Origin of the sequence: Alteromonas pelagimontana (assembly GCF_002499975.2) — a bacterium.
GTDB classification, from domain to species: Bacteria; Pseudomonadota; Gammaproteobacteria; order Enterobacterales; family Alteromonadaceae; genus Alteromonas; species Alteromonas pelagimontana.
This window is the reverse complement of record NZ_CP052766.1, coordinates 2,076,172-2,133,842: the sequence shown is the minus strand read 5'-3', so window position 1 is coordinate 2,133,842 and position 57,671 is coordinate 2,076,172. Positions and strand designations below refer to the sequence as shown.

General features: G+C 45.2%; 59 protein-coding genes (1 of these 59 running past the window's edge). 42 read left to right on the top strand and 17 right to left on the bottom strand.

From position 1 onward, the window contains the following. Window positions 1-3: 3 nt before the first annotated feature. Both CA267_RS09545 and CA267_RS09540 read right to left on the bottom strand, forming a co-directional pair. A complete protein-coding gene (locus tag CA267_RS09545; protein ID WP_075607696.1) occupies window positions 4-771 on the bottom strand; it encodes a glycosyltransferase family 2 protein in 768 nt (255 codons plus the stop codon). After that, window positions 768-1,550: a glycosyltransferase family 2 protein gene (locus tag CA267_RS09540; RefSeq protein ID WP_075607697.1), complete on the bottom strand. Its 783-nt coding sequence runs from the start codon at window positions 1,548-1,550 to the stop codon at window positions 768-770. The genes CA267_RS09545 and CA267_RS09540 overlap by 4 nt, the downstream gene beginning before the upstream one ends. A gap of 228 nt (window positions 1,551-1,778) precedes the next feature. On the opposite strand from CA267_RS09540, the gene CA267_RS09535 reads away from it, so the two are divergent. Further along, a complete protein-coding gene (locus CA267_RS09535; RefSeq protein WP_075607698.1) occupies window positions 1,779-2,321 on the top strand; it encodes a gamma carbonic anhydrase family protein in 543 nt (180 codons plus the stop codon). Window positions 2,322-2,343: 22 nt separating this feature from the next. Here CA267_RS09535 and aroE read toward each other — a convergent pair whose 3' ends face one another. Then, window positions 2,344-3,159, bottom strand: coding sequence for a shikimate dehydrogenase (gene aroE, locus CA267_RS09530; RefSeq protein WP_075607699.1), 816 nt, complete (start codon window positions 3,157-3,159; stop codon window positions 2,344-2,346). On the opposite strand from aroE, the gene CA267_RS09525 reads away from it, so the two are divergent. After that, a complete protein-coding gene (locus CA267_RS09525; RefSeq protein ID WP_075607700.1) occupies window positions 3,158-3,595 on the top strand; it encodes a group II truncated hemoglobin in 438 nt (145 codons plus the stop codon). The two genes, aroE and CA267_RS09525, sit on opposite strands and share 2 nt — an antisense overlap. A 44-nt stretch (window positions 3,596-3,639) precedes the next feature. Here the strand turns inward: CA267_RS09525 and CA267_RS09520 are convergent, their stop codons facing one another. The 7 genes from CA267_RS09520 to CA267_RS09490 all read right to left on the bottom strand — a co-directional run bounded on the left by CA267_RS09520 (window position 3,640) and on the right by CA267_RS09490 (window position 9,267). After that, the gene (locus CA267_RS09520) at window positions 3,640-4,308 is read right to left on the bottom strand and encodes an OmpW/AlkL family protein (protein ID WP_075607701.1); all 669 of its coding nucleotides are present in this window, start codon (window positions 4,306-4,308) and stop codon (window positions 3,640-3,642) included. Window positions 4,309-4,445: 137 nt separating this feature from the next. Continuing rightward, window positions 4,446-5,378: an oxygen-dependent coproporphyrinogen oxidase gene (hemF, locus tag CA267_RS09515; RefSeq protein ID WP_075607702.1), complete on the bottom strand. Its 933-nt coding sequence runs from the start codon at window positions 5,376-5,378 to the stop codon at window positions 4,446-4,448. A gap of 2 nt (window positions 5,379-5,380) precedes the next feature. Then, window positions 5,381-5,947, bottom strand: coding sequence for a Sua5/YciO/YrdC/YwlC family protein (locus tag CA267_RS09510; protein ID WP_075607703.1), 567 nt, complete (start codon window positions 5,945-5,947; stop codon window positions 5,381-5,383). A 17-nt stretch (window positions 5,948-5,964) separates the two neighbouring features. Beyond that, window positions 5,965-6,510, bottom strand: coding sequence for a DNA topoisomerase family protein (locus CA267_RS09505; RefSeq protein WP_075607704.1), 546 nt, complete (start codon window positions 6,508-6,510; stop codon window positions 5,965-5,967). 32 nt (window positions 6,511-6,542) lie between these two features. Next, window positions 6,543-7,019 carry a DUF494 family protein gene (locus tag CA267_RS09500; RefSeq protein ID WP_075607705.1) on the bottom strand — a complete coding sequence of 159 codons (477 nt, stop codon included), beginning with the start codon at window positions 7,017-7,019 and terminating at the stop codon, window positions 6,543-6,545. Between the two features lies 1 nt (window position 7,020). Beyond that, window positions 7,021-8,148: a DNA-processing protein DprA gene (gene dprA / locus CA267_RS09495; protein ID WP_075607706.1), complete on the bottom strand. Its 1,128-nt coding sequence runs from the start codon at window positions 8,146-8,148 to the stop codon at window positions 7,021-7,023. A gap of 36 nt (window positions 8,149-8,184) precedes the next feature. After that, window positions 8,185-9,267, bottom strand: a complete 1,083-nt coding sequence (locus CA267_RS09490) for a LysM peptidoglycan-binding domain-containing protein (protein WP_075607707.1) — start codon at window positions 9,265-9,267, stop codon at window positions 8,185-8,187. Window positions 9,268-9,468: 201 nt separating this feature from the next. On the opposite strand from CA267_RS09490, the gene def reads away from it, so the two are divergent. The 4 genes from def to trkA are packed head-to-tail and all read left to right on the top strand — an operon-like array spanning window position 9,469 to window position 13,659. Beyond that, the gene (gene def / locus CA267_RS09485) at window positions 9,469-9,975 is read left to right on the top strand and encodes a peptide deformylase (protein ID WP_075607708.1); all 507 of its coding nucleotides are present in this window, start codon (window positions 9,469-9,471) and stop codon (window positions 9,973-9,975) included. Between the two features lie 11 nt (window positions 9,976-9,986). Beyond that, window positions 9,987-10,937 (top strand): methionyl-tRNA formyltransferase, encoded by a 951-nt coding sequence (fmt, locus tag CA267_RS09480; RefSeq protein ID WP_075607709.1) that lies wholly within the window; start codon window positions 9,987-9,989, stop codon window positions 10,935-10,937. Further along, window positions 10,938-12,254 (top strand): 16S rRNA (cytosine(967)-C(5))-methyltransferase RsmB, encoded by a 1,317-nt coding sequence (gene rsmB / locus CA267_RS09475; protein WP_075607710.1) that lies wholly within the window; start codon window positions 10,938-10,940, stop codon window positions 12,252-12,254. 25 nt (window positions 12,255-12,279) lie between these two features. Beyond that, a complete protein-coding gene (gene trkA, locus CA267_RS09470; RefSeq protein ID WP_075607711.1) occupies window positions 12,280-13,659 on the top strand; it encodes a Trk system potassium transporter TrkA in 1,380 nt (459 codons plus the stop codon). Between the two features lie 53 nt (window positions 13,660-13,712). Here the strand turns inward: trkA and CA267_RS09465 are convergent, their stop codons facing one another. Next, the gene (locus CA267_RS09465) at window positions 13,713-15,164 is read right to left on the bottom strand and encodes a TrkH family potassium uptake protein (RefSeq protein WP_075607712.1); all 1,452 of its coding nucleotides are present in this window, start codon (window positions 15,162-15,164) and stop codon (window positions 13,713-13,715) included. 169 nt (window positions 15,165-15,333) lie between these two features. Then, window positions 15,334-15,987 carry an isoprenoid biosynthesis glyoxalase ElbB gene (elbB, locus tag CA267_RS09460; RefSeq protein ID WP_075607713.1) on the bottom strand — a complete coding sequence of 218 codons (654 nt, stop codon included), beginning with the start codon at window positions 15,985-15,987 and terminating at the stop codon, window positions 15,334-15,336. Between the two features lie 406 nt (window positions 15,988-16,393). Between elbB and polA the strand changes: the two genes are divergently transcribed. After that, on the top strand, window positions 16,394-19,162 hold the full coding sequence (gene polA / locus CA267_RS09455; RefSeq protein WP_075607714.1) for a DNA polymerase I: 2,769 nt from the start codon (window positions 16,394-16,396) through the stop codon (window positions 19,160-19,162). Between the two features lie 361 nt (window positions 19,163-19,523). On the opposite strand, the gene yihA is transcribed toward polA, so the two are convergent. After that, complete coding sequence (gene yihA / locus CA267_RS09450) at window positions 19,524-20,138, bottom strand: ribosome biogenesis GTP-binding protein YihA/YsxC (RefSeq protein ID WP_075607715.1); 615 nt, start codon at window positions 20,136-20,138, stop codon at window positions 19,524-19,526. 175 nt (window positions 20,139-20,313) lie between these two features. Here yihA and CA267_RS09445 point away from each other — a divergent pair, with 175 nt between their 5' ends. The 8 genes from CA267_RS09445 to CA267_RS09410 all read left to right on the top strand — a co-directional run bounded on the left by CA267_RS09445 (window position 20,314) and on the right by CA267_RS09410 (window position 28,272). Beyond that, window positions 20,314-20,937 (top strand): c-type cytochrome, encoded by a 624-nt coding sequence (locus CA267_RS09445; protein ID WP_075607716.1) that lies wholly within the window; start codon window positions 20,314-20,316, stop codon window positions 20,935-20,937. 375 nt (window positions 20,938-21,312) lie between these two features. Continuing rightward, window positions 21,313-21,945, top strand: coding sequence for a class I SAM-dependent methyltransferase (locus CA267_RS09440; protein ID WP_075607717.1), 633 nt, complete (start codon window positions 21,313-21,315; stop codon window positions 21,943-21,945). Window positions 21,946-21,997: 52 nt separating this feature from the next. Continuing rightward, the gene (yihI, locus tag CA267_RS09435) at window positions 21,998-22,513 is read left to right on the top strand and encodes a Der GTPase-activating protein YihI (RefSeq protein WP_075607718.1); all 516 of its coding nucleotides are present in this window, start codon (window positions 21,998-22,000) and stop codon (window positions 22,511-22,513) included. Next, window positions 22,514-22,975: a DUF2489 domain-containing protein gene (locus CA267_RS09430; RefSeq protein ID WP_075607719.1), complete on the top strand. Its 462-nt coding sequence runs from the start codon at window positions 22,514-22,516 to the stop codon at window positions 22,973-22,975. A 351-nt stretch (window positions 22,976-23,326) separates the two neighbouring features. Continuing rightward, the gene (gene glyQ / locus CA267_RS09425) at window positions 23,327-24,232 is read left to right on the top strand and encodes a glycine--tRNA ligase subunit alpha (RefSeq protein ID WP_075607720.1); all 906 of its coding nucleotides are present in this window, start codon (window positions 23,327-23,329) and stop codon (window positions 24,230-24,232) included. A gap of 2 nt (window positions 24,233-24,234) precedes the next feature. Beyond that, a complete protein-coding gene (gene glyS, locus CA267_RS09420; protein WP_075607721.1) occupies window positions 24,235-26,307 on the top strand; it encodes a glycine--tRNA ligase subunit beta in 2,073 nt (690 codons plus the stop codon). Between the two features lie 61 nt (window positions 26,308-26,368). Then, on the top strand, window positions 26,369-26,818 hold the full coding sequence (locus CA267_RS09415) for a hypothetical protein (RefSeq protein WP_075607722.1): 450 nt from the start codon (window positions 26,369-26,371) through the stop codon (window positions 26,816-26,818). Window positions 26,819-27,102: 284 nt separating this feature from the next. Beyond that, window positions 27,103-28,272: a GAF domain-containing sensor histidine kinase gene (locus tag CA267_RS09410; RefSeq protein WP_075607723.1), complete on the top strand. Its 1,170-nt coding sequence runs from the start codon at window positions 27,103-27,105 to the stop codon at window positions 28,270-28,272. Between the two features lie 303 nt (window positions 28,273-28,575). On the opposite strand, the gene gyrB is transcribed toward CA267_RS09410, so the two are convergent. From gyrB to dnaA, 4 genes are all read right to left on the bottom strand, one after another. Continuing rightward, the gene (gyrB, locus tag CA267_RS09405; RefSeq protein WP_075607724.1) at window positions 28,576-30,996 is read right to left on the bottom strand and encodes a DNA topoisomerase (ATP-hydrolyzing) subunit B; all 2,421 of its coding nucleotides are present in this window, start codon (window positions 30,994-30,996) and stop codon (window positions 28,576-28,578) included. 8 nt (window positions 30,997-31,004) lie between these two features. After that, entirely contained in the window at window positions 31,005-32,090 is a 1,086-nt protein-coding gene (recF, locus tag CA267_RS09400) for a DNA replication/repair protein RecF (RefSeq protein ID WP_075607725.1), read from the bottom strand. Between the two features lie 74 nt (window positions 32,091-32,164). Further along, window positions 32,165-33,268, bottom strand: a complete 1,104-nt coding sequence (gene dnaN, locus CA267_RS09395; RefSeq protein WP_075607726.1) for a DNA polymerase III subunit beta — start codon at window positions 33,266-33,268, stop codon at window positions 32,165-32,167. A gap of 29 nt (window positions 33,269-33,297) precedes the next feature. Beyond that, window positions 33,298-34,782, bottom strand: a complete 1,485-nt coding sequence (gene dnaA / locus CA267_RS09390) for a chromosomal replication initiator protein DnaA (RefSeq protein WP_075607727.1) — start codon at window positions 34,780-34,782, stop codon at window positions 33,298-33,300. 610 nt (window positions 34,783-35,392) lie between these two features. On the opposite strand from dnaA, the gene rpmH reads away from it, so the two are divergent. The 27 genes from rpmH to CA267_RS09255 form a co-directional block, all read left to right on the top strand. Beyond that, the gene (rpmH, locus tag CA267_RS09385; RefSeq protein ID WP_075607728.1) at window positions 35,393-35,527 is read left to right on the top strand and encodes a 50S ribosomal protein L34; all 135 of its coding nucleotides are present in this window, start codon (window positions 35,393-35,395) and stop codon (window positions 35,525-35,527) included. 15 nt (window positions 35,528-35,542) lie between these two features. Beyond that, window positions 35,543-35,896 (top strand): ribonuclease P protein component, encoded by a 354-nt coding sequence (gene rnpA, locus CA267_RS09380; protein WP_075607729.1) that lies wholly within the window; start codon window positions 35,543-35,545, stop codon window positions 35,894-35,896. Beyond that, window positions 35,887-36,135 carry a membrane protein insertion efficiency factor YidD gene (gene yidD / locus CA267_RS09375; protein ID WP_075609916.1) on the top strand — a complete coding sequence of 83 codons (249 nt, stop codon included), beginning with the start codon at window positions 35,887-35,889 and terminating at the stop codon, window positions 36,133-36,135. Before rnpA ends, yidD begins: the two co-directional genes overlap by 10 nt. Before the next feature lie 10 nt (window positions 36,136-36,145). Beyond that, window positions 36,146-37,822 carry a membrane protein insertase YidC gene (gene yidC, locus CA267_RS09370; RefSeq protein ID WP_075607730.1) on the top strand — a complete coding sequence of 559 codons (1,677 nt, stop codon included), beginning with the start codon at window positions 36,146-36,148 and terminating at the stop codon, window positions 37,820-37,822. 57 nt (window positions 37,823-37,879) lie between these two features. Further along, entirely contained in the window at window positions 37,880-38,362 is a 483-nt protein-coding gene (locus CA267_RS09365) for a YajQ family cyclic di-GMP-binding protein (protein WP_075607731.1), read from the top strand. 2 nt (window positions 38,363-38,364) lie between these two features. After that, entirely contained in the window at window positions 38,365-39,750 is a 1,386-nt protein-coding gene (gene mnmE / locus CA267_RS09360) for a tRNA uridine-5-carboxymethylaminomethyl(34) synthesis GTPase MnmE (RefSeq protein WP_075607732.1), read from the top strand. 2 nt (window positions 39,751-39,752) lie between these two features. Beyond that, window positions 39,753-40,190, top strand: coding sequence for an FMN-binding protein MioC (gene mioC / locus CA267_RS09355; protein WP_075607733.1), 438 nt, complete (start codon window positions 39,753-39,755; stop codon window positions 40,188-40,190). A 5-nt stretch (window positions 40,191-40,195) separates the two neighbouring features. Next, complete coding sequence (locus CA267_RS09350; protein WP_075607734.1) at window positions 40,196-40,855, top strand: DnaT-like ssDNA-binding domain-containing protein; 660 nt, start codon at window positions 40,196-40,198, stop codon at window positions 40,853-40,855. Window positions 40,856-40,857: 2 nt separating this feature from the next. Next, complete coding sequence (locus CA267_RS09345) at window positions 40,858-41,679, top strand: ATP-binding protein (protein ID WP_075607735.1); 822 nt, start codon at window positions 40,858-40,860, stop codon at window positions 41,677-41,679. A 1,046-nt stretch (window positions 41,680-42,725) separates the two neighbouring features. Further along, window positions 42,726-44,627, top strand: a complete 1,902-nt coding sequence (gene mnmG, locus CA267_RS09340) for a tRNA uridine-5-carboxymethylaminomethyl(34) synthesis enzyme MnmG (RefSeq protein WP_075607736.1) — start codon at window positions 42,726-42,728, stop codon at window positions 44,625-44,627. After that, window positions 44,624-45,268, top strand: coding sequence for a 16S rRNA (guanine(527)-N(7))-methyltransferase RsmG (rsmG, locus tag CA267_RS09335; protein WP_075607737.1), 645 nt, complete (start codon window positions 44,624-44,626; stop codon window positions 45,266-45,268). The genes mnmG and rsmG overlap by 4 nt, the downstream gene beginning before the upstream one ends. Before the next feature lie 11 nt (window positions 45,269-45,279). Continuing rightward, a complete protein-coding gene (locus CA267_RS09330; RefSeq protein WP_075607738.1) occupies window positions 45,280-46,074 on the top strand; it encodes a ParA family protein in 795 nt (264 codons plus the stop codon). A 51-nt stretch (window positions 46,075-46,125) separates the two neighbouring features. Next, entirely contained in the window at window positions 46,126-47,001 is an 876-nt protein-coding gene (locus CA267_RS09325) for a ParB/RepB/Spo0J family partition protein (protein ID WP_075607739.1), read from the top strand. Between the two features lie 203 nt (window positions 47,002-47,204). Further along, window positions 47,205-47,582: an ATP synthase subunit I gene (locus tag CA267_RS09320; protein WP_075609917.1), complete on the top strand. Its 378-nt coding sequence runs from the start codon at window positions 47,205-47,207 to the stop codon at window positions 47,580-47,582. Window positions 47,583-47,676: 94 nt separating this feature from the next. Further along, window positions 47,677-48,537, top strand: a complete 861-nt coding sequence (gene atpB, locus CA267_RS09315) for a F0F1 ATP synthase subunit A (protein ID WP_075607740.1) — start codon at window positions 47,677-47,679, stop codon at window positions 48,535-48,537. Between the two features lie 109 nt (window positions 48,538-48,646). Then, window positions 48,647-48,868, top strand: coding sequence for a F0F1 ATP synthase subunit C (atpE, locus tag CA267_RS09310; protein WP_012520222.1), 222 nt, complete (start codon window positions 48,647-48,649; stop codon window positions 48,866-48,868). 48 nt (window positions 48,869-48,916) lie between these two features. After that, on the top strand, window positions 48,917-49,387 hold the full coding sequence (atpF, locus tag CA267_RS09305) for a F0F1 ATP synthase subunit B (RefSeq protein WP_075607741.1): 471 nt from the start codon (window positions 48,917-48,919) through the stop codon (window positions 49,385-49,387). Window positions 49,388-49,402: 15 nt separating this feature from the next. Then, on the top strand, window positions 49,403-49,936 hold the full coding sequence (atpH, locus tag CA267_RS09300) for a F0F1 ATP synthase subunit delta (protein ID WP_075607742.1): 534 nt from the start codon (window positions 49,403-49,405) through the stop codon (window positions 49,934-49,936). A gap of 13 nt (window positions 49,937-49,949) precedes the next feature. Next, a complete protein-coding gene (gene atpA / locus CA267_RS09295) occupies window positions 49,950-51,491 on the top strand; it encodes a F0F1 ATP synthase subunit alpha (RefSeq protein ID WP_075609918.1) in 1,542 nt (513 codons plus the stop codon). Between the two features lie 61 nt (window positions 51,492-51,552). Continuing rightward, on the top strand, window positions 51,553-52,413 hold the full coding sequence (gene atpG / locus CA267_RS09290; protein WP_075607743.1) for a F0F1 ATP synthase subunit gamma: 861 nt from the start codon (window positions 51,553-51,555) through the stop codon (window positions 52,411-52,413). A gap of 33 nt (window positions 52,414-52,446) precedes the next feature. Beyond that, a complete protein-coding gene (gene atpD, locus CA267_RS09285) occupies window positions 52,447-53,832 on the top strand; it encodes a F0F1 ATP synthase subunit beta (RefSeq protein WP_075607744.1) in 1,386 nt (461 codons plus the stop codon). A 60-nt stretch (window positions 53,833-53,892) separates the two neighbouring features. Next, window positions 53,893-54,309 (top strand): F0F1 ATP synthase subunit epsilon, encoded by a 417-nt coding sequence (locus CA267_RS09280; RefSeq protein ID WP_075607745.1) that lies wholly within the window; start codon window positions 53,893-53,895, stop codon window positions 54,307-54,309. Between the two features lie 115 nt (window positions 54,310-54,424). Next, window positions 54,425-54,841 carry a GFA family protein gene (locus CA267_RS09275; protein ID WP_075609919.1) on the top strand — a complete coding sequence of 139 codons (417 nt, stop codon included), beginning with the start codon at window positions 54,425-54,427 and terminating at the stop codon, window positions 54,839-54,841. Window positions 54,842-54,846: 5 nt separating this feature from the next. Then, on the top strand, window positions 54,847-55,200 hold the full coding sequence (locus CA267_RS09270) for a VOC family protein (RefSeq protein ID WP_075607746.1): 354 nt from the start codon (window positions 54,847-54,849) through the stop codon (window positions 55,198-55,200). Between the two features lie 233 nt (window positions 55,201-55,433). Continuing rightward, window positions 55,434-56,411, top strand: a complete 978-nt coding sequence (locus CA267_RS09265) for a hypothetical protein (protein ID WP_075607747.1) — start codon at window positions 55,434-55,436, stop codon at window positions 56,409-56,411. 75 nt (window positions 56,412-56,486) lie between these two features. Continuing rightward, the gene (locus CA267_RS09260; protein ID WP_075607748.1) at window positions 56,487-56,828 is read left to right on the top strand and encodes an MGMT family protein; all 342 of its coding nucleotides are present in this window, start codon (window positions 56,487-56,489) and stop codon (window positions 56,826-56,828) included. Between the two features lie 65 nt (window positions 56,829-56,893). Further along, window positions 56,894-57,671, top strand: partial view of an HD-GYP domain-containing protein gene (locus CA267_RS09255; RefSeq protein ID WP_075607749.1) — the 5' portion only. The gene runs 419 nt beyond the window's last position; 778 of the gene's 1,197 nt are visible here — the first part of the coding sequence; its start codon is at window positions 56,894-56,896; its stop codon lies beyond the right edge, outside the window.

Genomic DNA, 57,671 nt, shown 5'->3' with positions numbered 1-57,671 from the left:
TATCTACTTTAACCGATCGGTAAAATAGTGTTCATGTAACTTCGCTTCTTTTAAAAAGCCATACATGGCTTCAATAACTGCTTTCACTAACCCTCGTCGCCCAGACAAGAACATTTGCTTGATAAAGTAAGCTTTGATAAACATCAAAGGAAACACTGCAACAAGCTTTAATAGCGAAGGCTTCTTCCCAGCTTGGAACTTTTCAAGCGCTTTCAGCGACGAGTATTTGTTTTGTTTCGCCATCAGTACGTCCACTGAAGGATAACCGAAATGGATGACGCTTCCTGGCACGCGTCCTTGTTTACAATCTGCCGATAACTTTACATTCTCATGAACTAAGCGATTTAGCGGGAAGGAAACATCGCTTTTACGATATAGCCGTACAATGGAACGTTTGGCAGAACCCGATGCCATTGGCTCACCCCAAAAAATATCTTCAAAATAAAGCCTGTAAGCATCGGCTCTTTCTTCGTCCACCAGCTTCTGAATGTGTTTTGGCATTTCAGGCGGCAGAACTTCGTCACCATCCAAGTTAAGAGCCCACTCATTTTGGCAGAGTGATAAGGCATAGGCTTTCTGTCGAGCGAATCCCATCCACTCTTTATGGTAAACTTTGGCGCCAAATTGCTTCGCTATCTCTACCGTCCTGTCTGTGCTGCCGGAATCCACCACAATAATTTCAGCGAATTCCTGTACCGACGCGAGCATGCGTGCCAAATATTGCTCTTCATTTAACGTTACAGCAAAGACGCTAACGGGTTTACTATTCATTTCCTAACATCATCTTTAATAGTTTCTTGTGTCAGCGACCATAAACCGGCGTACTTATGAAATGCGTACTGACCGAGTATAACCGCCATGAGAAATCCACGCTTTCCATCCAAAAAGCCAGCCCGAAAGATATACTGTTGAGTGAAGTCCATAAAGAAACGAAACACAGCAAAACTAAGAGAAATTCGCTTCCCGCTTTTGTGTTTATCTCCGGCGGCTAAAGTCGCGTATTTTAGATGCTTTTCCTGAACGTGATAATAATCTCGCCAGCTGTAGTGATAAAGCGGCGACTTAACGGTAGCTATTTCTTTGTGCGGCATAATCAGCGTCTCATGGACACTTTTGTCTTTAAATTTTGCCCCTTCCTTTAAAAACAGTTTTCCCTGCGGCGTTGAATAGCGGCCGTGACTGAGTGCTCCGCCGAACAAATACGTTTTCCACGGGATGTTAATTAAAGTGGCAGATAAAGTGGGCCTACTTAAGATTTCATCAATGTCTTGTTTAAGTGCTTCAGACACCACTTCATCCGCATCTACATTTAAGACCCATTCATGTTTACAGTATTCAAGGGCGCGAGTCCGTTGTGCCGCAAACCCAGGCCAGTCGGTGGTATAGACGTCGTCAGCATAACGTTTAGCAATTTCTGCTGTGCCATCAGTGCTTCCCGAGTCAAGAACAATCAGTTGATCTACCCAACCGGCTAAAGGCATCAAACATGCGGCTATTCGATCAGCCTCATTATAGGCAATTACAAAGCAGGAAATTTTTCTTCTTTTCATCAAAAATCATCTTAGTTATGGGAATTCCGACTGTCTCAATATCGTTCAATGGGTTGAGGATTATGGCATGGTCTAAATTTATGAAAATATATTCCACTCTATATAATTTTTTGTTTATAAGCTACTTAGTCGCGTAAAGCAGCAGAGACACCAGCATATTTTCAATATAGATGATAGGATTTGCTCTATATCCTAAAGTTTCCAAACCGATATAACGAGACCCAGAAAATGACCGATGCACTCCAGGCTTTTAAAGGAAAATATCCTTCTGTGCCTTCTTCCTGTTACATCGATGATTCATCCAGACTGATTGGCGATATTGAAATAGGTGAAAATAGTAGTGTGTGGCCTATGGTTGCCGCCAGAGGTGACGTTAACTACATTCGTATTGGAGTACGCACAAACATTCAGGATGGCACAGTTTTGCACGTTTCCCGCCCATCAGATGATCTTCCTGAGGGCCTGCCCTTAATCATCGGCGACGATGTTACCGTTGGACATAAATGTATGCTGCACGGTTGTATTTTAGGAAACCGGATTCTAGTAGGTATGGGAGCCATTGTGATGGATGGTGTTGTGGTAGAAGATGATGTATTTATTGGCGCTGGAACTCTGGTACCACCAAACAAGCGGCTGGAAAGTGGTTACTTGTATGTGGGCAATCCGATGGTGAAAAAGAGGCCTTTAAAAGAATCTGAACTTGCCTTTTTAGCAGTATCCGCTGATAACTACGTACGGCTGAAAAATGATTACCTTAACAATAAGCAGTAATTGCACATACAATGACGAGCAATTATAGGGCTTCCCGTAAAGCGGTAACAACCGGGCGAGTTTCAGGTTTCTTTTCCGTCCAAATAGTAAAGGCGGCCGCCGCCTGCTCTACCAACATGCCTAAACCATCAAGTGCCAGCGAACTGCCCTGCTGTTTAGCATGTTCCATAAAAATAGTAGGCGCTTTTCCGTAGACCATGTCGTATGCAATTTGGCATTGTTCAAATTTCACATTTTGAATACTGGGTAGCTGTTGATTAAGACTCGCGGATGTTGAGTTGATGATGATATCAGGAGTAAATTTATCCAGTTTCTGATTGGTAAGACTAACCAACTGCTCTTGCTGAAAACTATCTACAATTTCCTGGGCCCTTTCCTGTGTTCGATTGGTGATAACCAGTGTGGAAACTCCCGCAGCAAGAAGCGGATGAATTACCCCCCGGGCTGCACCGCCAGCACCGATTAACAGCACTTTTTGGCCTTTAAGCTGTGCGCCATGGGCTAGCAGATCAGCGACCAAGCCGATTCCATCTGTGTTATATCCATGTAATTTCCCTTCCGGATGCTTGTAGAGTGTATTTACAGCCTGCGCGGCTCTGGCCTCCTGGTTAAGTTGTGTTGCTAACGCATAAGCCTGCTGTTTGAAAGGAACGGTGACATTGCAACCTACCGCATCTTTATCTTCAAAAAAATCTGCGATTGCTTTTGCAAAACCATCCAGTGGCGCTTCAATTTTAATATAGTCAATGTCTTCGCCACAGCTCCTTGCGAACATTTGATGAATAGTTGGTGATACACTGTGAGCAACAGGATTTCCGAAAACGGCAAATTTTTTCATGAGTTTATTTAGCTTCTTGAATCGTTTGAGCAATAACACGGCAGCGCAATCAAATGCGACTCCTTATGAGGCTATAGGAGGAGAAGAATCTGTCAAGCTACTTGCCAATCGATTTTACGATATTATGGAATCCGATCCGCTGGCAAGTGACCTATTGGCATTACACCCAAAACCTTTGGATAGAATTCGTCACATCTTTTTCTTGTATTTAACCATGTGGTTAGGTGGTCCTGACGACTATCAACAGTTGCAAGGGCACCCGCGGTTGCGCGCTCGACATTTACCTTTTGCAGTCACCCCTGACTTAAAAGCGCAATGGATGTATTGTATGCGTAAAGCTATGATGCAAACTGTGACAGATATAGCACTTGCAGATAAATTGCTTTCTACTTTGGATAGCCTGGCTGATCATATGATCAATAGTGAAAAAACTTGAAAGCCCGCTTTCTCAGCAGGCTTTTCTATTGGAATATTTCTCACTTAAAACACATAACCCACCGCTAAGGTATACACCCATGGATCAATAGAAATATCAGAGACATTCCCGTCTGCGTTGTTAAGAGCAAAAGAGGCTTCGGTATCAATATCAATCCAGCGGACAGAAGAGTTCACATACCAATGGCTATCTATTTTATAATCTACGCCCACCTGCGCAGCCAGACCCAGCGAGTTATCTAAAGACAGGTTATTAAGACCCACCTCTTCATTAGCATCCGTAAAAGATTCATCATAAATAAACGTGTAGTTTATGCCAACGCCAGCGTAAGGCTGCCAATAAGAATCCGGCGAATTAAAATAATAATTTACGCTTAAGGTAGGAGGTAGATGTTTAACTTCCCCAAGTTTATCGCCGGTACCAAGAGGATCTGGAGCATCAAAATTTACGTCATGTTTAAAGGGTGTAGCAGCCAGTAACTCAATATTTATCTGATCGGTAACAAAATAAGCCAGATTAAGACCGAGTTGGGTATTACTGTCGATGGATAGTCCTACACCCAGATCAGAACCTCCAGCCACAATAGTAGATGTAGATTCTTCTGGTACTACGGCTGTTGCCCCACCTCGGATAAGGATATCACCTTTTTGATACGCCACTGCTGGCGCGATAACGGAGGTGAAAAGCAAAGTTGCTAACAGAGTTTTTTTCATAATGGTTTCTCGTCTTCTAATTTATAAGCGCACTGTACGCGCTACGAGAAACTAAACATTGATCTGAAACAAACTAAAAACTGACGAATGAAAGCACTTAACCGGGTATTGATCTACGTCAGCATTTCTAGCGGTATTTACCAATCAAGAGGTTGTAACCACTGCGACAACTTAGCTTCAGGACTTCCCTCAGCTGGCGAATAGCAATATTCCCATCTGGCCAGAGGCGGCATTGACATTAAAATAGACTCCGTTCGTCCGCCAGTTTGAAGACCAAACAAGGTGCCTCTGTCGTACACTAAATTGAACTCCACATAGCGTCCGCGCCGATATAGCTGAAAATCCCGCTCACGGTCTGAATACGAGGTATTTTTGCGTCGTTCTATAATGGGAATGTACGCATCAAGATAGCCATTCCCCACCGCCTGCATAAATGCGAAGCTTTTTTCAAACCCCAGTTCATTTAAATCATCGAAAAACAAGCCGCCTACGCCACGAGTTTCATTGCGATGTTTTAAGTAAAAGTAGTCGTCACACCATTTTTTATAACGAGGGTAGATGTCGTCGCCGAAAGGTGCACAAATTTTCTTCGAAACCTCGTGCCAGTGCACAACATCTTCTTTAAAAGGATAAAAAGGCGTTAAATCAAAGCCACCACCAAACCACCAGATTGGCGGCTCTCCGGCTTTTTCGGCAACAAAAAAACGCACGTTTGCGTGAGATGTGGGAATGTAGGGATTGCGTGGATGAATGACAAGAGATACGCCCATCGCCTGGAAACTTCGTCCTGCAAGTTCAGGGCGCGAAGCTGTGGCAGATGCAGGCATGGCGTCGCCATACACTCGCGAAAAATTCACGCCGCCCTGCTCGATGACAGCGCCATCTTTTAATACCCGAGAACGGCCGCCCCCGCCTTGCTCTCGTTGCCACGTATCTTCTTCAAAATGACCTTTTCTATCGGCCAGTTCCAGCGTCTGACAAATATTGTCTTGCAAGGTAAGTAGAAACGCTTCTACTTGTTCAATGGCTATTTCTGTGTTTTGTATCAGGTCGCCTGCGTGAGTTGTCACTGTTATTCCCTAATTATTTTGCCGGTTTCACAATCGCGAATAGTGCTTGGTCGATCTCTTTCCCCAACTTTACCTTCAATATAATAAACACTATCATAAAAATACTTTCTTGCTTCAGCCGTCGTCTTTGCTGGCGCCTGTCCTGATAGATTGGCGCTGGTAGAAACCAGCGGCTTAGCCAACTTTTCGCACAACGCTTTCACTACCGGATGATTGGTGACGCGAACGGCAATTTTATTGCTCTTTCCGGTTATCCACTCTGGTGCATAGCGCGATTTGGGCAAAAGCCATGTCACCGCGCCCGGCCAGCTAGAAAAAATCTCCGTCCGCTTGTCAGGAGCAATGGCATTATCATCAACATATTTGAGCAGCCGGGAGTAGTTATCTGCAATAAGAATGACGCCCTTTTCTACAGGACGCTGTTTAAGTGCCAGTAATTTAAACACCGCCTCCTGATTATCTGGATCGCACCCTATTCCCATTACAGCTTCAGTTGGATACACCAGAAGTTGGCCGCTATTAAACGCCTCTAGTTCAGGATCGTTAGGTGTTGTTGACGATTGTTGCATTGCGTTCTCTCTGACAGCTAATCTTGCTGATAATCACACATTGGTTGCGGGCAACAGATTTGCCCTTTTTTACTGATTAACAAGCCCCAGCCACACTTGGGACAGGGCCCTGCGACAGGAGGGAAATTTAACACATATCGACACTGTGGATAATGATCGCAGGAGAAAAAACGCTTGCCGTATTTATTAGTGCGTTCGAGAAGATGGCCACTCTGGCACTTTGGACAGGTTAATTTTGTATCTTCTTGTTGTTTAATAGGCTCTATATGATGACATTCCGGAAAATTCGTACAACCGATAAACATTCCATAGCGGCCTTTTTTAATTGCCATTGTGGCGCCGCAAATCGGACACGCTGTGCCATCGATTTCTTTTAGAATAGTGATTTGATTATCGTGCAGAGGCTTACTGAACTGGCAATCAGGATAAGCAGAGCAACCTAAAAAAGCGCCACTCTTACTGTTTCGAATATGTAATGCGTTATTACATTCAGGGCAGTTGCCAAAGGCATGCTCAAGAGCATGCTCGCCAGCACTAAAAAGCGAATGATCTATTTTCGACATGAAATTAGACCAGCAAAAACAAAACAAAGCATTTAATGGAGCGTGCCGTCAGATTCTTCAAATAACAAATCTTCCATCTGGGCATAGGCATTTTCTTTGCCGGGAACATTAAACAGCACCATTAGCACTACCCATTTTAAATCTTCAAGACAAAATTCACTGGAGTCAATTTCCATTACTCTGTCTATCACCATTTCACGAGTGGAGGCATCAAGCACATTCACCTGTTCTAAAAACATCAGAAAGCCGCGGCATTCGACATCCAGCCGCATTTGTTCTTCATGCGTGTAAATTCGGCTTAAGGTAGAACTAAACCCCTTACAAAAGTAAGGTTTGATATCCGTTTCCTGCAACGCTGCCAGTTTTTCCAGCCAGGCTAGCGCCTTATAGATTTCATCGTGATGAAACCCGGCGCGCACCAGTTCTTCCGTCAATTCATCTTGATCAACACGGATTTCCGTTTCGCTGTGAATGAAATTCTCAAATAGATACATGAGGATGTCGAACATGTTATTTCCCCCTCAATTTGACGTAACCTCCAGGAACGGCGGCCACCAGACCACGTAACTCATACTCTAGTAATGCTGCCAGTACGTCAGAAACAGGCAGCGCGTTACGTTCGGCAATAATGTCAATTGCAGTGACATCATAATCCACACTAGCTAATAATTTATCTGTTGCCAAGCTTTCGTCTTCACTTTTTTCCCCGCTCGCAGCGCTGATTTGCTGAGAGGATTCAGTCAGATGCGAGAATTCTTCGAGGATGTCGTCTAGACAGGTAACAAGCTTAGCGCCTTGCTGGATCAGATAATGACAGCCTTGTGTCATGGGATTATTGATATTGCCCGGCACCGCAAAAACGTCTTTGCCTAGATCTGCGGCCATTTTCGCAGTTATCAAGGTGCCGCTTTTAATTGTTGCTTCTACGACTAAGGTACCGATCCCCATGGCAGCGATAATCCGGTTGCGCCGGGGAAAATGTTGAGCTCTCGGCGGCATTCCCGGCCAGAACTCGCTAATAACTGCACCACCTTGTTCTATTATTTGAGTATGTAAAGCCTGATGACGCTTTGGGTAAACCAGATCCGGACCGGTTCCAACTACTGCAATGGTGCGGCCTTCAACCGCAACGGCTCCTTGATGAGCAGCAGCGTCGATGCCCGCTGCCATACCGCTGATAACGTTAAGACCGCTAAAGGCCAGTTCTGTGGCGAAAGATTTCGCTATCCCTAATCCCTGCTGTGTAGCTCGGCGACTGCCAACAATAGCAAGTGGAGGCTGCTGAAGACGCGATAACGTCCCGGTGACAAACAGTACCAGCGGCGGAGACGGAAGTTGCCGCAGTGCATCAGGATAAGCGGGACTAGAAAACGTGATTATATGATGCTGCTCGTTTTGTACTAACCATGTTTCTGCGCGCGTAACAAGCTCATCCCGAATTTTTCCTATTGCGGCTTGCACCTGAAGCTCATCTTTTTTGCTCAAAAAGCTCAGGTCATCGGAGAATAATTGCAAGATGTCCAGGGAATACGTCTCCATAAAATGAAGCCAGGTAGCAGGCGATATTCCCGGAATTGAAGCAATACGCAACCATGCTGTTTGCACAGGCGTAAGAGTAGATGAAAGAGTAGTTAACACGCTGTTTCTCCTTGCAAGAAACGGCGTAGTAAAGGCTTATGGATTTGCGACAATCGCGCCGATTTTTACTAACTCTCTGGCACGAGTAATAATGCCGTAACTTGCTTTATCATATGTCTTGAAAATAATCAGCTCGCCAATTTTTATTGCCGGCTGTACTACCGTAGAGCCATCATCAAATATGCTGTATACGGCATTGCTTTCATTCGCGTAGCGTGGCGTTTCGCCATCAATGATATCTGGTCCTTGTGCGTAGATGCCCATTACCATTCCGGGGTCCACGTCCGCGGCACCTAAGTCAACAATGACAACATCATGTCTACCCAGCAGCTCATGCTGATGCAGATTATCCACAACATGGCCCCGCTGATCTCGCGCCGCCTGAATTTTTAAGTTTTGTGCGTTGGTAAACTCACCGGAAAATAGACGGTCACCGCGACGGGCTTCGAAGTTGGATTGATCAACTTTGATAAGCCATTGCTGTGGAACATCATCCTCAACCATGCTGGCATCGGCAACGTGATGAATCTGCACCCCCAGCACCTCGCCTTCCAGGTCTTTTATAGTAGCCTGCTTGCGCACAACCCGGTACTGATCGTTAGAACGGCCGTAGCTTCGACTAAGTACTAAATCGTCGCTAACAAAGCGCATGCTACCTGTAGGGTTACCCAGTATGTACGGCAACTTTTCGTACTCGTCCTCTTCTATTAATTCATTTTTATTGATGTAGGGAGCAATGGCCGCCCACGGCAAGATGCCTATCGGGACGGGTTTAGCTTGTTTAATCATAGTGGGAGACAAAGTGAGATGCTTTTTCTCACGGGCAACCTGCATCACCGGTAGCCCATCTACCATCCGAATAGTTAACACATCGCCAGGATAAATAAGATGAGGATTTGCGATCTGCGTATTTTTTCGCCATAAATCTGGCCATAACCAAGGCTTATCCAGAAACAAGCTGGCGATGTCCCAAAGGGTATCGTTCTGTTGTACTGTATAGGTTTTAGGCGCATTTTCCTTTATCGTGACAGCGTAAGCGAATGATACAGGTACCAACAATAATGCGCCGATCATTGCCAGCAGGCCATGCTTGCGCCATCTTTTCAACCAATGTGTCATTCTTGCCCAGCCCTTTTGTAATTTGATTTTTGTCGCATCGACACCATATCGGCATATGCTCGTAGTTATTCAGCCAACCGACAAAAAATTGCACGAAATAATGTGTTATACGTTAGAATAGTAACTGAAACCAATGTGTAAATAATGCTGGTAATTGGATCGTATATTAATTCATACAGACGAAAGTGTAGTTGACAAAAAATGGCAATATTAGATGTACTTAGTTTCCCTGACGAAAGGCTGCGTACTGTTGCAGCTCCGGTGACAGAGGTAAACGAAGAAATTAAGCAGCTTATCGCTGATATGTTCGACACCATGCGTGACGAAAAAGGTATTGGCCTTGCCGCTACGCAAGTGGATCGTCACGTGCGTGTGGTGGTAATGGATGTATCTGAAGATCAGAATGAACCGCGTGTATTCATAAACCCCGAAATTATCGTAAAAGAAGGCAATACAATCAGTGAAGAAGGTTGTCTTTCTGTTCCGGGCAACTATGCGAAAGTGGAGCGTGCGGAAAAAGTAAAGGTTTCTGCGCTTGACGCTGAAGGTCAACCGTTTGAACTCGAAGCAGAAGGGCTTTTAGCCATTTGCATTCAGCATGAATTGGATCATCTTAAAGGCGTATTATTTGTGGATTATCTTTCACCACTTAAACGTCAGCGCATTCGTAAAAAGCTAGAAAAAGAAGCCCGACTCGCGGCTAAATAATAGGGTTATTTGTGTCCCATCCACTTCGCGTTATATTTGCTGGTACGCCTGATTTCGCTGCAAAGCACCTTCAGGCGTTACTTGCCTCTCACCACCAAGTCGTTGCTGTTTATACTCAACCTGATCGTCCCGCGGGGCGCGGTAAAAAGCTAACCGCGAGTCCGGTTAAGCAACTGGCGCAGGAGCATAATATTACGGTTTATCAGCCGCAAACTTTAAAAACTGCTGATGCGCAGGCTGAGCTTAAAAATATCAACGCCGACATTATGGTAGTGGTTGCTTACGGTTTAATACTCCCAAAAGCGGTACTTGATACCCCGCCGCAAGGCTGTATTAATGTTCACGGCTCTATATTACCTAAATGGCGTGGCGCAGCCCCTATTCAGCGAGCAATTTGGGCAGGCGACGATGAAACCGGCATAACGATTATGCAGATGGATGAAGGTCTGGACACTGGCGCTATGTTACATGTAGCCCGTTTGCCTGTTACCGCCGATGATACCAGTGCTACACTTTACGAAAAGCTGGCCGAACTCGGTCCTCAAGCCCTCATTACAGTGCTTGATAACCTGTCCTCGCTACAGCCGAGCGCGCAAGATAACGACGCTGCAACTTACGCAAAAAAGTTATCTAAAGAAGAAGCATTAATAGACTGGAACGACGACGCCGTTCAAATAGAACGTAATATACGAGCCTTTAATCCCTGGCCTGTTGCGTGGATGCAGGTAGGGCAGGAAAACGTTAAAGTATGGCAGGCTTCTGTGTTACAGGAGACATCTACCGCTTCCCCCGGCACCGTACTTCGCGCTGGCAAACAAGGCATTGTTATTGCCACTGGCACTAAGCCTTTACAATTGGAGTTAATCCAGATTCCTGGCAAAAAAGCGTTATCGGCAGCAGATGTTCTCAATGCCCGCCAAAACTGGTTTAAACCCGGCACCCTTATTGGCGAAAATACGTAGATGAACGTACCCCTTCCTCGCCAAAAGAATCTTCGTGCTGATACCGCCTGGGTAATTTACCAGGTATTAGAGGCTGGCAGATCTTCAACAAGTTGCTTAGAGAAAGTGCAGCGCCGGCATGGTCCTCGCGATAACGCCTGGATTCAGGAAATGTCTATGGGCGTACTTCGGCAATTACCGCTCCTGCAAACCTGGCTACGTGTTTTATTAGATCGTCCCCTTAAAGGTAATAAGAAGATACTGGAGCATCTTATTCTGCTGGGTTTATACCAGCTTGCTTTTTCACGTGTTTCAACTCACGCCGCTGTAGGAGAAACAGTAAATGCAGCGTCGTATCTTGATGGTACATCGTTAAAAGGTCTGGTAAATGCTGTGCTGCGAAATTTCGAGCGTCAAAAGCTAAACGAAGAACCCGTTACCGATCCCATTATAAAAAGTGGCTTACCTAAGTGGTTGTATAAACAAATTTTACAGGCGTATCCCACTCAATTGGATGAAATTGTTGAGCAAACCAATACCGTTGCGCCGATCTGGTTAAGAGTAAACACTGCAAAACTCACCCGCGAGCAATTTGCGTTAGCGCTAGATAAACAAAGCGTGAACTACCACATTGTAGAAACGCACCCCAGCGCCTTAATATTAGAGACTCGTACCGATATTACTGCGTTGCCCGGATTTAACGAAGGCTGGTTTGCCGTGCAGGATGGCGCTGCACAGTTAGCGGCCGCCTATTTAGCGCCGCAGCCTGGAGAACGTATACTCGATTGCTGCGCGGCCCCCGGCGGTAAAACGGGTCATATTATGGAAATACAACCTCAGCTTTTACAATGTATTGCGCTGGACAATGATGAACTGCGTATGGCGCGAGTGCGGCAAAACATGCAGCGGCTCAATCACAACCCAACCATTATTACCGGTGATGCTGCTGCCCCTGCCGGCTGGTGGGATGGTAAGCCGTTTGATCGCATACTGCTGGATGCTCCCTGTTCTGCAACCGGTGTAATTCGCCGCCACCCAGATATTCGCTGGCTACGCAATGCAGCAGATATCACTACGCTGGTCTCGCTGCAGGAAGATATTTTACATGCCCTTTGGCCGTTACTAAAGGACGGTGGAACGCTATTGTATGCGACCTGTTCTATTCTTCCCGCTGAAAATTCCCAGCAAATAGCCAAATTTTTACACTCTCATTCTGATGCGACTTTAATTCCTCTTTCCGATACAGAAACACCACAAAATCCAGGTCGTCAAATCTTGCCTGGAGAACACCATATGGATGGCTTCTACTACGCGAGGCTGGTAAAGTCGTTGTCTTGATAACAGCAGAACATAACGGAACGTAATGAAGATCATCATCCTAGGCGCTGGACAAGTCGGCGGTACACTGGCAGAAAACCTGGTGGGTGAGAAAAATGAAATCACCGTTATTGATTCTGATCCAAATACGTTGCGTGTTCTGCAGGACAGACTGGATTTGCAGGTTGTTGCCGGAGTCGGTTCTCATCCAGATGTATTAAAGAAAGCCGGTGCCGAAGACGCCGATATGCTTATTGCTGTAACTAACAGTGATGAGAGTAACATGCTGGCGTGTCAGGTCGCCTATAGCCTCTTTAAAACCCCAACAAAAATAGCGCGGGTGCGTAGCGAACAATACATCATTTATCAGGAACAGCTGTATAAGCAGCAAAATATTCCCGTTGATCATATTATTGCACCTGAGCAATTAGTTACTAAAGCGATTAAGCGGCTCATCGATTATCCCGGAGCTTTGCAAGTGGTTGAATTTGCAGAGGGTAAAGCCAGCTTGGTAGCGGTGAAAGCTTATTATGGTGGGCTATTAGTAGGACACGCGTTATCAGCGCTTAAAGAACACATGCCCAATGTAGAAACTCGCGTAGCCGCTATATACCGTCGCGGCAGGCCAATTCGCCCGCTGGGCACCACAGTAATTGAAGCTGACGATGAAGTTTTTTTTATTGCGGCAACAAAGCACATTCGTGCCGTAATGAGTGAACTGCAAAAGCTGGAATCCAGCTATAAGCGTATTATGATAGCCGGTGGCGGTTTAATAGGCGCCGGGCTGGCCAAACGTTTAGAACACAATCATAACGTAAAACTTATTGAGTACAGTGCTGAACGGGCGCAGTATCTCTCAGCTCATTTAGATAAAACCATTGTCTTTTGTGGCGATGCATCCGACCCGGAATTATTAAACGAAGAAAGTATCGATCGCGTCGATGCTTTCATTGCTGTCACCAATGATGACGAAGCCAACATCATGTCTGCAATGCTTGCCAAACGAATGGGTGCGCAAAAAGCTATGGTGCTGATTCAACGTAGCGCCTATGTAGATTTGGTTCAAGGTGGTGAAATTGATATTGCCTTTTCTCCCCAGCAAGCCACCATCTCGGCGTTACTTACTCACATTCGACGGGGCGACATAGTTAATGTGTACTCACTTCGCCGGGGCGCAGCAGAAGCTATAGAAGCTATTGCTCATGGCGATGAAAATACATCGAAAGTGGTAGGCCGGGAAATCGGTGATATTAAGTTACCACCCGGCACCACGATTGGCGCTGTAGTACGTGATGAGCAGGTGATTATTGCGCATCGCGATACTGTCATCGAAGCCAATGATCATGTCATTCTTTTCCTGGTAGATAAGAAATACATTAACGATGTAGAGAAGCTGTTTCAGCCCAGCGCGTTCTTTTTTGGTTAACGTAGTCTTGTTTGTTGAGTAGGTAAAGCAGACCCGTTAGTATTCCTCGACAACTAGCTACGCCAGAAGGTGGGCGAGAACAGAACTAACAAGGAAAATATTTCCAGCCGGCCAAACAACATTGCTGTCACCAGTAACCATTTTCCAGCGTCGGTGACTTCGGAGTAAGAAGCAGCCACACTACCTAATCCTGGACCTAAGTTATTTAACGTTGCAGCGGTCGCGGTAAAGGCTGAAATATTGTCTAAACCTGTAGCGATCATACCAATCATAATAATAACGAAGACTGTAGCGTAGGCTGAAAAGAAACCCCATACTGCTTCTACCACGCGATCAGGCATTGCCCGTTCACCTAATTTAACCGAATAAACCGCTTTAGGATGGATGAGCCGATCGATTTCTCGCTTCCCTTGTAAAAATAACAGAAGCACCCGCACTACTTTAAGCCCACCGCCGGTAGAACTGGCGCAACCGCCGATAAAGCTCGCGAATATTAATAGAATTGGCAAAAATGAAGGCCATGATGAGAAATCAGTGGTGGCAAACCCCGCCGTGGTGCTAATAGAAACAGCTTGAATTAACGCCTGATCCAACGCCTCTTCAGCGGACGTGTAATATTCAGTAAGCACAAGTACAAAGAAGCAGATAACGATAAGCGTTACCTGTATGAACAGAAATGCTTTAAATTCCGGGTCACCCAAATACCCTTTAAAAGAGCGGGAGCTCGCGGCTGCATAGTGTAAAGAAAAATTGAGCGCAGCAATCATGAGAAACACTGCAGCAACTACGTTGACCATGGGACTGTCGAAATAGCCCAAGCTTGCATCATGCGTAGAAAAACCTCCGATGGCAACAGTAGAAAAGGAATGGCAAATGGCGTCGAACCATCCCATACCCGCCAAATAATAAGCGAGAGTACAAGCGATAGTCAGCATCAGGTATATGTACCAGAGATGCTTAGCGGTATCAGCAATCCGCGGCGTCATCTTTGAATCTTTTACCGGACCCGGAATCTCCGCCCTATATAGCTGCATACCCCCTACCCCAAGAATCGGTAATATGGCAACGGCAAGTACAATGATACCCATGCCGCCTAGCCACTGTAGCTGCTGGCGATAAAATTGAATGGAATGGGGCAAAAACTCTATTCCCTGAATTACCGTCGCGCCAGTAGTCGTGAGGCCAGAGAACGATTCAAAAAACGCATCGGTGACTGACATCGAAGGCTGCTCAAGCAATATAAATGGGATCGCCCCGAAGCTAGCCAGCACCGTCCAGAACAGCACTACGATAAGAAACCCTTCCTTGGCGCGCAAATCTTTACGATGATCCCGGTTTGGGTACCACATAGCCGTGCCGGTAAGCACACATAAAATGAATGCAAGAATGAAAGGCAGGCCGCTACCGTCGCCGTAAATTAAAGAAACAACAGCTGGAGGGATCATGTTTACGCTAAATAGGGCGACCAGCAATCCCAGAATACGTACAATCGCACGATAGTGCATGTTCCAATGAGCCTTATTATTTTTTTATGCGTGCCTTCAGATGATTGGAGGAAGGACGTGCCTGTTCTGTTTCTCCGCGATTTTTTGCGGGCGGATTTAAACTTCTCTTTTTATTATGCGGTGGAAGGAGCGAAAGGGAAAGTCAAATTGCCCCCCCTCCACCGAGAAACTACTGCATACCCAGTACGGTTTGAACCATTTTATTCAGCCCTGCATGGGCTTCTAAAATGTCTTGAGCAAGCATATACGCGGGCGTAGTGACCAGTTTTACTTCTGTATCTACAACAATGTCATCGACTTGGCAATTTACATGTTGAGCGCCCAACTTATTAATTCCTGCTGCGGTGGCCTCATCATCTCCAATAGTTAATTTAACATTGTTTCCATATACTGCGGCAGCTAATGCTGGCGCGATGCAAGCGTAACCCGCAGGTTTTCCGGCTTCAGCAAACGCTTTGCATACAGCCATAACATCTTCATCTACACTGCAATCAGCGCCCTTCGTCGCAAAGGTACACAGATTCTTCGCTGCACCAAATCCGCCTGGCAGAATAATGGCATCAAAGTCTTCTTCCTTACATTCAGTTACCGGCTTTATTTCTCCCCGCGCGATTCTGGCCGACTCCACCAACACATTACGGCTCTCCCCTACGACTTCTTCACCGGTCAAATGATTTACCACATGCAATTGGCTTTTATCTGGTGCAAAACATTGGTATTGCCCACCATGCTGTCTTATCGCCAACAATGTCAGCACAGCTTCATGAATTTCTGTGCCATCAAAGACACCACTGCCACTTAGAATGACTGCAACTTTTTTCATTTTGTCCTCCCAAACCTTGCTGATGCTGTCTTATGCAATTTTGTCTAATATTTAAACGACAGCGTAAGAAAATATTATGTAAATATCCATAAAGAATTTATATCCATTATGCTACATTACTATCCCAATTTGGTTAAACATAAAAACCTCCTTGCTAAGTTATCCACATCATTGCGGAAAGTTCAAAAAGCAAGTGCGCGATAGCAAATAATATTGCTAGTACCTTATTTTTCTCGATCTCCAAGTATTTGATCTGCTGCAGAAGGATCATACTGATCATCTTTCTCAGGGGTTTAGATCACAAAGTTATCCACAGCCGATCTCACTTTTATTCCCTCTCGCCAGTAGCGATCACCTTGCGCCTATGGCATCCTTTCGCATAATTTACTTCCATGTTTGCGAGCTTATGTCGAATAACCAAAATCCTCCGTTCATCCTGGTGGATGGATCGTCTTACCTTTTCCGTGCATTTCATGGGCTCCCTCCCCTTACCAATTCGAAAGGGCAAGATACGGGTGCGATCTATGGTGTGATCAACATGCTACGTAGCTTAATCAAGCAATATCATCCTTCGCATATTGCAGTTGTGTTTGATGCCAAAGGTAAAACCTTTCGTGACGAAATATATAAAGAGTATAAAGCTAACCGCCCTCAGATGCCCGACGAGCTCAGAAGCCAGATAGAACCGCTTCATAACATTATTCGAGCGATGGGTTTACCTATTATCATTGAAGATGGGGTTGAGGCTGATGATGTCATTGGCACACTGGCTCACGCCGCCACAGCAAAGGGAATTGATACGTTAATCAGCACCGGCGACAAAGATATGGCGCAGCTGGTAAATAAGCACGTCATGCTGATTAATACAATGACCAATCAGTTGTTGGATGTTGAAGGCGTAAAAGAGAAATTTGGTATTCCGCCGGAACTGGTGGTGGATTTCCTTGCGCTAAAAGGAGACAAAGTAGACAACATTCCCGGCGTACCGGGAGTGGGCGATAAAAGCGCGCAGGCTCTTTTAAATGGTATCGGCGGAATTGATGCCATTTACAAAAATCTGGATAAAATTGCCGATCTGGGATTCCGTGGCAGTAAGACTTTAGCAGTAAAAATGCAGGAGTACGAAGAACAAGCGCGGATCTCATACACGTTGGCAACTATCAGTCTGGATGTAAAACTGGAATATACGCCAGAGACCCTTACGCCCACACAACCTGATAACGACGCCCTCAAACACCTCTTTGCTGAATATGAATTCAAACGCTGGCATAGCGAAATAGCTTCAGAAGTGGCAGCTGATGCTTCTGCAAAAGAAAGTTCTGGTGCTGTAGCGCCAGACACCGCGCCTGTATCAGATATTAGCGCTGACAATTACGAAACAATTTTTTCCGAGGCAGATTTTGATCGGTGGCTGGAAAAGCTGAAAGCTGCACCACTGATAGCCTTTGATACGGAAACCACCAGTCTGGATTATATGGAAGCTCAACTGGTAGGCGTATCTTTTTGTACCGCACCTGGTGAAGCAGCCTATGTTCCGGTTGCTCATGATTACCCTGACGCGCCAGAACAACTCAATAGAGACTGGGTACTCGCTAAGCTCAAGCCTTTACTTGAAGATGAAAATATCAAAAAGGTTGGACAGCATATCAAGTACGATAAGAACGTGTTGGCTAACTACGATATCACTTTGCGCGGCATTGCCTTTGATACCATGCTGGAGTCTTACGTGCTGAACAGCACAGCCACACGCCACGATATGGATTCGCTGGCGTTAGCTTACCTTAGTCACAAAACTATTCATTTTGAAGAAATTGCTGGCAAAGGCGCAAAGCAGCTTACGTTTAATCAAATTGCGCTTGAAGAAGCCGCTCCCTATGCCGCAGAAGATGCTGATATTACATTTCGGCTACACCAGATTTTGTGGGAAAAACTTCGCAAAGAAGAAAAGCTTAAAACCATACTGGTCGATATAGAAGTGCCGCTGTCAAGTGTGTTATCTCGTATGGAACAATCCGGAGTATTAATTGACAGCCAGCAGCTTAAGCAGCAAAGCCAAACCTTGGCTAAGCGGATTATAGAGCTGGAAAAAGCGGTTCATGAACAAGCCGGCGAAACTTTTAATTTGGGTTCTACCAAGCAGCTCCAGCAAATTCTGTTTGAAAAGCTGGCGATACCGGTATTGAAGAAAACACCTAAAGGTGCGCCCTCTACATCTGAGGAAGTGCTACAGGAACTGGCTTTAGAGTACCCTATTCCCAAGATGATTATGGATTACCGGGGAATGACGAAGCTAAAAAGCACCTATACCGATAAGCTTCCGAAAATGATAAATCATCGCACGGGACGAGTGCACACTTCCTACCATCAAGCGGTTACCGCTACCGGAAGGCTTTCTTCTACCGATCCTAATCTACAGAACATACCTATTCGCACTGAAGAGGGTCGACGCGTGCGTCAGGCGTTTGTGCCCCGTGAAGGATACAAAATTGTTGCTGCGGACTATTCGCAAATTGAACTGCGGATAATGGCGCATCTCTCTCAGGATAAAGGTTTGCTCAGCGCATTTTCCGAAGGAAAAGACATTCATAAAGCAACCGCCGCTGAGGTTTTTGGTGTAGCGTTAGAAGACGTCACGAGCGACCAGCGGCGCAGCGCCAAAGCGATCAACTTTGGGCTGATTTACGGCATGTCTGCTTTCGGGTTGTCGCGACAACTAGCGATACCGCGCCACGATGCTCAGCTCTATATGAATCTTTATTTCGAACGTTACCCGGGCGTGTTGCAGTATATGGATGAAACCCGTCAGCATGCCAAAGAAAAAGGCTACGTAGAAACAGTACTTGGAAGACGTTTATATCTTCCCGACATTAAAGCCAGTAATGGTGCCCGCCGCAAAGGTGCTGAACGCGCGGCCATCAACGCGCCCATGCAAGGCACTGCAGCTGATATTATAAAAATGGCCATGTTGAAGGTCGATGAATGGATTACTCAACACGCTAAGCAGGACGTACATATGATGATGCAGGTTCACGATGAACTTGTTTTTGAAATAAAAGAGCACTTAGTCGAGGAGTATAAAGAGAAGATCGTTTCTCTGATGCAGCAAGCGGCTAATCTTTCTGTTCCTCTTGTAGTAGAAGCAGGAGTAGGAGAAAACTGGGATGAAGCACACTAACAGAAATTAGATTACAGAAAACAAGCCATTACTGCGCAATATCTCGCCATTTTTGGTAATTAAATTACAAAAGAGACTTGCGTTTTCTTGCCCTTGTTGTACCCTTAACCTCGTAGGGTACAGAGGTGAGAAATCTGTTTTCAAACCTTTGCTTTAACCCCGACGACTTGTCGGGGTTTTTTTATGCCTGAAGATAAGTAATGTAGAAAAATATATATGTAACCCGTTGAAAATTAGTGAATTTAAAAATAATTTAACTTTTTTCAATTTCTTTTGAACTAACGGCTTCTACGGGTACTCTTATAATCGGTTTTTATGTGTTTTCTCTCAGTCCTTTTCCCCACCTACTGGTGGGGATTTTTTATTTTGGGGTGGGATCTTTTTGTATCTCTAGCCATTTATCAAGAACGGTTTCTAGTTCTGGCAGCCCTTGCTTCGACAGCGAAGAAAACGTTTGTACAGTCACATCTCCCATAAACGCTAGCGCCGCCTCCTGAGCCATCATCAACTGCGCCTTGCGCTTACCAGATTTTAACTTGTCGGATTTTGTCAGCAACGCAAGTACTGGTAGCTCTGCAGCAACAGCCCAATATATCAAATCCTGATCGAGATCTTTAAAAGGATGACGAATGTCCATCAGTACCACAATACCTTTAAGGTTTTTGCGTTTCTGAAGATACTCCCCTAACGAGCGCTGCCACTTTTTCTTCATTTCTATAGGCACTTGCGCGAAGCCATAGCCGGGCAAATCTACTAAGCGCCGGCGTTCGTCAAGCTCAAATACGTTAATGAGCTGCGTCCGTCCTGGCGTCTTGCTCGTCCGGGCAAGACTTCTTTGGCGGGTAAGCGTATTCAAAGCGCTGGATTTGCCTGCGTTGGATCGTCCAGCAAAGGCAACTTCTATACCGTCATCCTCAGCAAGATGACGGATATCCGGTGCGCTGGTAAGAAACTTTGCTTTTGTGTAATACGTCATGGTGATTATCCGTCTATACTGCGTCTTACGATTTTATGTGCCCGTCGCCATGAGAAAAAGGATGTAAAACCATAGTTTTATCATGGAATAGGTTTTTCTGGCGCAGTAAATGTGTAAAATACGTATGATATCACGTAAATCGCGCAAGCCATTGGATCCATTGTAGAGATAAATTATGAAAAAACTCTGTTTGTTGATGTGTATGTCTTTAGGGCTTTCTGCTTCAGCTGTTGCTGCTGGTGATCCTGAAGCCGGTAAAGCGAAGTCAACTGTTTGTGCAGCCTGTCATGGTCCTGATGGAAATAGCATGATTGATGCGAATCCTAAATTAGCAGATCAACACCCGAATTATATTGTAAAACAGCTTAAAGACTTCAAGCTGGCAGCCGAAACTGGCGGAGAGGAAGGACGTAACAGCCCCATAATGAATGGCATGGCAGCTCCCCTTTCAGAAGAAGATATGCTCGATTTAGCCGCTTATTTTTCCAGTCAGACGGAAAAGCCAGGGGAAACTCCCGAACAATTTATTGAACCCGGTGAATCTCTGTACCGTGGCGGTGACAACGAGCGTGGTGTAACAGCATGTATCGCTTGTCACGGCCCTAACGGTAACGGCATGGACCTGGCAGGTTTCCCTGATATAAGTGGCCAGCATCCCGCGTACGTTGCTGCTCAGCTTAAGGCATTCAGAGCCGGTGATCGTAATAACGATATGAATGGCATGATGCGGGATATTGCGAAAAAGCTCACCGACAATGACATCGAAGTTCTTTCCAATTACATAGCAGGATTACACTAAGTCTAATCAAATTGTATTGGTTGTTAAATAAATGTTACATAAAAAGTTGTAATTCCGCAGGAAAGGTGTATGCTACTGCATTAGTTTTGGTAGCCGATATTGAAACGGTCCAAGCTATATAACAATAATAAAATTGGATGAGCGGATAAAGCGTCAGGAAGACCTAAAACAAAAATTATTTCTCGCTCTGTGAAAAAGAATAATAAGGGGAGCAACGAAGCAAAGGACAGCGCGCTGCACATTGAGGTGTAAAAACGGGAGATGTGTCATTTGACACTCTAACAATAAAGGTGATGGTTTCGGCCATCACCTTTTTTTTAAATCCAAACGTAGCAAGTTTACTGTATTACTAATATTCTCATAGAGCCTTATCCCATGTTCTGCCCGCTTTGCCACTCATCTTCCACTTTCTATCATCAAGATAAACGCAGACAATACTTTCAATGTGGCAGATGTGAATTAGTCTTTGTAAGTCCTGAAGCCCTACCCACTCGCTATCAAGAAGAGCAAGAGTATCGTCTTCATGAAAACCACCTAGAGGATGCAGGCTATCGCCGTTTTTTGATGCGCCTGGCGATGCCCTTGCTAGAAGTTCTGGATAACCGTCGGTGCCTGGGAATGGATTTTGGCTGCGGCCCTGCTCCTCTGCTCCGCCGGATCCTTGAAAAAAGTGGTCATAGCGTTAATCTTTACGATCCATATTTTTACCCTGATACCGCACCTCTTTCTCTGCAGTACGATTTTATTAGTTGTTCGGAAGCCATGGAACATTTCCACCAACCAGCAAGGGAAATTGCACTATTCGACAAACTATTGAAACCTGGAAGCTGGCTAGCCATTATGACCAAACGTGTACTAAGCAAAGAGAAGTTTAAAACCTGGCACTATAAGAATGATATGACGCATGTAAGCTTCTTTAGCGAAGCCACATTTAACTATATCGGCAAGACTTGGGACTATAAAGTCCAGTTCGTTGATTCAGACGTAGTATTGTTGCAGAAGCAATAACGAATTCGCGTTATAATACCCAAAATACTTTTCACTCACATTTAAGAGTCACATGGCAAAGAGAAGCAAAAAGTCCAGAAAAGTCGGTCTAATTGGCGTCCGTAAGGATCCAAATCGTCCTCCTGGCCGCAATGAGCCAACGTCGCAGAAGCCGAAGAAGCATAAAGGCAAACCTGCTGGTAGCCGCCACAATGTTGAGCAAGCCAGCGCTTCTGACAAGCCGGTTAAGCAGAAGCAGGATCCGCGTGTAGGCAGCAAAAAACCGATTCCTTTGGTAAAAGCCGCTAAATCATCATCTGTCACGCCGTCAAAGTCTGCTGTTCGCAAGTATGCCACTCCAGCAGAAGAACTTGCTGCGCTAGAAGCAGATCCTCGTTTGTCTGCTTTACTGGATAAAATTGATAGCGGTAAAACTTTACGCGCTGAAGAACAAGAATATGTAGACGAAAATATGGCTCGTCACCAAATACTTTGTGACCTCCTGGGTATTTCTCCCGAGGCCGATGATGAAGATGACGATCCTTTAGCTGGTATTGAGTCGCTATCCATTGATGATTTTAAGAAATAGATGAACGAGCTTTACTGGACAATAGCAATGATAGCTGGCGTGGCTATTATTATTGCGCTAGGAATTTACGCCGGTCGCTTGTTGTTTATGTTAAAGCGCCAAAACCAGCGTCATGAGGCGGCTCGGCAACAGCGGGTAATAAAGATTACAGAAAGCGTCCGCGTAATTGCCATGGCGATGGAGCAGCAACAATGCGATTTGTCTGAAGGCGCGATAAGAGTGTGTAATTTACTTAACGCATTACCGCTGACTTCCCCGCCCAATTTCAGGGAGAAGTTTCCTCACATTTACGCGCTGTTCATCGATGTAAGTGGGTTTGCGGTGCTGGAAGAAAGGCAAAAGTTAAGTAAAGTAGAGCGCCGGAAACAAGACATTGCTCGAGAGGAAATCGAATCCCGCCACGAAAGCAAAGTTCTTGATGAACTAAAAGCCATTAAAACCTACTGTGCACAACTTGTTTGAGTGCACAGATTCTCTTTCTTCTTAACCACCCATTTTACCCGCGTGCTAATTGGTACACTTCGTTGTAGCAGTGACAATTCGCCACAGGGTCGTTTATCATGTCCACAGCCTGCACAAACGCATAATAGATGGTTTCCCACAAATTTAAAGCCACTTTTCCTAAGCGCTTTGGCCATCGCTGTTGATTCAGGTGCACTAACCGGCCCTTGTTGATGATGCAGTCATTTCGTGCCCCTAACCGAAGAATATCCTGATTTAATGTAACTTTTCTCTAGTTTAAGCCTACATACACTGTCATACAAATTGTATACTATGCCACCTTTGAATAGCCGGTATTTAAGCAGCGATAGTATGCAAAACTACGATATTAAAACCTTTCAGGGGCTGATCCTTGCATTGCAGGACTATTGGGCCCGCCAAGGGTGCGTTATCATACAGCCCCTGGACATGGAAGTAGGTGCAGGCACCTTTCACCCAATGACATTTCTTCGCTCCTTAGGCCCGGAGCCTATCAGCAGCGCCTATGTGCAACCCTGCCGCCGCCCCACAGACGGCCGATATGGCGAAAACCCTAACCGGTTGCAGCATTATTATCAGTTTCAGGTGATGTTAAAGCCCTCCCCAGATAATTTTCAGGAGCTTTACCTGGGTTCATTAAAGGAACTGGGGTTCGATCCTTTAGTGCATGACATTCGCTTTGTGGAAGACAACTGGGAGTCTCCTACACTAGGGGCGTGGGGCTTGGGTTGGGAAGTATGGCTAAACGGTATGGAAGTTACTCAGTTTACTTATTTCCAGCAAGTAGGTGGCCTCGAGTGCAAACCCGTCACCGGCGAAATCACCTACGGGCTGGAACGTCTCGCCATGTATATCCAAGGGGTGAACAGTATCTACGACCTGATATGGACAGACGGGCCACGAGGTAAAGTGACTTACGGTGATGTTTTTCACCAAAACGAAGTTGAACAATCCGCTTATAACTTTGAATACGCCAATGTAGAAGCTCTCTTTCGCACATTTGATGAATGTGAACAAGCCAGTCAACTGCTTATTGAGAAAAATTTACCTTTGCCGGCCTACGAACAAGTTATGAAAGCTTCCCACGCATTTAATTTGCTGGATGCTCGCCACGCCATATCTGTTACTGAGCGTCAGCGTTATATCTTGCGAGTGCGGGCATTATCCAAGGCCTGTGCAGAAAGTTACTACAAGGCTCGTGAAGATCTCGGCTTTCCGCTATGTAATAAGGAGCAGTAAGGGTGCGTACTGAAAATCTACTCATTGAACTAGGCACAGAAGAGCTTCCTCCAAAGTCCCTTAAACAGCTGGGAGAAAGTTTTGCGGCTAATTTTCAACTAGCACTGGAGAACGCTGAGCTTGGCTTTAAATCCGTCGCCTGGTTTGCCGCGCCTCGCAGATTAGCGGTATATGTCACGGCTCTGGAAGCCAATCAACAAGACAAAGTCGTTGAAAAGCGCGGGCCAGCGGTCAGTGCTGCTTTTGATGCTGACGGTGCGCCGACTCGTGCAGCGATAGGCTGGGCCAAAGGCAATGGCATTGAAGTTGAGGACGCTGAACGACTGGTAACAGATAAAGGTGAATGGCTGCTTTATAATGCCAATGTGCCGGGACAATCTGTTGCCGCGTTGCTGGAAGGTATGGTGAATCAGGCGCTTGGAAAATTGCCTATTCCAAAGCCTATGCGCTGGGGAAATTATACAACTCAGTTTATTCGTCCGGTTCACACGCTATGCGTGCTGTATGGTGCAGAAGTTGTTCCCCTGTCAGCTTTAGGGTTAACCAGCGGCAGAACGGTGCTCGGCCATCGGTTCCATGGCAACGGCAGTTTCGAGCTGGATCATGCTGATAATTACGCGCAGGCACTTAAAGCGCAGTTCGTTGTAGCAGATTTCAATGAGCGTGTGGAAGCTATCCGCAATGCGCTTGAAAATACGGCGTCAGCACTTTCTCTAAAGCCCGATTACAGTACGGCGTTGCTGGAAGAAATATCCTCTCTTGTTGAATGGCCGGTTGTCATGACAGCCTCTTTTGATAAAGCTTTCTTAAATGTGCCGAAAGAGGCGCTTATTTACACCATGAAAGACGATCAGAAATACGTGCCGCTTTTAGACAATGAAGGCAATTTAGCAAACACATTTCTATTTGTTAGTAATATCGACAGCCATGATCCTGCTCAGGTAATCGGTGGCAACGAGCGAGTCATACGCCCACGTCTGGCTGATGCGGAATTTTTCTTTAATACTGATAAGAAGTCCTCTCTTGAAAGCAGGCTCGACAGCCTGAATTCCGTGCTTTTCCAAAAACAACTCGGCACATTAAAAGACAAATCGGATCGCATTTCAGCGATGGCAGAATTTATTGCCAGCGAAATTAACGCCAACGAAAAGGATGCAGCAAGAGCAGGATTGCTGGCAAAAACGGATCTCATGACTAACATGGTCATGGAGTTTCCCGACGTCCAGGGCGTAATGGGTAAATACTATGCGCTGCATGATGGAGAGTCTGGTGATGTCGCACAGGCACTGTATGAACAGTATATGCCACGCTTTGCGGGCGACGAGTTACCGTCTACGTCTGTGAGTGCAGCGGTTTCATTGGCCGATAAGTTAGATACCTTGGTAGGTATTTTCGGTATCGGACAATTACCTAAAGGCGATAAAGATCCCTTTGCTCTGCGTCGCGCAGCCATTGGTACGCTTAGGGTTATTGTAGAAAAAGATCTGCCGCTGGATTTAGCAGTATTAGTTAATAAGGCTGTTGAGATATACGGCGAAAAATTGTCGAACTCTGAGTGCCGAGAGCAGGTCATAGAGTTTGTGCTGGGGCGATTTGTTGCATTGTTGCAAGATCAGAATGTGAGCATTGATGTTATACAGGCTGTAGCTGCTAGGCGTCCGACTGCCCCTGCTGACTATGCAGCTCGGATTGACGCTGTTGCCGCATTTAAGAAGCTAGATGCTGCTGAAGCGCTTGCGGCTGCGAACAAACGAGTCGCCAATATTCTTGCTAAACAGGGTGTTGAGGGCGAATCCGATATTGATCCCTCCCTTGTGACAGACGGCGAGGAACGAGCGTTGTACGACGCGCTTATGGAAGTTAAAGCGCAAGTAGAAGCTTCAATAGCAGTCAAGGATTATACCTCGGTACTTTCTTCACTTTCGACGTTACGAGAAGTGGTAGATGCATTTTTCGATAATGTAATGGTTATGGACGATGATATTAAAGTGCGAAATAACCGTCTTGCGTTATTGAGTTTATTGAGGCAACTTTTTTTAACAACTGCGGATATTTCACAGTTAGCCAAGGCATAGCCATTAGGAAACTTTAACCCTATGCCCAGCTTCTCGTTGGGCATTTTTATTTGGAAATATTGTGTTTACGTTAAGAACTCTTTTTCTCTTGTCCGCCCTGGTATTTCTTTCAGCATGTAGTAGCCGAGGTACGGTTTCTATTCCGGGTATAACGGAGCCTCCGGCTATTCAGTTTGAAAACCTATATTTAAGAGGAGTCTTCAACTGGTGGGAGGCAAACGATCCCTACAAGCTGACAAGAGGTAAAGGCGGGTGGTTTGTCGATGTGGAACTGATCGCTGACGGTCAGCCATATGATTTTCGTCTTTCTGATGCCTATTGGACGCCAGACCAAACATGCGGTGCTGAGTACAAAGGTCAAATGGCTTTATTAGCAACAGCGGCTTATCTGGATTGCGGTGCTGAATCAGAAAATTTACAGTTTACCCCACAATCAACCGGAACCTATCGGTTTGCATTTTCGCCGGCAGATGCGGGCGAGGTGCGTTTACTGGTAACAAGGCTGGACTAACTGGTATCTTGCGGGTCCTTCAAGATTCCTGTCAATAGATTGATTTAAAACAGCAGAAAGAGTTATTTCCTAAAATTGCCTTTTCTGCTCTGTTTTCAACGAATATTTTTTCATGCCGCACGTTTTGTCACTTTCGCTGTTAGCTAAAATAGTTGAAGGTTTTTAGGAAGCGGCTTTCGCTTGTGTAAAAATAAATCAAGCTTGCCTTCGATTAGTAGGGACTCGTTGCATATAATCGGAGTGTTTTTTTATATTACTTAAATATGTAGATCAGGCTTTACCCAATGACCCTTTCAATTCAGTCAGCCATTCGCTCAGTTCAATCTCTTGACGCTGTTCCCACCATCATGCAAATGATTGCTGAGGCGACAGGTTTGAGGTTTGTCTGTGTGGCAAAAGTGACAGCATCTTCCTGGACAGCCTGCGCAGTGCTCGACAAAGTTAATTTTAACTTACACCCCGGCGATGAGCTGGAAGTGCAAACTACGCTTTGTGATGAGGTTCGCTCTCTTAATCAGCCAATAGTGATAGAAAATGTGAATCAGGATAAGACATTTTGCAAACATCACACGCCAAAAACTTATGGGTTTAAAAGCTATTTTTCTTTTCCCATCTACGGCCCAGACGGCGAGTTTTTCGGAACATTATGCGGGCTTGATCCAATGCCCGCCGAGTTAAAGACGCCCGAACTCTACAATACGCTGTCGCTGTTTGCCGAACTTATTTCCCGGCAATTAAAAACAGAAAAACGTCTCTCAGAGGCTGAAGCTGCTCTTCAGGATGAGCAGGACATGGCAAAGTTAAGAGAACAATACATAGGTGTGCTTGGGCACGACTTACGGACACCACTTTCCTCTATTTCCATGGGTTTGGATGTATTATCGGATATGCAGCTACCCAAGGCAGATCCAATACTTATACGGATGAATCGAAGTGTCCAACGCATCTCTAGGCTTATCACTGACGTAATGGATTTTACCCATAGTAAGATGGGCAGCGGCATACCGTTGAACCTTATCGAAAGTGATGACTTAGCCAGTGTTCTACATCATAGTATTGCTGAGTTGGTTAATTTATATCAGCCGCCCTTCCTTACGACAGACATTGACATACAGGGAACGATTAAATGTGATCCTGCACGAATCGGCCAATTGCTGTCGAACCTGCTGATTAATGCTTTAGTGCACGGCGACACGCAAAAGCCTATTGCTGTCTCAGCAAACTATTTCAACGGGCAATTAACAGTTAAAGTTGCCAATGAAGGCAAAGCTATTGCTGCCGCTACGCTCTCACGCCTCTTTGAACCCTTCTGGCGCGAACCTTCCAAGAACCCTAAAAAGGGGCTTGGTTTAGGATTATTTATCGCATCAGAAATAGCTAAGGCTCACAACGGCAAATTGGAAGCTCACTCTGATGCCAACTCAACCTCGTTTACCTTTTCCGCAACGTTGTGAAGCTAGCTACGCTTTCTTTAGCACGTGAAGGCAAATAACAGCAGTCCAATATAGCTTCTGCATAAATTAAATTGCCGTAGGGAAAACATTCAGCAGTATGGCATAAATTCCCTTTCCTCGCGGTTACCTTATGCTAACTCGCCTTGATGTGTGATCAACTCAAAAGTAAGCATCATGCAGGTAACTACGGTTTCCCCTTACGTTAGCTGACAAAAAAAGGCGACTTTAAAAGCCGCCTTTTTTTGGATTACGCTGCAGTATTTCGGCTTAATCAATCTAAAGCCTAAATACTTCGACGCTTACCTAAACATCGAGGTTTTCAACGTTAAGAGCATTTGCTTCAATAAAGGCGCGACGCGGTTCAACCTGATCGCCCATTAGGGTGGTAAATAATTGATCACAGCCGATGGCATCTTCAATAGTAACTTGAAGCATTCTTCTACCCTCAGGATCCATCGTTGTTTCCCAAAGCTGCTCGGGATTCATCTCCCCTAGCCCTTTATATCGCTGAATATATTGCCCACGCTTGGCTTCGCTCATTAGCCAGTCCAGCGCCTCTTTGAACGAATTTACGTGCTGCTTTCGCTCTCCCCGCTGAATGTAAGCATCAGAATCCATCATATTATTAATAGCTTCATTCAGGGCTTTGATACGCGTATATTCCGTAGATTCAATAAAATCGTGATCTAAGCGATATTCATAGTCGATACCATGCATCCGCATAATTATCGAAATATAAAATTCACTAAGCTCATCGTCCCGCCGAATTTCAAAACGATAGGTAGCGCCATCAGCTTCCTGATCATTAAGACCTTTAACAAACTTATCAGCAACCGTGTTGAGTGTTTCTTTGTCTTTAAGATCGGCTAAATTCAATGTTGGAGAATAGACAAGCTTATAAAGAATTACCGACGGCAGTACACGTCGCATTCTTGTAATCATCTTCTCCACGCTTTGGTACTGTTTTACCAGATTTTCTAAAGCAACACCTGTAATGCCAGGAGAATCTTCTCCCGGGTATAAGGCAGCGCCGTCTATGGCTATAGAAGTCAAGTAGTTTACCAGGGCCTCATCGTCTTTAAGATACTGCTCTTGCTTACCTTTTTTGACTTTATACAACGGAGGTTGGGCAATATACACGTAGCCTCTTTCGATAATCTCCGGCATCTGACGGTAGAAGAACGTAAGTAACAGAGTACGAATATGTGAGCCGTCAACGTCAGCGTCAGTCATAATAATAATGCTGTGATAACGTAGTTTGTCAGGATTATATTCGTCTCTGCCAATACCGCAGCCTAAAGCTGTAATCAGGGTGGCGACTTCTTGGGAAGAAAGCATTTTATCAAAGCGTGCCTTCTCTACGTTTAAAATTTTCCCTTTTAACGGCAAAATCGCTTGGTTCTTCCTGTTACGGCCTTGTTTAGCTGAGCCACCAGCAGAGTCACCTTCCACAATGTAAATTTCGCTGAAGGCTGGATCTTTTTCCTGGCAGTCGGCAAGCTTGCCTGGTAAACCAGCAAGATCCAAAGCTCCCTTCCGTCTTGTCATTTCACGGGCTTTACGAGCAGCTTCCCTTGCTCTGGCAGCATCAATGATCTTTGAGACTATTATTCGGCTCTCAGAAGGATTCTCTAGCAGAAATTCTGCTAGCTTTTCATTCATTGCCGATTCCACCGCATGCTTCACTTCAGAAGAAACCAGCTTATCTTTAGTTTGGGAGGAAAACTTTGGATCTGGAACTTTCACCGAGATAACGGCTGTTAATCCCTCTCTGGCATCATCGCCGCTGGCGTTGGTTTTGGTCTTCTTGTTTAAGCCTTCCTTTTCCATAAAGTTATTTAGAGTTCTTGTTAATGCTCCTCTAAAACCGGCTAAATGGGTACCGCCATCCCGTTGCGGAATATTATTGGTAAAGCAGAACACGTTTTCCTGAAAGCCATCGTTCCATTGCATTGCCACTTCAACCGCGATGCCATCTTCGCGCTCTAAAGTAAAATAGAACACTTTTTGGTTTACGGGTGTCTTGTTTTGATTCAAATATTCCACAAAGGCGCGGATGCCGCCTTCGTACATGAAGTGGTCTTCCTTACCATCTCTTTCATCTTTTAAACGAATAGATACTCCCGAGTTAAGAAACGAAAGCTCCCTAAGTCTCTTTGCTAAGATGTCATAGTGATAGAGAGTATTGGTAAAAGTTTTGTCACTTGGCCAAAAACGAATAAAGGTGCCTGTTTTATCGGTTTCCCCCACCACCTTTAGTGGCTCTTGTGGCACGCCATGCTGATATTCTTGCTCATGTGTCTTACCACCACGACGAATCCGAAGCTTAAGTTTGTGAGAAAGTGCATTTACAACAGAAATGCCCACGCCGTGTAAGCCACCGGAAACTTTATAGGAATTATCATCAAACTTTCCGCCAGCATGTAGCACGGTCATGATAACTTCTGCTGCCGACACCCCTTCTTCTGAATGAATTTCAGTAGGTATACCGCGGCCGTTATCTGCAACAGAGACTGACCCGTCAGTGTGAATTTGAACCACGATGTCGGAACAGTGGCCGGCTAAGGCTTCATCTATTGAGTTGTCTACTACCTCAAATACCATGTGGTGAAGACCGGTTCCATCATCAGTATCCCCGATATACATACCTGGACGTTTTCTTACCGCATCCAGACCTTTTAGCACTTTAATGCTGGTCGAGTCGTAGTTTTTCTGTTCTGCCATTCTAACTTTTACTCCTCTGCCACGTGCCCATGTTCCACGTGAAACATTTTCTTGTCGTTGTATTTATCAATAAATTCTAATTGCTGCTTTTCAATCGCAGTAATAAATATCTGCGTATCCATTTTCAGCAACCCATCAATAAACCGCTCTCGCTTTTCGAGATCTAATTCAGCTCCTACATCATCTAACAAAAATATACTCTTTCGAGATGATTGCTGCGTAAACAATGCGGTTTGGGAGAGCTGTAATGCGGCGACCGCCATTCGCAGTTGACCTCGTGAAAGGATTTCCTGCGCACTTGTATGATTAACTTTAAAACGTAAATCTGCCTTATGAGGGCCCGAAGAAGTGTGACCAATTTTATGATCATACTCGTATTTTTTGTGAAAAACCTCATTAAGAGGTAGCTCTTTATCCCAACCCCTATAATACGAAATTTCGAGGGAAAACTCAGGTAGAAATTCCTTTGATATGCGATTAAATATTGGCGTTAGCGCTTCTATATAAGCTTCTCTTTGTGAAGATAGCCTCTCTCCTGTAACAGCAAGCTGTTGCTCCCAAAACTGGTTCTCAGGCGCACGCAGCTCATTCTGTTTAAGTACCGCGTTCCTTTGTTTTAGCAGCTTAGAATAATGTTGAAATAACAAATGGAAAGATTGTTCCACGTGGAACAATCCCCAATCACAAAACTTTCTGCGTTCAGAAGGCGACCCTAAGATAAGATCGGTACTCTGTGGCGTGAAAAGCTGAACAGGTATTAAGCTTACTAAATCAGCTAAGCGCTGGGAGTGTTCGCCGTTAATCGAACAATTGAAACTATTAGTAAGGGATCTTTCCAACCCTACCGAAGAGGTTTTGCCTGCTTCATCGGTGCATCGAGCAAATACGCTAAAACTGCTACTTTCATGCCTGATTACGGAAAGATGCTTGCTTGTGCGAAATGAACGGCCAAAGCCAAGATAAAACAAGGCTTCTAACAAAGAAGATTTGCCACTGCCGTTCTTTCCGGTAATCACGGTAAGTTGCTGTGATGGGAGCAACGTAGCGTTGGAAATATTACGAAAGTTTGTTAGCTGGACTTGGTCCAGTTTCATATGAAGAGGCTCAAAATTGTTCTAATGTCAGCCTGTAAGTCATTCGGCCTAACATTGTTTAAAAGGAACAGGGACTATAAGCGCATCGGCATAATAACATACACAGCTGCATCATCTTGTGCATCTTCAATAAGCGCACTAGAATTTGAATCCGATAGCGTAATTTTTACTTCTTCTCTCGCTAAGGCATTCAATACGTCGATGAGGTACGCTACGTTAAAACCGATTTCCAGGTCGTCGCCCTCATATTGAATATCAACGATTTCTTCGGCCTCTTCCTGCTCAGGGTTATTCGCCGTTATCTTCAATTCGCCAGAAGAGAGGTTTAACCTTACACCGCGGAACTTCTCATTAGATAAAATGGCAGCCCGGCTAAACGCTTCTTTAAGTACAGCCTTGTTAGCAATAATTATCTTATCACCGTCTCTGGGAAGAACACGGCGATAATCGGGAAAGCGACCATCAACCAATTTACTGGTAAAGATAAACTCGTTGGAATACAAACGCAGATGATTCGCACCTATCTGAATTTTGAGAAGCGCTTCATCTTCGCCTATCAAGCGCGAGATTTCTAAAACACCTTTGCGAGGAATGATAACCTGGCGAGCCGGTAAAGAGGCATCATTATAGGGCAAACGACACAACGCCAGGCGGTGCCCGTCAGTGGCTACAGTACGCACTATATTTTCTTCTGTTTCCAGGGACATACCGTTCAAATAATAACGAACATCCTGCTGGGCCATTGAGAAGTGAGTACTTTCGATCAGCCGTTTCATGTCGGAGCAGGAAACCTCAAACTCCACCTCACCCTCCCAATCTTCAAGATTAGGATATTCATTTGCTGACAGAGTAGATAGCGAGTAACGTCCTCTGCCAGCGCGTATGAGCGCTTTATTTCCATCGAGAGAAAAATTGATGGCAGTACCTTCTGAAATTCCCTTACAAATATCGACCAGCTTTTTTGCCGGCACTGTAATTTCGCCCTCAGCAAAGTCACCATCCAATTGGGTACTGGCAATTAGCTCTACTTCTAAATCTGTCCCCGTCAAAGAGAGTGTACCCTCACTGACTTTAATCAGAACATTCGATAAAATAGGCAATGTATGACGGCGTTCGACAGCGCCTGAAACGAGTTGCAAAGGTTGTAAAAATTTTTCTCGGCTGATGGTAAATTTCATCGATCTCTTTTCTCGCCTCATTCGTCAAATTAAGAAGACAGGGTGCGGATAAGGTTTTTATAGTCTTCTTTTATATCATGACTTTCTTCTCTAAGCTGCTCTATTTTTCTACATGCATGTAAAACCGTAGTGTGATCTCTTCCACCAAAGGCATTACCGAGTTCAGGTAAGCTATGATTAGTGAGTTCTTTAGCCAGAGCCATTGCCACCTGACGTGGCCTAGCTACACTGCGACTGCGGCGCTTAGACAGAATGTCGGACACTTTAATCTTATAATAATCTGCTACCGTTTTTTGAATATTATCTACAGTAACCAGTTTTTCTTGTAACGCCAGTAAATCCCGTAATGCTTCTCTTACGAAATCAATGGTAATCGGCCTACCGGTAAAATTTGCATTGGCAATAACTCGGTTCAATGCCCCTTCTAATTCTCTTACGTTCGACCTTAATCTTTTCGCAATAAAAAAAGCAACTTCATTAGGAAGCTGCATACGGTTTTCTGCAGCTTTACGCATTAAAATTGCAACCCGCGTTTCCAATTCTGGCGGTTCAATGGCGATTGTAAGGCCCCAGCCGAAACGAGATTTTAAACGGTCTTCCACACCATCAATTTCTTTAGGATAGCGATCGGAAGTTAATATGATTTGCTGGTTTCCTTCCAACAACGCATTAAAAGTATGAAAAAACTCTTCCTGGGAACGCTCTTTATTGGCAAAAAATTGAATATCGTCTATCAGTAAAGCATCAACTGATCGATAAAAGCGTTTAAAATCTTCTATCGCATTGTTTTGAAGCGCCTTCACCATATCCTGAACAAATCGCTCAGAGTGCATATACACAATCTTTGCATCCACACGATTAGCACAGATACCATTTCCCACAGCGTGCAGCAAATGGGTTTTACCTAAACCTGTACCACCGTAAATAAATAAAGGATTGTACGAACCGCCCGGATTATTCGCAACTTGGGTAGCTGCTGCTCGTGCAAGTTGATTTGACTTACCTTCGACAAAGTTATCGAACTGATAATTCGGGTTAATATTACTCTTGTGCTTCATTCCTTCAGGTATAGGAACGACATTAGGCGTAGTGGGTTGCGGCGGAGTTACTCGAGAGGCAGCAGCGTTTACATTTCTGCCATACGTTGGACTGCTCGACTCACTACGCTGATCATTAGCCGTTTGAATAGAATGATTATTTTGAGCAAAGTTATCTAGCGAAGGTGTGGCTGTGGTTTGTCTGGAGGCAGCGACATTAGCCGCAGTAACAGGCTGACGAGAAACGACCTCAAGCCGCAATTGTGGCGCATCTTCCGGACCGCAGAACTCAGCGAATAATTCAGTGATTTTATCGCGATATTTATCTCTTACCCAATCAAGAATAAATCTGTTAGGTGCGAATAAGGTAATTATACTTTCCTCTTCACTCGACGTAAGCGGTCTTATCCACATACTGAATTGTTGAGTGGGCAATTCCTGGCGCAACCTATCAAGGCACAGATTCCATAAAGACATGCTTATAAATGGCTCCAATAGTCGCTGTAAGCGCCAATAATGCTGTAAATCAGAGACAATAGCAGCCCACCACTTTCATTAAGCGGTAGACAAAAATTGGGTGACAACGATGAGTTTTATTCTACGTTTTTTATCGCTGTGGATTATCTACTTTTATTCACTAAAAGTAAATATTGATCTTTGTAGATCCCCCCGATCATAATTATATCTTCATGAATTGTAAGTATTATTTTAGTTATTTATGCTGATCAGGATCTAATCATAATTTCCAACTGTATAAGCGATCAGTTAAAAGGATCATACAAAAAATGCGCTTTGTGGTGATATAGAAATTGTGCCTTTGTGGATAAACCTTTTATATCTATCATTTTATTCACATTATGCAGGGAGGTAATCCATCTACGCAGAAATTTGACGGGATCACCGAAAATATTTTTAGTGCAAAATACCCTCATATCTGGGAATACTCATTGACATCAGGCCGCGAGATCTCTAGAATTCAGCGTCCTTTTGATGGGTGGTAACCGCAAAAACATTTGACATAGAGTCAAACTGTAAGTCACCGGTTTAACTCCGTCTGTGTTTAATCTAAATAAGTGAGACTTTGGTCATGAAAAGAACATTTCAACCGAGCAACTTAAAGCGTAAGCGTTCTCACGGTTTCCGTGCTCGTATGGCGACTAAAAATGGTCGTAAAGTACTAGCAGCCCGCCGTGCTAAAGGTCGCGCTCGCCTTTGTGCTTAATGGTGTTATCCCAAAGTGGGTGAAAATAAATTTTCAAGGGAGTTACGACTGTTAACTCCCTCCCACTTTACTTATGTGTTTGACGACGCAACCCCTGCTGTATCTCCCTCATTTACAATTCTAGCAAGAAAAAATCAACTTGAATCTCCGCGTTTAGGCATTACGTTAGCTAAAAAGCGTATTCGCAAAGCTCACGAACGTAATAGAATTAAACGCCTTATTCGCGAAAGCTTTCGTCATAAGGTAACGGGTTTACCTCATGTTGATATCATTGTGATTGGAAAATCAGGAGCCGATAAGCTTTCTAATGAAGAGGTTTATGCCACGTTGGATAAACTATGGAAAAAGTTGGCCAAGCGTTGCGTCTAATCATTATCGCCCTCCCCCTTCTTCTCATCAAATTTTACCAATGGGTAATTTCTCCGATGTTAGGACAGCGGTGCCGCTTTCATCCATCGTGCTCTCATTACGCAATTGAAGCACTTAAAACGCATGGATTGGCAATTGGCGGTTGGTTATCTATTAAACGCATACTAAAATGTCAACCCTTCCATCCGGGTGGTTATGACCCGGTACCGGAACAACACGATAACAAACACTCAAAATAAAGAGACCTCTATGGAATCGCAACGTAGTTTTCTGATTATTGGCCTTGCTTTGGTCAGCTTTTTGTTATGGCAGCAATGGCAAGCGGATTACGGTCCAAAGCCAGTGACACCTGTCACCAACGAACAAAGGGTAGATCCTGTCTCCGAAGGCGTGCCTTCATCTGGCAGCAACGCAAATAATAGCGATATTCCCGCTGGTAATGAAGATGTCCCTATTGCTCAAAATTCTGAAGCAACTCCGGCCGTTAAACAAGACCGCACAATTCGCGTAAAAACCGATACGCTGGATGTACTCATTGATTTGGTAGGCGGAGATGTTATCTCTGCTAATTTAGTTGATTTTCCAGTTAAGCAAGGCGCTAAAGAAGCTTACAGCTTACTGCGAACGCAAAATGGACTATATCAAGCGCAAAGCGGCCTGATTGGAAAAGACGGCCCGGATCAAAGCGCTTCTGGTCGACCCCGGTACGATGCCGCGCAGTCTGAATTTGTATTGGCAGGTGACACGCTAAAAGTGCCTCTTACCTGGCGCAATGATGCGGGGATTGCGATCACCAAAACCTTTACCTTTACCCGCGACAGTCATGATGTTGAAGTAACTTATACTATTAATAATGGCAGTAGCCAATCGGCCAATTTTCAACAGTATGCTCAGCTTAAACAGGTTTTAGAGCAAGAAAACAGCAGCGGTAATATGTTTATGCCTACATATCGCGGAGCGGCATATTCAACCGAAGACGATAACTACGAAAAGTATACGTTTGGTGATATTGAAGATAAGAATCTTCGTTTAGCCACTAAAGGTGGTTGGGTGGGAATGCTGGAGCATTACTTTGTCTCTGCATGGATCCCTCCTCAAGATCAAACTAACACTATCTATAGCCGGACCCTTAAAAATCAGTTCGCTATTATCGGGTTTACCGGTACGCCAATTAGCGTAGCCAGCGGTGATAGCGCCACAATATCCAGTGAATTATATATGGGTCCGAAGGATCAGGATAAACTGGCACAGCTAGCCCGAGGGCTAGATCTCACCGTAGATTACGGGATTCTGTGGTGGATATCTCAGCCTTTATTTGCGCTGTTAAAATTCATTCATAGCCTAGTGGGTAACTGGGGAGTAGCCATTATACTGATTACTGTTGTTGTGAAAGGGGCAATGTACCCACTCACGAAAAAGCAGTACGAATCAATGGCGCGCTTACGTAATCTGGCGCCCAAAATGCAGCAGCTGAAAGATCGTCACGGTGATGACAGACAAAAAATGTCTCAGGCCATGATGGAGCTATATAAGAAAGAGAAAGTTAACCCGATGGGCGGATGTCTGCCATTGATTCTGCAGATGCCTATTTTCCTCGCGCTGTACTGGGTACTACTGGAAAGTGTGGAATTGCGTCATGCCGAGTTTTTCCTCTGGATCACGGACTTGTCTGTTAAAGACCCGTTCTTCGTGTTGCCTGTGCTCACGGGTGCCAGTATGTGGTTATTACAGAAGTTACAACCGACCACGGTAACCGATCCCATGCAGCAGAAAATTATGCAGTTCATGCCAGTCATGATGAGTGTATTCTTCCTTTGGTTCCCTGCCGGTTTAGTGCTGTACTGGTTAGTCAGTAACGTTATTACGTTAATCCAAGCGAAGATTATTTACGCCTCGATGGAAAAGAGAGGCCTTCAAACCCGCTAATTTCATCATCTTCCAGCCCGCTAATGCGGGCTGTTTAGTCAACAAGAGGAACGTCTCATGCCATCTTTTGATATTGTTTCTGAAATCAACATGGAAGAAGTTCGCAATGCTACTGAAAATGCTAGCCGTGAACTGACTACACGTTTTGATTTTCGTGGTGTGGAAGCTAGCTTTGAATATAAAGACAAAACGGTTTTAATGATTGCAGAAGCCGAATTCCAACTCCAACAAATGGAATCGTTATTTCGCACTGCTTGCTCTAAACGCAATGTAGATACCTCGTCGATGGATGTCCAGGCGATGGATCAACGCGGTAAGCAGTGTCGTCAAACTATTGCCTTCAAAGAAGGCATAGAGCAGCCTACCGCTAAAAAAATAGTAAAACTCATAAAAGACGCCAAAATTAAAGTGCAGACGTCTATTCAAGGCGAACAGCTTCGCGTAACAGGTAAAAAGCGTGACGATCTTCAGGAAGCTATGGCTTTGGTAAAAAGCACTGATTTGGGTCAGCCTTTTCAGTTTAATAATTTCCGCGATTAGTTATGACGCTATTTCCTGCCACTGAAACTATCGTTGCCCAAGCCACAGCCCCTGGTCGTGGCGGTGTGGGTATCGTCAGAGTATCTGGGCCCCAGGCAAAAGCGGTAGCAGATGCAGTGGTAAAAGCGGATCTTAAGCCGCGCATGGCAACTTATCTGCCCTTTTTTGATGCTAATCACCAAATCATTGATCAGGGAATTGCCCTCTTTTTCAACAATCCCCATTCTTTTACCGGCGAAGATGTACTTGAGCTGCAAGGCCATGGTGGTCAAGTGGTTATGGATATGCTTATTGATGCTGTACTGGCGGTAGAAGGCGTGCGTCTTGCGCGCCCCGGAGAGTTTAGTGAACAGGCATTCCTGAATGATAAGCTTGATTTAGCGCAAGCAGAAGCCATTGCTGACTTAATTGATGCCAGTTCCAAACAGGCAGCAAGAAGTGCACTACGGTCGTTGCAAGGGGAGTTCTCGGCTCAGATTCAGGCGTTATCTGAACAAATAATTCATCTTCGAATGTACGTAGAAGCGGCTATTGATTTTCCGGACGAAGAGATTGATTTTTTATCGGATGGAAAGGTTGCGGGTGACTTACATGCAATCATTGAAACGCTTACTCATATTCATCGCCAAGCCAAACAAGGGGCGCTTTTGCGCGAAGGCATGCAAGTCGTTATTGCAGGCCGCCCCAATGCAGGTAAATCAAGTTTGCTTAACGCATTAGCAGGTCGAGACAGCGCTATCGTTACGGAAATTGCCGGCACCACCCGAGACGTGCTAAAAGAGCATATCCACATAAACGGCATGCCACTTCACATCATTGATACCGCAGGATTACGTGATAGTCCTGACAAGGTGGAACAAATCGGAATTGCGCGAGCCTGGCAAGCAATTAGCGAGGCAGACCGAGTACTTTTTGTCGTTGATAGCACAGAAACAACTGCCATCGACCCCTATCAAATCTGGCCGGATTTTATGCACCGTTTGCCGGTGGGTATTCCTACTACCGTGGTGCGTAATAAAGCAGATTTGTCGAGCGAAGTAATTGGCCAACAGGTAGTCGCCACCGCTCATGGTAATATTGATGTCGTTGGATTATCTGCAGAAACGGGTGATGGTATAGCTCTGTTACGTGAACATCTGGCGCAGACAATGGGGCTGGATACTACCAGTGAAGGCCAGTTTATCGCTCGCCGCCGCCATCTTGACGCTCTGGCTAAAGCGGATCAGCATATTATAGCCGGGCAACAGCAATTGCATGACAGCCTGGCAGGAGAACTACTTGCAGAAGAACTTCGCTTGGCGCATCAAGCACTGAGTGAAATTACAGGTGAATTTACCTCGGATGATTTGCTCGGTAGAATCTTTTCTTCGTTTTGCATCGGGAAGTAATCATGTCATCACACTACACCATATTGGTTGGATCAGTGCTTGGAGCCGCCGAGTATGTGGCAGACGCACTGGCAGAAGTCATTAAAAGCGCCGGCCACGAGGCAGAAATTCAGCTTACTCCCCAGTACGGAGAAATCTCTTCAGGAAGTACCTGGATAGTTTGCACATCCACCCATGGCGCCGGCGATTTTCCTGACAACATTCAACCCTTTACGAAAGAAGTTGCCGCAGTTGATTTATCCGGTGTGAACGCCTATATCATTGGCCTGGGCGATAGCAGTTACGATACATTTTGTTTTGCAGCAAAAAATATGAGTACGCTGATTACCGAAAAAGGCGCTACTCTACTTGCAGAGCCATTTTTTATTGATGTACTCAATCACCCTATTCCGGAAGATGCCGCAATTGAATGGTTTGAAGCGCAGTTAAATAAGGCGTAGTCACCGTGTTTACCCAGGCAGAATATCATGCGCTTTGCAGCGGGATTTCCAACGATGCCCGGGTACTCTATTGTCTTGGTCTGCGCCCTACCGCCAACACCACCTCAGCGACAACAGAACCGTTAAATTATAAGCACCTACTCGCTCTGTTGAATGCCGATCAAGACGCTAAACCCTATTCCCGCGGGCGCCAGATCAACAGCCTGCTTCGCCAGCTAGAACATGCGGGGCTCATTGCACTACCCGACGCGCATACACTCGACCAGTCTTTAAACGCGCAAACCTTGCTGTTGCCGCTCTGCACTGATCAGCAGAACAATTTTTCTCATCTGCATCGCCAGCATCAGGAAATGACAACGCGCTGGCGGCCCGACAATGCGTTATTTGAAGAAATGGCTAGCCTGCTGGGTATTATCGATAAAACGTACGAAGAAGAAGATATAGGTGAATTCATCGCCTACTGGCTAGGTCGCCCGTCTTCTGTCTTCAGCCACTTTCAGTGGACGCAGAAATTTGCTTACGCCATTAAATACAAACGCACAGCAATGGGTATGACACCGGTAAAAAAAGTCGGAACGCAGAAAGTCTCGGTTGCGCCAGGTATTGAAGCGGATGATAATGCCCGCAGATTAGTAGAAAAATATTCCTCAACGAAAAAGTCATAGCTATGGATTCTATTAAAGATCGTATAAACAATTTGGCCAAAGCTATGGGAAAAGCTGCTCCTGCAGATGACGCTTACGTCGATTATCAAACCCTGCGTAAGCAGTATGAGCAACAGGCGAATGCTGAGATCCAGCAACTTCAGCAAAATAGTAAGAAACAGCGAATTAACGATCTTCACGGTCGGTCAGATCTGAACCCTAAGTGGACGTTCGCAAATTTGGTCGAAGACAGCGATGATGTCATTGAAGCTGTAAGTATCGCCCAATCTTTCATTGCCGCTCACGAAGATAAAGCCTGGCGGGATGAAGGATCTCACATGATGCTGTTTTATGGTGATTATGGCCGCGGTAAATCGCACATAGCAGGTGCCATTGCCCACCAGTTGATTGATCAATACGAAATTACCGTATTGTACCGGCAACTCTCCACCATGTTGGAGCTACGCTATTTTTCTTATGATTTTAGTGCACAGGATAACATAGGCCAAAAATTTCGCGCCGCCCATCAGGAGCTTCTCGATGTAGATTTGCTCATTCTCGATGAAGTCTGTGTGAATGAATCGGTGCTTAAGAAAAACACTCAAAGCTGGTTAGGAAACCTGCTCAGACAACGATTGGTGAACAAGAAAAACTGCATCCTTATCACTAATCACAATTTAGCAGAGCTTGAACATGCTCTGGGCAGATATTGCTTCGAATCGCTGAAAGAATACGATACGTACAAGGTACGTTTCTCAGGGCCTAGCAGACGCTCAGGATTGGCAGCAGATGAAGCGGAAGCGTCAGATGTCACGCCACGTTACCAGCCTAATCAAGTAAGATAGAATGCTAAACGCACTATTTTCATATCACAAAAGTGCGTTTTTTAACCTTGCCAGAAAATTTCTACCGATCCCTTCATTGATTTGCTGCTTATGCTCAACAGCAGTAACGGCCTGATTCCATCAGCTTAATGTCGAACTTTACCGCTTCCAGCGCGATTTTATCAAGTCTTTTGGCAGTGATAACGGCAGCCTAAACATCAGGCAGATCAGTATAAATTAGCCACATTTCCCTCCTTTCTTCTATAAGATCAGTTCAGTAAAACGAATTAGTGCCCATAGATCATGGAAAAAGTGGCAACCGCTTTGCGAATCCAGTTACACGACCTTTAAAAAGATGATCAATTCCTCGTTCTGACGTTTCTATTACCGCTAAATTAGTATTTAACTTTTAAAATGATCAAGTCGCCAGCAACACAGGTGGTAAAATTCTGTACTATTTTTGATAGGTAGTAATAAAAAAGGTAAAAAATTTCTCAAATGATCATCAATAATAGCGTGGGATCGAAAATATTTATGTGTGAAGTTATGATCAATGTGGAAAAGATCTCATCCACAACCAAGATCCTGATCAAGCCCGCCAAAAGCGGGCATACTTTGATCTTTAGCACGATCTCATCGACAGGTTATCCCCAATGCGATCACACCTTAATCAGGGGTGTGAATAAGATCCTAAGATCCACTGTGCATAACCTCTGATCATGATCAGCACAACTTTTTTGGTTTTGCCATATGTGGATAACTACCCCGCTTATACACAGGATCAGGAGAGTGTTATGATCCCATCTGTACAAGGGTTATTGATCTTACAATTGCATGATCTGGAAGATTTTTTATGGCTTATCAACAGATCGCTGCGATCCTAATAGTAATAAAAATAAGAAGATCTAATAAGATCCTATAATAAATAGCGACGATCCTTTTGCCCATTTGCAAATAATTTGCAGAAAATTTAACCATTTTCTTTAGGCAATAACTCAGCTAAAATACGCGCCCTTTTTTCAGCAACTTCAAAATTGCTGAACGCTTTGGTTTTTGTGAGGTTAAACATGTTTTATCAGCAACCGTTTGATGTCATCGTTGTAGGTGGTGGTCATGCTGGCACAGAAGCAGCTTTGGCAGCTGCACGCATGGGTGCCAATACGCTTTTGCTAACTCACAATATTGAGACCATCGGGCAGATGTCCTGTAATCCCGCTATTGGTGGGATCGGTAAAGGCCATCTGGTAAAAGAAATTGACGCATTAGGCGGTGCAATGGCTCTGGCCATCGATCAGGGCGGGATCCAATTTCGTACATTAAATTCGAGTAAAGGCCCGGCTGTTCGTGCTACAAGAGCACAAGCGGATCGCACCTTGTATCGTCAAGCCATTCGCAAAATCGTGGAAAACCAGCCCAACCTAACGCTGTTTCAGCAAAGCTGCGATGATGTAATTATTGAAAACAATCGCATTGCCGGTGTAGTTACACAGATGGGACTAAAATTTAAAGCAAAGTCTGTGGTATTGACAGTAGGCACCTTCCTTGGCGGTACGATCCATATTGGCCTGGAGAATTATCGCGGGGGTCGTGCTGGCGATCCGCCTTCCATTGCTTTAGCCGAACGTTTGCGCGCTTTACCGTTTCGAGTTGATCGACTGAAAACCGGCACTCCTGCCCGATTAGATGCCAGAACGCTGGACTATAGTGTGATGCAGCCGCAACCGGGCGACGCCCCGACCCCGGTATTCTCTTTTATGGGCAGCAGAGAGATGCATCCACAGCAAATTTCTTGTTACATCACTCATACCAATGAGAGAACGCACGACATCATTCGCTCAGGCTTAGATCGGTCCCCCATGTATACCGGCGTGATCGAAGGGATCGGGCCTCGCTATTGCCCCAGTATTGAAGATAAAATTAATCGTTTTGCTGATAAATCTTCTCACCAGATCTTTGTGGAACCTGAAGGATTAAACAGTATCGAGGTTTATCCAAACGGTATCTCTACAAGTTTGCCCTTTGATGTGCAGGTGGATCTTGTTCGATCCATTCGCGGATTTGAAAATGCTCATATCGTGCGTCCAGGTTACGCGATCGAATATGACTTCTTTGATCCGAGAGATCTGAAGCAAACGCTGGAAACCAAGTTTATTGAAGGTCTGTATTTTGCTGGTCAGATCAATGGCACCACCGGCTATGAAGAAGCCGGAGCGCAAGGTTTGATTGCGGGCGCAAATGCAGCCTTACGGGTGCAACAAAAAGATCCTTTCTTGCTGCGCCGGGATCAGGCTTACATGGGAGTATTGATTGACGATCTGGCGACGATGGGGACCAAAGAGCCCTATCGCATGTTTACCAGCCGTGCCGAGTATCGGCTATTGCTGCGTGAAGATAATGCTGACATCCGTTTGACGGCCGTGGGCAGGGAAATCGGATTGGTAGATGACGATCGCTGGGCCGCTTTCAATGCCAAGTTGGAAGCAGTGGAACGTGAACAGCAACGTTTACGCAGCCACTGGGTGCATCCTGATCATGTCGCTGTGCCTGAACTGAACCCTATGCTGAAAAATCCGGTAAACCGGGAGCATACTTTGGAAGAACTGATCCGGCGCCCTGAGATGACCTACAGCGCCTTAATGGCGATAGATAGCCTTGGCCCAGGTTTAACGGATCCTATTGCTGCAGAACAGGTTGAGATTCAAATTAAGTACGCGGGTTACATTACGCGGCAATTGGAAGAAATCGCAAAAACTCAGCGCCACGAAAATACACTGTTACCCATGGATTTTAATTACAGTCAAATTTCCGGATTGTCTAATGAAGTTGTAGCAAAGCTTAGCGAAGCGCGCCCAGAAACTGTGGGTAAGGCTGCGCGTATTTCCGGTATCACGCCAGCTGCAATTTCTCTTTTGCTGGTGTATTTGAAAAAGCACGGCATGCTGCGAAAACAGGAGCGTATCAGCGCGTGAGCAGGACAATAAACTCGGCAAAATTAGCTGATATTCTTAGCGTTGGTCTCGATAAATTAGGTTTCGCTGTCAGTGAAGAACAGCAACTGAAATTAGTTGGCTATGTAGAACGTTTGCACAAATGGAATAAAGCCTATAATTTGACGTCGGTGAGAGATCCTGAGCAAATGATGGTAAAGCATATCCTGGATTCTCTTACGGTAAAGCCGTTCATCATCGCCAACCGTGTAATCGATGTAGGAACTGGACCGGGACTGCCAGGCTTTCCTCTGGCCATTGTACTTCCCCATACCGAATTCACCTTACTGGACAGTCTGGGCAAACGGGTAAGATTTATGAAGCAGTGCGCCCATGAACTCGGTGTCGACAATGTCACCCCCATCCATAGTCGGGTTGAAGACCATCAACCTGATCCTCTGTACGACGTAGTGATAAGCCGTGCTTTTGCTTCCCTAAAAGATATGTTGCACTGGTGCGCGCATCTGGTAGATTCATCGGGGGAATTTCTGGCGCTGAAAGGACAGTATCCGCAGGACGAGATTACGCAAGTTAGCTATCACTTTCAAGTCGATTCGGTGACCGCTCTTTGCGTGCCGGATCTTATCGGAGAGCGTCATTTAGTGACTATACGAAAAGTGTAACGGGATTCATTGTGGCTAAGGTTATCGCGATTGCGAATCAAAAAGGTGGCGTGGGTAAGACCACAACAGCAGTCAATGTGGCCGCGTCAATGGCAGCAACCAAAAGAAAGGTATTGTTGATTGACCTGGATCCTCAGGGGAATGCAACGATGGGCAGTGGCGTTGATAAATATGACGCTGAAGCCACATGTTATGAGTTATTGATTGAAGAGAAGCCTGCCGAAGATGTGATTATTCGTGAGACTGCAGGTAAGTATGATTTGGTAGCGGCCAATGGTGATGTGACTGCTGCGGAAATTAAATTAATGGAAATGTTTGCGCGGGAAGTACGTCTGCGCAACGCATTAAAGCCGGTTATGGACTATTACGACTTTATTTTCATTGATTGTCCGCCTTCACTTAATCAGCTCACCGTTAATGCTCTCGCGGCTGCAGATTCCGTTTTGGTGCCGATGCAATGTGAATACTATGCGCTGGAGGGTTTGACCGCCCTGATGGACACTATTCAAAAGCTGGCTTCGGTGGTCAATCCGCAACTGAAGATAGAAGGTGTGTTGCGAACCATGTATGATCCACGCAATCGCCTTGCCAATGATGTATCCGAACAGTTGAAACGCCACTTTGGCGAGCAGGTCTATCGCACGGTTATTCCGCGTAATGTGCGTCTTGCTGAGGCACCTAGCTTTGGTACGCCTGCGATGTATTACGATAAGTCTTCAACCGGCGCAAAAGCTTATTTATCATTGGCTGGTGAAATTTTAAGAAGGCGGGATAAGCCCCAGCAAACTCCGGCGAAAGCAAGTTAATAATATTCTGGTATCTTCGCCAGACATTCGGTGTAAGTCTTTGAGGAAACTATGTCAGCGAAAAAAAGAGGACTAGGACGTGGCTTAGATGCGCTGTTAGCGACTAGTCAGTCTTCATCCCGTCAGCAAGAACAAAACGCCAGTGCCGCTGAGCAAAGCGAACTTAATAAACTGCCTATCGAATATTTGAAGCCTGGCAAATACCAGCCGCGTAAAGATATGTCTCCAGAAGCGCTGGAGGAATTAGCGTCTTCGATACGATCGCAAGGCATAATTCAACCTATTGTTGTGCGTACAGTGGGGGAAAACGAGTACGAAATCATTGCCGGGGAACGGCGCTGGCGCGCTGCACAGTTAGCACAGCTTGATGTGGTGCCGTGTCTTATCAAAAATGTCCCTGATGAAGCCGCGGTAGCTATTGCACTGATTGAAAACATTCAGCGCGAAGATCTCAATGCCATGGAAGAAGCTCAGGCGCTCGACCGTTTGATGAAAGAGTTTGAACTCACGCATGCGGAAACCGCTGCTGCGGTTGGAAAATCTCGTACTACTGTCACAAATCTTTTACGGCTGAATAACCTAAATGAAGACGTAAAGCTGCTGTTAGAACATGGCGATATTGAAATGGGTCATGCACGGGCGCTATTGGCGCTGGACGGTGACATGCAATCTGAGGCTGCTCAGGTAGTGTCGGGCAAAGGGCTCACTGTTCGCGATACGGAAAAGCTCATTCGAAAATTTCTTGAACCGGAAAAGCCCAAAACCGAAAAGAAAATTGATCCAGATGTTCAGAATCTGGTAACAAGCCTTTCGGAAAACTTAGGGGCGCAGGTGTCTATTGATCACAATCTTCGTGGTAAAGGTAAGTTAGTGATAAGTTTTAATGATTTAGACCAGTTGGACGGAATCTTGTCCAGAATCAAGTAGCAAGCGGCAAGAAAAAACCCGTGATTTGTTAATTAATTGTTAGGTTTGAGATTGTTATTTCGTATAGAATGCTCAGGCAACCTGATATTCCGGCAGAAAAGCGCTTAAATAGCTTCCAATATACGATGTACTGTTGAAAATTATCGGTAAAACAGTATACTTCTGACGCTTTTTAAGTGGGCTTGAACAACCTGAGAGTGATTGTGAAAAGAGACCTGGCTGCCAACGGCAAGCGGTTAGCCAAAAAAGGCACTATTTATCAGCTCGGTATTGCGGTCTTGCTGGTACTTTTCTCGTCGTGGTTCATCTCATCTAGTATTGCTGTTTCTACAGGCATCGGTGCGCTAATAAGCATCTTGCCCAACGCGTTATTCGCAGTGTTCGCGTTTCGTTATGCTGGAGCCTCTAAAAACGAGCTCGTTGCGCGAAGCTTTAGCCAGGGAGCAAAAGTTAAACTGGCAATGACAGTCATCTTATTTGTAGTGGCCTTTAAGGGAATGCATGCAGACCCTATAGCGGTTTTTCTCGCTTACGCCGTTACAACCGTCACCTATTGGGTGGCGTTGTTCCGTCGACAATAATATAAAACAAGTAAGTCAGGTCAGGGCTAGCAGTAGTACCAAGACCACAGCGGAACATGAAAAAGTTTTTACACTTTAAAATTTGGGTTGAAACATGGCATCAGAGATAACAACACAGGATTATATTCTCCACCATTTGACTAATGCCACCATGTGTAGCACAGACGATGGTCTGAAGTTCAGTCACGGTGAAGAGCTAAATAATGTATCCGAAGTCTGTGCAGAAGCAGGTTTCTGGGTATGGAACATTGATACAATGGCTTGGTCGATCTTGCTTGGCGTCCTATTTTTATGGCTATTTCGTCGAGTATCGAAAAAAGCAACAACCGGCGTTCCTGGCAAGTGGCAGGCGTTCGTAGAAATTGTTGTTGAATTTGTTAACGACAATGTTCGCGATACCTTCCATGGCAAGAATAACCTGATAGCGCCACTGTCTTTGACTATTTTCGTTTGGGTATTTTTGATGAACCTGATGGATTTGGTCCCAGTAGACGTACTACCCTGGGTCGCTGGTCAGATAGCGAATCAGGCAACTGGCGTTGATCCTCATCATGTTTATATGAAAGTGGTACCCACCACCGACCTGAACATGACGCTGGCATTAGCGCTCGGCGTGTTCATTCTTATTCTTTTTTACTCAATTAAAGTAAAAGGCATTGGTGGTTTTACGAAAGAACTGACTATGCAGCCTTTCAACCACTGGGCTTTCATACCTGTTAACTTTATTTTAGAAACGGTGACGCTGATTGCTCGTCCGTTCTCTTTGGCTTTACGGTTATTCGGTAACTTATATGCGGGTGAATTAATCTTTATTCTTATCGCTACGCTAGGTGTATGGCAGTTGCCACTCTACTTCCCCTGGGCGGTATTCCATATTCTGGTTATTGTGCTGCAGGCTTTCATTTTCATGATGCTGACCATCGTCTACCTGAGCTTGGCGCACGAAGACCATTAACAAAGAAAGACAGGTGCAGCCTGGCGTGCCTGTAAGCGCTCGGGCTGCAATTGAAACAGTTTTTAATTTTGCTTTAACTTTTAATATTTAACTTAAATCGGAGACGTTCATGTTATACATCGCTGTTGCACTATTGATTGGTTTGGGTGCCCTGGGTACTGCAATTGGTTTTGGTCTGCTGGGTGGTAAATTCTTAGAATCTGCTGCTCGTCAACCTGAACTGGCACCTCAACTGCAGGTCAAAATGTTTATCGTTGCGGGTCTTATCGACGCTATCGCTATGATCGGCGTAGGTATTGCTCTTTACCTTCTGTTCGCTGTTGGTGCTTAATTTTATTAAATCCATCTTATTAGCGAACATTTATGAGGAGGAGCGGTTGTGAATATTAACGCCACTCTAATAGGTCAGTTAATCGCGTTTATGGTCTTTGTGTGGTTCTGCATGAAATATGTATGGCCGCCGCTGCTGAATGCGATCGAAGATCGTCAGAAGAAAATTGCCGATGGGCTTGAAGCTTCTGTACGTGCAGAGAAAGACCTGGAACTTGCTCAGGAGAAAGCCACTGAGCAGTTAAAAGAAGCGAAGGCGAAAGCAACTGAGATTATCGAGCAAGCCAAGAAGCGTGCTAATCAACTTGTTGATGAAGAGACGCAACGTGGTCAGGCCGAACGCGAAAAAATTATCGCTCAAGGTTACGCCGAAATAGAAGCTGAGCGCAATCGTGCCAAAGAGGAACTGCGCAAGCAGGTTGCTGCTCTTGCAGTAGCTGGCGCACAGCAGATTCTACAACGCGAAATCGATGCAAATTCACAAAACGACATTGTTGAAAAACTTGTCGCAGAACTTTAACGGAGGTGATGAGCCATGTCTGAATTGACAACTGTTGCTCGTCCCTATGCTAAAGCTGCTTTCGATTTTGCAGTCGAGCATAACGCTATTGCCCAATGGCAAGATATGTTGAATTTTGCCGGAGCAGTGTCGAGCAACAAAGAAATGCACCAGTATCTTACTGGTGCTGTTGCCCCAGACACGCTGGCGGACATTTTTATCAACGTGTGTGGTGAGCAACTCGACCAACATGGTCAAAACCTGGTTAAGGTATTGGCTGAAAATAAACGTTTAGCGGTGCTGCCAGATATTTCTGAAATGTTTGATGCGTTCAAAGCAGAGTACGAGAAGCAAGTCGATGTTGACGTGACTTCCGCTATTGCTCTGACTGATGCTCAGAAATCAGAACTCAGCGCAACGTTAGAGAAACGTTTGGCACGTAAAGTGAAGCTTAATTGTAACGTGGACCCTGCCCTGATTGCCGGATTTATAGTGAAAGCCGGTGATACAGTTATTGATGGTTCCGTGAAATCGAAATTGAACCGTCTCGCAGACGCGTTGCAAGCATAACGGGGATATGAGCATGCAACTTAATTCCACTGAAATTGCAGAACTGATCAAAAAAAGAATTGAACAGTTTAATGTTACCAGTGAAGCACGCAATGAAGGCACCATCGTCGCAGTAACCGATGGTATTATCCGCATTCACGGCTTAGCCGATGTAATGCAAGGTGAAATGATTGAGCTTCCTGGCGGTCGCTATGCGATTGCATTGAACCTCGAGCGTGACTCTGTTGGTGCAGTAGTCATGGGTCCTTACGCGGATCTTCAAGAAGGTACCAAAGTACAGTCTACTGGCCGTATTTTAGAGGTGCCAGTAGGTCGTGCGCTCCTTGGCCGTGTAGTTAACACGCTGGGTGAGCCAATTGACGGTAAAGGTGCCATTGATGCTGAAGGTTTCGAACCGGTAGAAAAGATTGCGCCGGGCGTTATCGATCGTCAATCGGTTGATCAACCTGTACAGACTGGTTATAAGTCTGTCGATGCGATGATTCCAGTAGGTCGTGGTCAGCGTGAGTTGATTATCGGCGACCGTCAGACTGGTAAAACAGCCATGGCAGTTGATGCCATCATCAACCAGAAAGATTCCGGCATTAAATGTATTTATGTTGCAGTTGGTCAGAAAGCTTCGACCATTGCTAACGTAGTACGGAAGTTGGAAGAGCACGGCGCAATGGCTCATACCATTGTTGTTGCTGCTTCTGCATCCGAATCTGCAGCGTTGCAATATTTAGCACCGTATTCTGGTTGTACTATGGGTGAGTTCTTCCGCGATCGCGGTGAAGACGCACTTATTGTATACGATGACTTGTCTAAGCAAGCAGTTGCTTATCGTCAAATTTCGCTACTGCTACGACGCCCGCCGGGCCGTGAAGCCTATCCTGGTGACGTGTTTTATCTACATTCACGTTTGCTTGAACGTGCCGCACGTGTAAATGAAAAATATGTAGAGCGTTTCACCAATGGTGAAGTGAAAGGCCGCACCGGTTCGTTAACCGCCTTGCCTCTCATTGAGACGCAGGCTGGTGACGTTTCTGCATTCGTACCTACTAACGTAATCTCAATTACTGATGGTCAGATCTTCTTAGAAACTGACTTGTTTAACTCGGGCATCCGTCCTGCTGTTAACGCTGGTGTGTCTGTATCCCGTGTAGGTGGTGCAGCACAAACTAAGATCGTTAAAAAGCTCGGTGGTGGTATTCGTCTTGCTCTGGCACAGTATCGTGAGTTGGCGGCATTCTCGCAGTTTGCCTCAGACCTTGATGATGCTACACGTGCACAGCTAGAACACGGCCAGCGTGTAACTGAGCTGATGAAGCAGAAGCAATATACGCCATTGTCCATTGCAGATATGGGCGTGTCCCTGTTCGCGGTAGAAAAAGGTTTCTTGAAAGACGTAGAATTGAACAAGATTCTGGACTTTGAAGCAGCATTGCATTCTTACATGCACAGTGAACATGCTGAACTGGTCAAGACTATTAATGCAACAGGTAACTACAACGACGACATTGAGTCTCAGTTGAATGACGCTTTAACAAATTTCAAAGCGACACAAACTTGGTAACCAATGGTGCTGGTTGGGGTTTTTCAGCCAGCATAAACGTTGAGTAATCGGAGAAATAGTCATGGCCAGCGGAAAAGAGATAAAAGGTAAGATTGGGAGTATCAAAAATACTCAAAAAATTACCAGTGCGATGGAAATGGTTGCCGCGTCTAAGATGAAGAAGGCGCAGGAACGTATGGCCTCTGGTCGTCCATATGCACAAAATATGCTTAAAGTGATTGGTCACATTGCTAACGGCAACCTGGAGTACCGCCATCCTTATCTAGAGGAGCGTGAGGTAAAGCGGGTCGGCTTCATTGTTATTTCCACTGACCGAGGTTTATGCGGAGGATTAAATTCCAACGAATTTAAACTTGTCACTCAACACGCCAGAAAATGGCGTGAACAAGGTGTAGAGGTGGATTTCGCAGCGTTAGGATCAAAGGCATGTGCGTTCTTCAATCGGTTCGGTGGCAGGCTGTTAGCGGCTGAATCAGGATTAGGTGACGCGCCTAAGGTAAGTGATGTGGTTGGTGTAGTACGTGTTATGTTGAGAGCGTACGATGAAGGCAAGCTGGATCGGGTTTATCTGGTTTTCAATGACTTCGTCAACACCATGTCGCAAGTGCCTGTGATAAATCAATTATTGCCTTTGCCAAAGTCTGAAGATGACGAATATAAGCATCGCTGGGATTACATTTACGAACCCGATCCAAAAGCCATTTTGGAATCACTAATGGTTCGTTATATTGAATCCCAAGTGTATCAGGGCGTAGTAGAGAATGCTGCGTCAGAGCAGGCGGCACGTATGGTCGCGATGAAAGCGGCAACTGATAATGCCGGAGATTTAATAGACGAACTGCAACTGATATACAACAAAGCCCGTCAAGCAGCAATCACACAGGAAATCAGTGAGATTGTTAGCGGCGCCGCAGCGGTGTAGGCAAAGGTTTAGAAGAGATAACGAGGACAAATTATGAGTCAAGGTAAGGTCGTCCAGATCATTGGCGCCGTTGTGGACATCGAATTTCCACAAGATGCGGTTCCAAGAGTTTATGACGCACTACGAGTTACCGAAGGTAACTTGACAGGATTAACCCTGGAAGTGCAGCAACAGTTAGGTGGTGGTGTAGTTCGTACCATCGCGATGGGAACGACGGATGGTCTACAGCGTGGACTAGGGGTGGAAAATACGGGCGCTCCAATTATGGTACCGGTAGGAACAGCTACCCTTGGCCGTATTATGGACGTTCTGGGTAATCCTATTGATGAAGCGGGTCCTATTGGTGAAGAAGAGCGTATGTCTATTCACCGTGAAGCACCAAGCTATGAAGAGCAGTCCAGCTCTTTAGAGCTTTTAGAGACAGGCATAAAGGTTATCGACCTTGTATGTCCGTTCGCTAAAGGCGGTAAAGTGGGGCTGTTTGGTGGTGCGGGTGTAGGTAAAACCGTGAACATGATGGAGCTAATCCGCAACATCGCTATCGAACACAGCGGATATTCTGTATTCGCCGGTGTGGGCGAGCGGACTCGGGAAGGTAACGACTTCTACCATGAAATGAACGACTCCAATGTACTGGATAAAGTATCGCTGGTATACGGGCAGATGAATGAACCGCCGGGTAACCGTTTACGGGTGGCCTTGACCGGACTGACAATGGCGGAAAAGTTCCGTGATGAAGGCCGTGATGTACTGTTCTTCGTAGATAACATCTACCGTTATACATTGGCTGGTACTGAGGTATCGGCACTATTGGGCCGTATGCCTTCTGCGGTAGGTTATCAGCCTACGCTTGCTGAAGAAATGGGTGTATTGCAAGAACGCATTACCTCGACGAAAACGGGTTCAATTACCTCAATTCAAGCGGTATACGTACCTGCGGATGACTTGACGGATCCGTCTCCGGCGACCACGTTCGCTCACTTGGATGCAACGGTAGTATTGTCTCGTGACATTGCTTCTTTAGGTATTTACCCTGCGGTAGATCCTCTTGATTCCACGTCTCGTCAGCTGGATCCATTAGTAATTGGTCAGGAGCATTATGACGTAGCGCGCGGCGTACAAACTGTGTTGCAGCGTTATAAAGAGCTGAAAGATATTATCGCGATTTTGGGTATGGATGAGCTATCTGAAGAAGATAAGCAAGTTGTATCTCGTGCGCGTAAAATACAGCGCTTCTTATCGCAGCCTTTCTTCGTAGCAGAAGTTTTCACTGGCGCACCAGGTAAATATGTCTCTCTTAAAGACACGATTAGTGGCTTTAAAGGTATCCTGGCCGGTGATTACGATGATATGCCAGAGCAAGCATTCTATATGGTTGGCTCTATCGAGGAAGCTCAGGAAAAAGCCAAAAAAGCGTAACTCAAGCGGGCTGGTATGTTTCTCCAGCCATGTTTAATTCGCTTCCTATTGGAGGGTTAAATGGCAGCTATGACAGTTCATCTGGATGTGGTAAGCGCAGAAGAGCAAATCTTTTCTGGTCGCGTAGAAACAATACAGGTGACGGGCAGCGAAGGTGAACTGGGTATTCATCCTGGTCACGCGCCACTCATCACTGCAATTAAACCTGGTATGGTGCGTTTGGTTAAGCAGCACGGTGAAGAAGAAATGATTTACGTTGCCGGTGGAGTACTTGAAGTACAACCTGGCAACGTCACTGTACTGGCTGATTCTGCGGTTCGAGCTGAAGACTTGGATGAGCAGGCAGCACAAGAAGCTAAACGTCGTGCAGAACAGCACATCGCCAATCCAGGCGCTGACTTTAATTACGCTGAAGCTGCTCAAGAGCTGGCAGAAGCAATCGCGCAGTTACGACTTATTCAGAAACGACGCAAGTAATTATTCACAGTATTTGTTAAAAGCCCGACGTTGTTCGGGTTTTTTTATGCCTAAAAATCACTCATATTCTGACACCGTCTATACTGTAAAAACTTTTTATTCTGGAGCGAAAAATATGAGTCGAGAACACGGCAGATGTCTTTGCGGTGCCATCAGCGTTGAAGTGGAAGCCATTAAAGAAAGCTTAGGAGTTTGTCATTGTACAATGTGCCGAACCTGGGGCGGAGGTCCGTTTCTGGCGGTTGAGTGCGGTACAGCGGTAAAGTTTTCCGATGAAAGCAAGGTAGGCCGCTATCGCTCCTCTGAATGGGCTGAAAGAGGATTTTGCAAACAGTGCGGTACTCATTTATTCTACTGCTATCTTCAAGACAACAGCTATCACATACCCGCCGGCATTTTTCCTGATTTACAAGCCACCATGACCAGCCAAATATTTATTGACGAAAAGCCGAATTATTATCGTTTTGCGAATGAAACAAAAATGCTGACTGGTGAACAACTCGTCGCTCTTTTTAATAAAGGCCAGGAATAAACAGTATGCATGAAGATAGACTTATAGATTATCTGGAGCTTCCGAGTAAAGATCTTGCTGCGACAAGACGCTTTTTTGGCAAGGTTTTTGGTTGGCATTTTACCGATTACGGAGAGGAATATACGGCTTTTAACTCTACTGCTATGCAAGGCGGATTTTACCTTAATGATAAAGTTTCTTTAACGGCGACGGGTGGGGCATTGGTCATATTCTACTGCCGGAATCTGGAAGAAGTTAAACAACAGATAGAACAGGCAGATGGCAAAATTATTAAGCCGATTTTTGAATTTCCTGGCGGTAAACGTTTCCATTTTACCGAGCCGGGTGGCAGCGAGTTCGCAGTTTGGTCTGATCAGTAACTACCATTGTAGAGGAAAAACCAGGAATGTGGCGACAATGGGAAATAAATTTTATCGCCACTTAACCTAATTTATTGGCGCTACTGGTTGGCTTGCGTGCTGAGTGGCAGTACACTACACCCGTAATAAAGGGATGCCATAGCCCATACCCTCCTTCTGAAGCAGATTAAAATGAAGTAAAGGAAAAAAGTGCCAGTCGGGGACTTTCACCGTTTTTACGCAGTAAAGGCCTAATGAAAAATAGCATTAATTATCCTTCTTCACCCTCATCGCCTTTGTGGCTGTATCCGGCTGGTTATATCGCATTGAGTCTGTGTCTGAGCTATTTTACCGGCCTGCTCAATCTCTCCGGAGTCGATGAGCCAGGAGCACAGCGAGACTTTAATGCAGCCGTAGGCATGCCTCTCCTAACGGGCTACTTCTGGTGGGCCATTCGTCTCTTGCACCAAAAAGTTGCGAGCACATTGATGAGCTACCTGCTCGACCAAAATGCACTCAGCCATTTTTCCTATCATCGTCTCAAACTGGCTAAGCGGTGGAGAAACCAAAAAATAGCCGCGTTTACTATTGCTGTGTTTTTAACAGCTATCTATCTGTTGACAGAGGATTTGCTGGCGGTAACGTTCTCCTCCGAAATATTGGTGCTGAATATTCTTGCTGTTCCTTTCTGGTTTTTTTTCTGGCTTTTCCTTTTCCAAATTACCAGTTCAACTCAATACGTCATTAAATATTGCATACATATCGAAACCGACAGCGTTAGCTCGCTGAAGGCGTTGAAACGGGTATCGGACCTTGGCGTTGAAAATATATTTTACGCTACTGTGGCTTTGGCTATTATTCCGGTGTTCTGGCTTAACAAAGATGTACCCGCTATTGATGTAATTATTCTCGTAATTTTTACTTTCTCGCTGGTGCTTTATCTATTTTTTCCAGCCTTTAGAGTCTATCAGCTAATTGCTACCAATAAATCGCACATTATCAACAGCCTGGATTCGGAAGTCGCAACTATTTATAAAACCGAAGTAAAAGAAGAGACACAGGCGAATCTGTATATTGAAAACCTCCGTCGCTTGCAGAACAAAAAGGAAGAAGTAGAAACGCTGTCAAAGTGGCCGCTCAACGTTCAGCAGTGTTTTAGGGTAGCGTTGGTAATAATACTAGTTCCCAGTTCATGGGTAACGCTTTCCCTGTTGGAACATCTTATCGGCTGATCAACGGATGGCATGCTCAAATATGTCGGCAATAGTAGCTCTATACGCCTGCGCAAGCCCACATGAGATTGGAAGATGGTAAACGAGAAGGCAAAAAAGCAGATTCGAGCTACAGTTCAGTTAATTCCATCTGGTTGCGTCGCCAGCTATGGTCAGATTGCCGACCTGGCGGGCTTACCTGGGAGAGCCAGATTGGTCGGAAAATGCTTACAAGTAGAAGGCACCCAACCTTTGCCTTGGTATCGAGTTTTGCGTTCAGACGGTAAAATCGCGTTTCCACCGGGTTCTGAATTTGCCAAGGAGCAGCGCAGCAGGCTACTGGAAGAAGGTGTTGACGTAAGAAATAACCGCGTTTCGCTTAAACAGTTTGGTTGGACGCCGGAGCTTCATGCACTTTTGCACGATCTGCGTTTTTAATTACTTGTGCAATTTTTGCTGTTAAGATAACTAACATCTTGATATGGCTTGTTCTTTATCCGTATATGAGCTCATTAAAAACGATAAAAATAGATGAACTTGTTCCAGGCATGTATGTAAACGAAATAATCGAACAGTCTGGAGCAATAAAAATAAAAAGTCAGGGCCGGGTTACGCGTCTTGAAGTTGTCGATACATTAAGAAAACGAGGCGTGAAACGCCTTACAATTGATTTAGATAAACAATTCACGCCTGAACAGCCCGCCGAAATAGTTGCTGAAACGGCTCCTGTGGATGTCGCTATTTTAGAACAAGAAGAGACCGTATCGTTTTCTAAAGAATTAGTGCGTGCAGAAAATATCCACAAAAAAGGCAAGAGAATTCAGAAGCGTCTGCTTGAGGCGGTACAGAATGGCTTGCCCTTCGATGACAAAATTCCCCGAGAATTTTCCCAGAGCCTTGTTTCTTCTATCCACCGCAATCCCGATGCCTTACTTTGTCTGACAAAGATACGGGAAAAGGATGATTATCTGCTGGAGCATTCTCTTAACGTAGCGATACTGTTGGCAAATTTTGGTAAATTTATCGGCATGAGCGCAAAAGAGGTGGAAGATTTGGCTTACGCAGGTTTTCTACATGATATGGGAAAAATCCGTATTCCAGATGAAATTCTGCATAAGCCCGGACGTCTGACCAATATGGAAATGAACGTCATGAAAGATCACGTGTATTTTGGCGTCACTGTGCTCGAAGAGATGAATATTGCTCCTCATTTAATCCGCACCGTAAGTGAGCACCATGAACGTCTTGATGGCTACGGGTATCCCAATGGATCCAGAGGAG

Coding starts and splice junctions, on each gene's coding strand:
- CA267_RS09430 (WP_075607719.1), top strand. CDS start 22,514: ATGAACGAGCTTTACTGGACAATAGCAATGATAGCTGGCGTGGCTATT.
- atpG (WP_075607743.1), top strand. CDS start 51,553: ATGGCCAGCGGAAAAGAGATAAAAGGTAAGATTGGGAGTATCAAAAAT.
- glyQ (WP_075607720.1), top strand. CDS start 23,327: ATGCAAAACTACGATATTAAAACCTTTCAGGGGCTGATCCTTGCATTG.
- CA267_RS09520 (WP_075607701.1), bottom strand. CDS start 4,308: ATGAAAAAAACTCTGTTAGCAACTTTGCTTTTCACCTCCGTTATCGCG.
- CA267_RS09535 (WP_075607698.1), top strand. CDS start 1,779: ATGACCGATGCACTCCAGGCTTTTAAAGGAAAATATCCTTCTGTGCCT.
- elbB (WP_075607713.1), bottom strand. CDS start 15,987: ATGAAAAAAGTTGCAGTCATTCTAAGTGGCAGTGGTGTCTTTGATGGC.
- atpD (WP_075607744.1), top strand. CDS start 52,447: ATGAGTCAAGGTAAGGTCGTCCAGATCATTGGCGCCGTTGTGGACATC.
- CA267_RS09265 (WP_075607747.1), top strand. CDS start 55,434: ATGAAAAATAGCATTAATTATCCTTCTTCACCCTCATCGCCTTTGTGG.
- CA267_RS09465 (WP_075607712.1), bottom strand. CDS start 15,164: ATGCACTATCGTGCGATTGTACGTATTCTGGGATTGCTGGTCGCCCTA.
- CA267_RS09280 (WP_075607745.1), top strand. CDS start 53,893: ATGGCAGCTATGACAGTTCATCTGGATGTGGTAAGCGCAGAAGAGCAA.
- def (WP_075607708.1), top strand. CDS start 9,469: ATGGCAATATTAGATGTACTTAGTTTCCCTGACGAAAGGCTGCGTACT.
- CA267_RS09410 (WP_075607723.1), top strand. CDS start 27,103: ATGACCCTTTCAATTCAGTCAGCCATTCGCTCAGTTCAATCTCTTGAC.
- mnmG (WP_075607736.1), top strand. CDS start 42,726: ATGTTTTATCAGCAACCGTTTGATGTCATCGTTGTAGGTGGTGGTCAT.
- rpmH (WP_075607728.1), top strand. CDS start 35,393: ATGAAAAGAACATTTCAACCGAGCAACTTAAAGCGTAAGCGTTCTCAC.
- yihI (WP_075607718.1), top strand. CDS start 21,998: ATGGCAAAGAGAAGCAAAAAGTCCAGAAAAGTCGGTCTAATTGGCGTC.
- mnmE (WP_075607732.1), top strand. CDS start 38,365: ATGACGCTATTTCCTGCCACTGAAACTATCGTTGCCCAAGCCACAGCC.
- atpB (WP_075607740.1), top strand. CDS start 47,677: ATGGCATCAGAGATAACAACACAGGATTATATTCTCCACCATTTGACT.
- trkA (WP_075607711.1), top strand. CDS start 12,280: ATGAAGATCATCATCCTAGGCGCTGGACAAGTCGGCGGTACACTGGCA.
- CA267_RS09440 (WP_075607717.1), top strand. CDS start 21,313: ATGTTCTGCCCGCTTTGCCACTCATCTTCCACTTTCTATCATCAAGAT.
- rsmB (WP_075607710.1), top strand. CDS start 10,938: ATGAACGTACCCCTTCCTCGCCAAAAGAATCTTCGTGCTGATACCGCC.
- CA267_RS09525 (WP_075607700.1), top strand. CDS start 3,158: ATGAGTTTATTTAGCTTCTTGAATCGTTTGAGCAATAACACGGCAGCG.
- atpE (WP_012520222.1), top strand. CDS start 48,647: ATGTTATACATCGCTGTTGCACTATTGATTGGTTTGGGTGCCCTGGGT.
- CA267_RS09500 (WP_075607705.1), bottom strand. CDS start 7,019: ATGTTCGACATCCTCATGTATCTATTTGAGAATTTCATTCACAGCGAA.
- yihA (WP_075607715.1), bottom strand. CDS start 20,138: ATGACGTATTACACAAAAGCAAAGTTTCTTACCAGCGCACCGGATATC.
- polA (WP_075607714.1), top strand. CDS start 16,394: ATGTCGAATAACCAAAATCCTCCGTTCATCCTGGTGGATGGATCGTCT.
- yidC (WP_075607730.1), top strand. CDS start 36,146: ATGGAATCGCAACGTAGTTTTCTGATTATTGGCCTTGCTTTGGTCAGC.
- mioC (WP_075607733.1), top strand. CDS start 39,753: ATGTCATCACACTACACCATATTGGTTGGATCAGTGCTTGGAGCCGCC.
- CA267_RS09275 (WP_075609919.1), top strand. CDS start 54,425: ATGAGTCGAGAACACGGCAGATGTCTTTGCGGTGCCATCAGCGTTGAA.
- CA267_RS09270 (WP_075607746.1), top strand. CDS start 54,847: ATGCATGAAGATAGACTTATAGATTATCTGGAGCTTCCGAGTAAAGAT.
- recF (WP_075607725.1), bottom strand. CDS start 32,090: ATGAAACTGGACCAAGTCCAGCTAACAAACTTTCGTAATATTTCCAAC.
- CA267_RS09505 (WP_075607704.1), bottom strand. CDS start 6,510: ATGTCGAAAATAGATCATTCGCTTTTTAGTGCTGGCGAGCATGCTCTT.
- CA267_RS09345 (WP_075607735.1), top strand. CDS start 40,858: ATGGATTCTATTAAAGATCGTATAAACAATTTGGCCAAAGCTATGGGA.
- aroE (WP_075607699.1), bottom strand. CDS start 3,159: ATGAAAAAATTTGCCGTTTTCGGAAATCCTGTTGCTCACAGTGTATCA.
- CA267_RS09545 (WP_075607696.1), bottom strand. CDS start 771: ATGAATAGTAAACCCGTTAGCGTCTTTGCTGTAACGTTAAATGAAGAG.
- gyrB (WP_075607724.1), bottom strand. CDS start 30,996: ATGGCAGAACAGAAAAACTACGACTCGACCAGCATTAAAGTGCTAAAA.
- atpA (WP_075609918.1), top strand. CDS start 49,950: ATGCAACTTAATTCCACTGAAATTGCAGAACTGATCAAAAAAAGAATT.
- CA267_RS09490 (WP_075607707.1), bottom strand. CDS start 9,267: ATGACACATTGGTTGAAAAGATGGCGCAAGCATGGCCTGCTGGCAATG.
- CA267_RS09325 (WP_075607739.1), top strand. CDS start 46,126: ATGTCAGCGAAAAAAAGAGGACTAGGACGTGGCTTAGATGCGCTGTTA.
- atpH (WP_075607742.1), top strand. CDS start 49,403: ATGTCTGAATTGACAACTGTTGCTCGTCCCTATGCTAAAGCTGCTTTC.
- CA267_RS09260 (WP_075607748.1), top strand. CDS start 56,487: ATGGTAAACGAGAAGGCAAAAAAGCAGATTCGAGCTACAGTTCAGTTA.
- CA267_RS09365 (WP_075607731.1), top strand. CDS start 37,880: ATGCCATCTTTTGATATTGTTTCTGAAATCAACATGGAAGAAGTTCGC.
- CA267_RS09540 (WP_075607697.1), bottom strand. CDS start 1,550: ATGAAAAGAAGAAAAATTTCCTGCTTTGTAATTGCCTATAATGAGGCT.
- dnaN (WP_075607726.1), bottom strand. CDS start 33,268: ATGAAATTTACCATCAGCCGAGAAAAATTTTTACAACCTTTGCAACTC.
- CA267_RS09445 (WP_075607716.1), top strand. CDS start 20,314: ATGAAAAAACTCTGTTTGTTGATGTGTATGTCTTTAGGGCTTTCTGCT.
- dnaA (WP_075607727.1), bottom strand. CDS start 34,782: ATGTCTTTATGGAATCTGTGCCTTGATAGGTTGCGCCAGGAATTGCCC.
- CA267_RS09510 (WP_075607703.1), bottom strand. CDS start 5,947: ATGCAACAATCGTCAACAACACCTAACGATCCTGAACTAGAGGCGTTT.